46 protein-coding genes and 4 pseudogenes are annotated in these 54267 nt (G+C 72.1%); 23 read left to right on the forward strand and 27 right to left on the reverse strand.

What is annotated here, in order from left to right; translation table 11 throughout:
- Positions 1 to 138 precede the first annotated feature (138 nt).
- From ABZ621_RS34785 to ABZ621_RS34805, 5 genes and pseudogenes are all read left to right on the forward strand, one after another.
- On the forward strand, positions 139 to 504 hold the full coding sequence (locus ABZ621_RS34785; RefSeq protein WP_360610748.1) for a hypothetical protein: 366 nt from the start codon (positions 139 to 141) through the stop codon (positions 502 to 504).
- A 103-nt stretch (positions 505 to 607) separates the two neighbouring features.
- Positions 608 to 1803: pseudogene (locus ABZ621_RS34790) on the forward strand (ISAzo13 family transposase); the annotation flags it as partial.
- Positions 1804 to 2461: 658 nt separating this feature from the next.
- Positions 2462 to 2638, forward strand: coding sequence for a hypothetical protein (locus tag ABZ621_RS34795; RefSeq protein ID WP_360610750.1), 177 nt, complete (start codon positions 2462 to 2464; stop codon positions 2636 to 2638).
- A 136-nt stretch (positions 2639 to 2774) separates the two neighbouring features.
- The gene (locus tag ABZ621_RS34800) at positions 2775 to 3758 is read left to right on the forward strand and encodes a restriction endonuclease (RefSeq protein ID WP_360610752.1); all 984 of its coding nucleotides are present in this window, start codon (positions 2775 to 2777) and stop codon (positions 3756 to 3758) included.
- 72 nt (positions 3759 to 3830) lie between these two features.
- Positions 3831 to 4289: a GNAT family N-acetyltransferase gene (locus tag ABZ621_RS34805; RefSeq protein WP_360610754.1), complete on the forward strand. Its 459-nt coding sequence runs from the start codon at positions 3831 to 3833 to the stop codon at positions 4287 to 4289.
- 518 nt (positions 4290 to 4807) lie between these two features.
- Here ABZ621_RS34805 and ABZ621_RS34810 read toward each other — a convergent pair.
- Positions 4808 to 5007, reverse strand: a pseudogene (locus ABZ621_RS34810) (flavoprotein); the annotation flags it as partial.
- A 679-nt stretch (positions 5008 to 5686) separates the two neighbouring features.
- On the opposite strand from ABZ621_RS34810, the pseudogene ABZ621_RS34815 reads away from it, so the two are divergent.
- Positions 5687 to 5878, forward strand: a pseudogene (locus tag ABZ621_RS34815) (CorA family divalent cation transporter); the annotation flags it as partial.
- A gap of 412 nt (positions 5879 to 6290) precedes the next feature.
- On the opposite strand, the gene ABZ621_RS34820 reads toward ABZ621_RS34815, so the two are convergent.
- The 8 genes from ABZ621_RS34820 to ABZ621_RS34855 all read right to left on the reverse strand — a co-directional run bounded on the left by ABZ621_RS34820 (position 6291) and on the right by ABZ621_RS34855 (position 15872).
- Positions 6291 to 7220 (reverse strand): ROK family protein, encoded by a 930-nt coding sequence (locus ABZ621_RS34820; RefSeq protein WP_360610756.1) that lies wholly within the window; start codon positions 7218 to 7220, stop codon positions 6291 to 6293.
- Positions 7221 to 7348: 128 nt separating this feature from the next.
- Positions 7349 to 8200 carry a heparin lyase I family protein gene (locus ABZ621_RS34825; RefSeq protein ID WP_360610758.1) on the reverse strand — a complete coding sequence of 284 codons (852 nt, stop codon included), beginning with the start codon at positions 8198 to 8200 and terminating at the stop codon, positions 7349 to 7351.
- Positions 8201 to 8202: 2 nt separating this feature from the next.
- Positions 8203 to 10227 (reverse strand): PQQ-binding-like beta-propeller repeat protein, encoded by a 2025-nt coding sequence (locus ABZ621_RS34830; RefSeq protein WP_360610760.1) that lies wholly within the window; start codon positions 10225 to 10227, stop codon positions 8203 to 8205.
- 128 nt (positions 10228 to 10355) lie between these two features.
- Complete coding sequence (locus tag ABZ621_RS34835) at positions 10356 to 11369, reverse strand: hydroxyacid dehydrogenase (protein ID WP_360610762.1); 1014 nt, start codon at positions 11367 to 11369, stop codon at positions 10356 to 10358.
- Between the two features lie 24 nt (positions 11370 to 11393).
- Positions 11394 to 12248 (reverse strand): carbohydrate ABC transporter permease, encoded by an 855-nt coding sequence (locus ABZ621_RS34840; RefSeq protein WP_360610764.1) that lies wholly within the window; start codon positions 12246 to 12248, stop codon positions 11394 to 11396.
- Positions 12249 to 12340: 92 nt separating this feature from the next.
- Entirely contained in the window at positions 12341 to 13237 is an 897-nt protein-coding gene (locus ABZ621_RS34845; protein ID WP_360610766.1) for a sugar ABC transporter permease, read from the reverse strand.
- A 96-nt stretch (positions 13238 to 13333) separates the two neighbouring features.
- Complete coding sequence (locus ABZ621_RS34850) at positions 13334 to 14647, reverse strand: extracellular solute-binding protein (RefSeq protein WP_360610768.1); 1314 nt, start codon at positions 14645 to 14647, stop codon at positions 13334 to 13336.
- Between the two features lie 148 nt (positions 14648 to 14795).
- Positions 14796 to 15872, reverse strand: coding sequence for a substrate-binding domain-containing protein (locus ABZ621_RS34855; protein WP_360610770.1), 1077 nt, complete (start codon positions 15870 to 15872; stop codon positions 14796 to 14798).
- A 410-nt stretch (positions 15873 to 16282) separates the two neighbouring features.
- Between ABZ621_RS34855 and ABZ621_RS34860 the strand changes: the two genes are divergently transcribed.
- On the forward strand, positions 16283 to 16945 hold the full coding sequence (locus tag ABZ621_RS34860) for a ThuA domain-containing protein (protein ID WP_360610772.1): 663 nt from the start codon (positions 16283 to 16285) through the stop codon (positions 16943 to 16945).
- Between the two features lie 41 nt (positions 16946 to 16986).
- On the opposite strand, the gene ABZ621_RS34865 is transcribed toward ABZ621_RS34860, so the two are convergent.
- Positions 16987 to 19137, reverse strand: a complete 2151-nt coding sequence (locus ABZ621_RS34865; protein WP_360610774.1) for a SpoIIE family protein phosphatase — start codon at positions 19135 to 19137, stop codon at positions 16987 to 16989.
- 793 nt (positions 19138 to 19930) lie between these two features.
- On the opposite strand from ABZ621_RS34865, the pseudogene ABZ621_RS34870 reads away from it, so the two are divergent.
- The 3 genes and pseudogenes from ABZ621_RS34870 to ABZ621_RS34880 all read left to right on the forward strand — a co-directional run.
- A pseudogene (locus tag ABZ621_RS34870) lies at positions 19931 to 20122 on the forward strand (CorA family divalent cation transporter); the annotation flags it as partial.
- Between the two features lie 331 nt (positions 20123 to 20453).
- A complete protein-coding gene (locus ABZ621_RS34875; RefSeq protein WP_360610776.1) occupies positions 20454 to 20669 on the forward strand; it encodes a hypothetical protein in 216 nt (71 codons plus the stop codon).
- Entirely contained in the window at positions 20666 to 21358 is a 693-nt protein-coding gene (locus ABZ621_RS34880; protein ID WP_360610778.1) for a restriction endonuclease, read from the forward strand. The genes ABZ621_RS34875 and ABZ621_RS34880 overlap by 4 nt, the downstream gene beginning before the upstream one ends.
- Before the next feature lie 184 nt (positions 21359 to 21542).
- Here ABZ621_RS34880 and ABZ621_RS34885 read toward each other — a convergent pair whose 3' ends face one another.
- Positions 21543 to 21899, reverse strand: a complete 357-nt coding sequence (locus ABZ621_RS34885) for an STAS/SEC14 domain-containing protein (RefSeq protein ID WP_360610780.1) — start codon at positions 21897 to 21899, stop codon at positions 21543 to 21545.
- 859 nt (positions 21900 to 22758) lie between these two features.
- On the opposite strand from ABZ621_RS34885, the gene ABZ621_RS34890 reads away from it, so the two are divergent.
- A complete protein-coding gene (locus ABZ621_RS34890) occupies positions 22759 to 23595 on the forward strand; it encodes a DUF2182 domain-containing protein (RefSeq protein WP_360610782.1) in 837 nt (278 codons plus the stop codon).
- An 88-nt stretch (positions 23596 to 23683) separates the two neighbouring features.
- Positions 23684 to 24340, forward strand: a complete 657-nt coding sequence (locus ABZ621_RS34895) for a DUF1326 domain-containing protein (protein WP_360610784.1) — start codon at positions 23684 to 23686, stop codon at positions 24338 to 24340.
- A 47-nt stretch (positions 24341 to 24387) separates the two neighbouring features.
- Here ABZ621_RS34895 and ABZ621_RS34900 read toward each other — a convergent pair whose 3' ends face one another.
- Together ABZ621_RS34900 and ABZ621_RS34905 are read right to left on the reverse strand one after the other, a co-directional pair.
- On the reverse strand, positions 24388 to 25101 hold the full coding sequence (locus ABZ621_RS34900) for a cation transporter (RefSeq protein ID WP_360610785.1): 714 nt from the start codon (positions 25099 to 25101) through the stop codon (positions 24388 to 24390).
- On the reverse strand, positions 25101 to 25436 hold the full coding sequence (locus tag ABZ621_RS34905) for a metalloregulator ArsR/SmtB family transcription factor (protein ID WP_360610787.1): 336 nt from the start codon (positions 25434 to 25436) through the stop codon (positions 25101 to 25103). Before ABZ621_RS34905 ends, ABZ621_RS34900 begins: the two co-directional genes overlap by 1 nt.
- Positions 25437 to 25724: 288 nt before the next feature.
- Between ABZ621_RS34905 and ABZ621_RS34910 the strand changes: the two genes are divergently transcribed.
- From ABZ621_RS34910 to ABZ621_RS34920, 3 genes are all read left to right on the forward strand, one after another.
- Positions 25725 to 26540: a hypothetical protein gene (locus tag ABZ621_RS34910; RefSeq protein ID WP_360610789.1), complete on the forward strand. Its 816-nt coding sequence runs from the start codon at positions 25725 to 25727 to the stop codon at positions 26538 to 26540.
- A 120-nt stretch (positions 26541 to 26660) separates the two neighbouring features.
- On the forward strand, positions 26661 to 27500 hold the full coding sequence (locus ABZ621_RS34915; RefSeq protein ID WP_360610791.1) for a hypothetical protein: 840 nt from the start codon (positions 26661 to 26663) through the stop codon (positions 27498 to 27500).
- 167 nt (positions 27501 to 27667) lie between these two features.
- Positions 27668 to 28930 carry an MFS transporter gene (locus ABZ621_RS34920; protein ID WP_360610793.1) on the forward strand — a complete coding sequence of 421 codons (1263 nt, stop codon included), beginning with the start codon at positions 27668 to 27670 and terminating at the stop codon, positions 28928 to 28930.
- Between the two features lie 78 nt (positions 28931 to 29008).
- Here the strand turns inward: ABZ621_RS34920 and ABZ621_RS34925 are convergent, their stop codons facing one another.
- The 3 genes from ABZ621_RS34925 to ABZ621_RS34935 form a co-directional block, all read right to left on the reverse strand.
- A complete protein-coding gene (locus ABZ621_RS34925; RefSeq protein WP_360610795.1) occupies positions 29009 to 29578 on the reverse strand; it encodes a DM13 domain-containing protein in 570 nt (189 codons plus the stop codon).
- A 60-nt stretch (positions 29579 to 29638) separates the two neighbouring features.
- Positions 29639 to 30916 carry an NAD(P)/FAD-dependent oxidoreductase gene (locus ABZ621_RS34930; protein ID WP_360610796.1) on the reverse strand — a complete coding sequence of 426 codons (1278 nt, stop codon included), beginning with the start codon at positions 30914 to 30916 and terminating at the stop codon, positions 29639 to 29641.
- Between the two features lie 194 nt (positions 30917 to 31110).
- Positions 31111 to 33345 carry an RICIN domain-containing protein gene (locus ABZ621_RS34935; RefSeq protein WP_360610798.1) on the reverse strand — a complete coding sequence of 745 codons (2235 nt, stop codon included), beginning with the start codon at positions 33343 to 33345 and terminating at the stop codon, positions 31111 to 31113.
- A gap of 249 nt (positions 33346 to 33594) precedes the next feature.
- Here ABZ621_RS34935 and ABZ621_RS34940 point away from each other — a divergent pair, with 249 nt between their 5' ends.
- Positions 33595 to 34584, forward strand: coding sequence for a LacI family DNA-binding transcriptional regulator (locus ABZ621_RS34940; RefSeq protein WP_360610800.1), 990 nt, complete (start codon positions 33595 to 33597; stop codon positions 34582 to 34584).
- Between the two features lie 49 nt (positions 34585 to 34633).
- Here ABZ621_RS34940 and ABZ621_RS34945 read toward each other — a convergent pair whose 3' ends face one another.
- From ABZ621_RS34945 to ABZ621_RS34960, 4 genes are all read right to left on the reverse strand, one after another.
- Positions 34634 to 36844 carry a choice-of-anchor A family protein gene (locus tag ABZ621_RS34945; RefSeq protein WP_360610801.1) on the reverse strand — a complete coding sequence of 737 codons (2211 nt, stop codon included), beginning with the start codon at positions 36842 to 36844 and terminating at the stop codon, positions 34634 to 34636.
- A 73-nt stretch (positions 36845 to 36917) separates the two neighbouring features.
- Positions 36918 to 37799, reverse strand: a complete 882-nt coding sequence (locus tag ABZ621_RS34950) for a YhjD/YihY/BrkB family envelope integrity protein (RefSeq protein ID WP_360610803.1) — start codon at positions 37797 to 37799, stop codon at positions 36918 to 36920.
- A 91-nt stretch (positions 37800 to 37890) separates the two neighbouring features.
- Positions 37891 to 38682, reverse strand: coding sequence for a DUF4239 domain-containing protein (locus ABZ621_RS34955; protein ID WP_360610805.1), 792 nt, complete (start codon positions 38680 to 38682; stop codon positions 37891 to 37893).
- Positions 38683 to 38889: 207 nt separating this feature from the next.
- Positions 38890 to 39762, reverse strand: a complete 873-nt coding sequence (locus tag ABZ621_RS34960) for an alpha/beta fold hydrolase (RefSeq protein WP_360610807.1) — start codon at positions 39760 to 39762, stop codon at positions 38890 to 38892.
- A 371-nt stretch (positions 39763 to 40133) separates the two neighbouring features.
- Between ABZ621_RS34960 and ABZ621_RS34965 the strand changes: the two genes are divergently transcribed.
- The gene (locus ABZ621_RS34965) at positions 40134 to 40589 is read left to right on the forward strand and encodes a tellurite resistance TerB family protein (RefSeq protein WP_360610809.1); all 456 of its coding nucleotides are present in this window, start codon (positions 40134 to 40136) and stop codon (positions 40587 to 40589) included.
- Between the two features lie 23 nt (positions 40590 to 40612).
- On the opposite strand, the gene ABZ621_RS34970 is transcribed toward ABZ621_RS34965, so the two are convergent.
- Together ABZ621_RS34970 and ABZ621_RS34975 are read right to left on the reverse strand one after the other, a co-directional pair.
- On the reverse strand, positions 40613 to 41557 hold the full coding sequence (locus tag ABZ621_RS34970; RefSeq protein ID WP_360610811.1) for a M56 family metallopeptidase: 945 nt from the start codon (positions 41555 to 41557) through the stop codon (positions 40613 to 40615).
- A 4-nt stretch (positions 41558 to 41561) separates the two neighbouring features.
- Positions 41562 to 42041 carry a BlaI/MecI/CopY family transcriptional regulator gene (locus ABZ621_RS34975; RefSeq protein ID WP_360610813.1) on the reverse strand — a complete coding sequence of 160 codons (480 nt, stop codon included), beginning with the start codon at positions 42039 to 42041 and terminating at the stop codon, positions 41562 to 41564.
- A 150-nt stretch (positions 42042 to 42191) separates the two neighbouring features.
- On the opposite strand from ABZ621_RS34975, the gene ABZ621_RS34980 reads away from it, so the two are divergent.
- Entirely contained in the window at positions 42192 to 42437 is a 246-nt protein-coding gene (locus ABZ621_RS34980; protein ID WP_360610815.1) for a twin-arginine translocase TatA/TatE family subunit, read from the forward strand.
- Between the two features lie 9 nt (positions 42438 to 42446).
- Here the strand turns inward: ABZ621_RS34980 and ABZ621_RS34985 are convergent, their stop codons facing one another.
- Together ABZ621_RS34985 and ABZ621_RS34990 are read right to left on the reverse strand one after the other, a co-directional pair.
- Positions 42447 to 43052, reverse strand: a complete 606-nt coding sequence (locus ABZ621_RS34985) for a TetR/AcrR family transcriptional regulator (RefSeq protein WP_360610817.1) — start codon at positions 43050 to 43052, stop codon at positions 42447 to 42449.
- Between the two features lie 83 nt (positions 43053 to 43135).
- Positions 43136 to 44380 (reverse strand): alanine racemase, encoded by a 1245-nt coding sequence (locus ABZ621_RS34990; protein ID WP_360610819.1) that lies wholly within the window; start codon positions 44378 to 44380, stop codon positions 43136 to 43138.
- A 242-nt stretch (positions 44381 to 44622) separates the two neighbouring features.
- Between ABZ621_RS34990 and ABZ621_RS34995 the strand changes: the two genes are divergently transcribed.
- From ABZ621_RS34995 to ABZ621_RS35010, 4 genes are all read left to right on the forward strand, one after another.
- On the forward strand, positions 44623 to 45954 hold the full coding sequence (locus ABZ621_RS34995) for a D-arabinono-1,4-lactone oxidase (RefSeq protein ID WP_360610821.1): 1332 nt from the start codon (positions 44623 to 44625) through the stop codon (positions 45952 to 45954).
- 52 nt (positions 45955 to 46006) lie between these two features.
- A complete protein-coding gene (locus tag ABZ621_RS35000; RefSeq protein ID WP_360610823.1) occupies positions 46007 to 47098 on the forward strand; it encodes a magnesium and cobalt transport protein CorA in 1092 nt (363 codons plus the stop codon).
- A gap of 204 nt (positions 47099 to 47302) precedes the next feature.
- Positions 47303 to 49258, forward strand: coding sequence for an amino acid transporter (locus tag ABZ621_RS35005; protein ID WP_360610825.1), 1956 nt, complete (start codon positions 47303 to 47305; stop codon positions 49256 to 49258).
- An 87-nt stretch (positions 49259 to 49345) separates the two neighbouring features.
- On the forward strand, positions 49346 to 50563 hold the full coding sequence (locus ABZ621_RS35010) for a sensor histidine kinase (protein ID WP_360610827.1): 1218 nt from the start codon (positions 49346 to 49348) through the stop codon (positions 50561 to 50563).
- A 37-nt stretch (positions 50564 to 50600) separates the two neighbouring features.
- Here ABZ621_RS35010 and ABZ621_RS35015 read toward each other — a convergent pair whose 3' ends face one another.
- From ABZ621_RS35015 to ABZ621_RS35025, 3 genes are read right to left on the reverse strand one after another with little or no spacing between them, the layout of a single operon-like run.
- Entirely contained in the window at positions 50601 to 51206 is a 606-nt protein-coding gene (locus tag ABZ621_RS35015; protein ID WP_360610829.1) for a TetR family transcriptional regulator, read from the reverse strand.
- Positions 51207 to 51251: 45 nt separating this feature from the next.
- Positions 51252 to 52229: an NAD-dependent epimerase/dehydratase family protein gene (locus ABZ621_RS35020; protein ID WP_360610831.1), complete on the reverse strand. Its 978-nt coding sequence runs from the start codon at positions 52227 to 52229 to the stop codon at positions 51252 to 51254.
- 39 nt (positions 52230 to 52268) lie between these two features.
- The gene (locus ABZ621_RS35025; RefSeq protein WP_360610833.1) at positions 52269 to 53222 is read right to left on the reverse strand and encodes a ScbA/BarX family gamma-butyrolactone biosynthesis protein; all 954 of its coding nucleotides are present in this window, start codon (positions 53220 to 53222) and stop codon (positions 52269 to 52271) included.
- Positions 53223 to 53353: 131 nt separating this feature from the next.
- On the opposite strand from ABZ621_RS35025, the gene ABZ621_RS35030 reads away from it, so the two are divergent.
- Positions 53354 to 54031 carry a ScbR family autoregulator-binding transcription factor gene (locus tag ABZ621_RS35030; RefSeq protein ID WP_360610835.1) on the forward strand — a complete coding sequence of 226 codons (678 nt, stop codon included), beginning with the start codon at positions 53354 to 53356 and terminating at the stop codon, positions 54029 to 54031.
- Positions 54032 to 54267: the final 236 nt, after the last annotated feature.

A 54267-nucleotide genomic window follows, 5' to 3' on the forward strand; every position in this document is an offset into this window, starting at 1 on the left:
CCACGGCCGGGTAGTCACACCATCCCGAACGGCCGAATCGTCACACCGGTCACGGCCGATCAGGACTCTTCAGCAAGATCGTGTTACGAGCTCTTACGAGAGGGGTAACTTATGCATTCTCATAGGTAGGGTTCCGCAATGATCGAAACCCTCCTATGGGAAGAAGTAGCCGGTAATCCCGACAAGTACATCCAGCTCTTGAAGGAGAAGGAGGTCGAACTGCAGCGCGACACGTTCAAGGTCCGCCAGGAGCTTCGCCTCGTGCGTCAAGTAAAGAAGCAGATGCAGATCGCCGACGAGTGGCGGACATCGGGCATCCCTGAGCAGCGACTGTCCGAGACAGACACCGTCGACGCCGAGCCGGCAACGGCAACCGGTGGCTTCCAGGTCGCGCCCCGCGAGACGCGAATCTTGCGGCTGATGGCCCAGGATCCGTTGCGGCAGCCGACAAGATCAAGAGTGTTCGCGTGGCAGCGGATGAACTCGCCAAAGCCGGATCTTTGATCAAGCTGCCGAATGCCTTCTACCAGTACGCACCACCCCGGCAGCCTTAGGGTTCGCAGAGAATCAAGGTGTTGCTTCCGGCTTGGTGGCTCGTTGATGTGGTATGGGCATTGCTGGTGGGGTTCGTAGTCAACTCGCCTCGAAGTTCGAGGTGTTGTTCCCGCACCTGGATGAGCGGCAGCGGCGGCTGCTGATGGGCGCCGAGGCCCGGGTGCTGGGGCGCGGCGGGGTCCGGGCCGTCGCGCGAGCGGCAGGGGTGAGCGAGACCACGGTCCGTGGTGGTGTGGACGAGCTGGAGTCCGGCGCGGAGCCCATGCGGTGGATCCGGCGGCCCGGCGACGGACGGAAGAAGGCCGCCGAGGTCGACCCAGGGCTGGGGCCGGCGCTGTTCGCGCTGGTCGAGCCGGACGAACGCGGGGACCCGGTGTCACCCCTGCGCTGGACCATCAAGTCCACCCGGAACCTGGCCGCGGAGCTCACGCGCCAAGGGCACAGGTCAGCGACGATACGGTCGGAGACCTGCTGCGCGAGGAGGGGTTCAGCCTGCAGGCCAATACCAAGACGGTCGAAGGCGCCCAGAACCCAGACCGCGACAGCCAGTTCCGCTACGTCAACGAGCAGGCCAGGAGCCACATCGAGGCCGGGCAGCCGGTCGTCAGCGTGGGCACGAAGAAGAAGGAGCTGGTCGGCGACTACAAGAACAATGGACAGCAGTGGCCCCAGAAGGCGAGCCGGTACAGGTCAAGACGCACGACTTCCTGGACCGGCAGGGCCTGGGCAAGGCGATCCCGTACGGGATCTACGACGTTGCCGCGAACACTGGGTGGGTGAACGTCGGCACCGACCGCGGCGTTCGCGGTCGCCTCGATCCGCCAGTGGTGGCAGGCCCGCGGCCGGCTCGACTACCCGCACGCCGACCGGCTGCTGATCACCGCGGACGCTGGCGGCCCCAACGGCCACCGCATCCGCGCCTGGAAGACCGAACTGGCCGCATTCGCGGCAGAGACCGGCCTCCAGATCACCGTGTGCCACATGCCGCCGGACACATCGAAGTGGAACAAAGTGGAGCACCGGCTGTTCTCCCACATCAGCATGAACTGGCGCGGCAGGCCGCTGATCAGCCACGACGTGATCGTGAACAGCATCGCCGCGACCACCACGAGCACCGGGCTGCGCGTCGAGGCCGCATTCGACACCGGCACCTACGACATCGGGATCAAGGTCACAGACACCGAGATCGACGCCACGCCCATGCACCGCCACCGCTTCCACGGCGACTGGAACCACACCCTGCACCCCGGCCACTGCCCCCAGACAGGCGAGACGGCGGCCACCACATCACCAACCACGCAGCGCGTCACCCCCGACCAACTACGTGACCCGGAACTGACGGGCATGACGGTCGCCCAACTGAATGCCCTGGTCAGCGAGTTGGCACCGGCCCTGCACGAAGAGCACGAGCACGCCCGGAACCGTCAACGCGGCCGTGAGCGCCGCCGGGCCCCCGGAGCGGGAGCCAACCCGAAGCCCTTTCCCGCCGACCAGGTCCTGGCCACCGTGCTCTACCAGCGCAAACTCGGCACCCAAGACCTCATCGGCCGACTCTTCGCCGTCGACAGGAGCACGATCACCGGCGCGATCAACAAGGTACAGCCCCTCCTCGAACGCCACGGCCACCACGTCACCGCCTCGACGGCACACTTCCGCACCCCCACCGACGTGATCAACTACCTCACCCACGAGCAGACGATCACACCCCCACAGAGATCAAATCCGCATGTCGATTATCTGCAAGCCCTTACGAGTTGGTGCGTGATAGCGGGTGAGGCGTGTTCGGGGGTGGCCGGTTTGGAGTGATCGCGGTGTGGTTCTCCCGGGTCAGTTTCGGTGGCCGCTGCTACATCCATGTCAGGAGGGTTCGCGTCGGTGCGGCCCTCATTTCGGGAGGGGACAGTTCATGACGCCTGAGGGCTATCACCGGGTGCGGGGCCACATCCGCCGGAATCCGACCCGTCGGCCTGCGAAGAAGCTGAGCCCGTGGCTGATCGGCGGCATCGCCGCCGTGGTAGTGCTGTGGGCGCAGTTCTTCGGATTCGAGGGGGCGGCGCCGGCACAGCCCCCGCGCCCGGAGTGACGGCGACGCCGTCGGCGGGCCGCTGATGGGGCGGTTGCGGTTAGCGATCCGTCGGCCGCGGGGCGCGGTCGAGTACGGGGCGGCGGCTCTGGTCGCCGCAGCGGTGGCCTCCTTGGTGGTGCGGTTGCTCGTATGGGTGGGCGAGGTGCTGGTGCGGTGGTGGCCGATCGTGGCTGTGCTCGCTCTCCTGGGATTCGCGGCCAGCGTCTGGCGGGCTGTGGCGGCCAGCCACGAGCACGCGGCGCGAGCACGGCGTTTGTCGGTTCTGCGGTTCAGCCTGGCGGAGCTCGACGCGATGGACGACCGGCAGTTCGAGTTCGCGCTGCGGAACCTGCTGATCCGGGGCGGCTGGTCGGCCCGACAGGTAGGGCAGCAGGGCGATCAGGCCGCCGACGGCTCCCCGACACTCGCCGGCCCCGGTTCGCCGCGCCGTACGAACGGACCGCTCCCGAGGGGAGGACGAACGGTGTTCGATGAAGACGGCTCCCTCGACCCGTTTCTGAAGTTCCTGCTGTACGCCGTACTGGTCCTGGCCGCCGGGAACATGCTCTGGGATTGGTTGACCGGAACCGTCATCAGATGGATCACCGTGGGCCTGTGGGGCGCGGTCGCCGCACACCCTTGGTGGACCGTGCTCATCATGATCGGCTTCCTCGCTGTCCTGTTCCTCCTCGCTCGGCTCGCCGACACTGCCCTCGACCTTCTCGCCACACCTGCCGTCGCCGGTGTCGACACGACATCGGTCGAGCCGGAGCCGGCCCTTCTCACCTACCGGATGAAGCAGCTCGAGGCCATGAGCCCGGCCGGATTCGAGCACGCCTGCGCCGAACTCCTCGGCGCCGATGTCATCGCCACCGACGCCGATGGCCTCACCATCGTGGTCCAGTGCAAGCAGCTCAACAGGCCCGTGAACTCACCGGCCATGCAACAGTTCAACGGCACCGCCCGCCCGGAGCACGGTGCCGATCACGCCGTCATCATCGGCCTCAACGGTTTCACGCAGCCCGCCCTCGACTTCGCCTCCCGCCACCGTCTGATCACCGTCGGCCGCGAGGACCTGAAGAGATGGGCGCACGGCACCCACCTCTACGACGTCATCCGCGCCCGCACCACCCCGTAGGCCGGCGCCAGGACGCAAACGGTCGACCCACCACGCCGCCGTCAAACCGATTCGTACTGGGGGAGAAACGCCTTGGACCTCCGTCGTGCCGACCGCCGTGACGCGGCCGAGCTCACCCGGCTGCGCCGCATCATGCTCGACGCCACGCGGCCCACACCGGAAGGCGAATGGGTCACGGCGTGCGAGGCGGCTTTCGCCGATTCCCTCGGAGGCCCCTGCTTCGTCGCCTTCGTCGTCGATACGCCCGACGGTGCCGGTCTCGCCCCCTGCGCGGTCGACACCTACACCCCTCGCTTCCCCAGTCCCACCAGCGACTCTCCGTTCCACGGCGGGATCCACTCCGTCGCCACCAACCCCGCCTGGCGCCGGCGCGGCTATGGACATGCCGTCGCCACCGCAACCATGCAGTGGCTTGCCGACCAGGGCTGCTCCTCCCTCCGCCTCAACGCCTCCCCCGACGGACTCCCCCTCTACACCGAGCTCGCCTTCCGTCCCCTTCCCGCACCAGCCATGACCTGGAGCTGCCGATAGGAAGCGATCCAGCGTCTCCGAACCAGAGCAGCCGGTGTGGGGGCCGTACTCGCCACATTCGATCGATCCGAGCGCTCCGACGGGCGGGAAGGACCTCCGATGGAGACCGGGCATCTCCCTGTCGAGTTCCTCGACGCGCAACAGATCGACTTCGTCGAGCACCCTCCACCGGCCCTGTCACCACAGGAGCGAGGCGACGTCGACCGTCTCTGGGCGGAGACGAAGGCCCACAACCCCACCACCTTCGACGGCCCGCTCGTCGCGAGCCTGGGCATCGACCTGTCCGGGCCCGGCCCGTCGGTGGTGCGATGGGCCAGGATGACGTACCGACACCGGGCCCTGCGGAAACTGCGGCCGGCCGAAGAGGTCCCCGGGTCCGTCTTCGTCACCGTCTTGTTGCCGACGGAGGCCGGACTCGCGGTCGGACGTGGCTCCCCCACCATCGCGGCGCCCGGCCACTGGAGCCTCCCCGGCGGCTCAGCAGAACCCCCTGCGGCCTGCCACCCCCTGGACATGGCGCGCCAAGCAGAGCGGATCGGGTATGTGTCTGGTTCTCGATCACCCAGCTGTCGAGGAAGCCGAGGCCCTGCTGGGTGGCGACAACCACAACCTCCCAGCCCCGTTCCTGTGCGGCTGTAATGAGCTTGCCGACATCGCCGGCGATCCCGGCCGCGCACACGACGACATACACGAACGGATCGCGCTGCGACGCATTCACGCGGGCACGGTACTCCCAGTCGACCGCTGAGGTGGTGGAGCCAATCACGGCACCCGGGCCTGACCGCACAACCCCTTCCAGCTCCGCTGAGGGGACGCGGGCCAGCCTCCGCTCGACGTTCCATAGGGAACGCGGTGAGCCTTCGCTCCCCGGGAGCCCACCAACGAGCCCCTCCTTATGGACCATCAGTCCGCTGGGGCATTTTGGGGCGGCGGCGCGCTGGGGACAAGGGATGCCTTCCCTTCCAAGCCGGTTGGCCTACGCAGGGGATCGGGGGAGGTCAGCGTCCTCGTGACAGTTTCACGAGCGCGGACTCAAGGCCCTGGCACCGCCATGGCCCATCCGATGCTCCTCGCCTTCCTCTCCGACTACCCCCATCCCGCCCGGCGCGCCAAGGCGCGGACCGTCGCAGCAGCCGACCCGGGGCCCCGGCCGCAGCCCGGTGGACTCGCTACGCTGCGCGACGTGAGCGGGACTCGAAACCCACTCCTGACCAGCCGCGATCCGCCCCTCAAACCAGCTGTCCCTGGGGAGAATCTGGGGAGAATGGGCCGCCCTGGGGAGCGGCTGGGAGAATCGGCTACGTAAAAGAACGTCACCATGAAAGCCCCAGAAAGCTGCAAAGTCCCAGGTCATCCCACCCCCGATAGCGATCTCCGCAGGTCAGCGCCCCGAGGGCGAGGACTTCAAGCGGATCTCGCCCTGGGCCGCCATCCTCTTTGCACCCACACTCGTGGGAACGATCTACGGCATGAACTTCGACTCCATGCCGGAGTTGCACTGGAGCCTCGGATACCCCTTCGCCATCGGCCTGATGGCGATGGTATGCACTAGTTTGTACGTGATTTTCAAGCGGCGGGACTGGCTCTAGCGGTCGATCGACCGCCTACACGCGGCTCGCACGGTTTGCGCCCGCACCTCCTGCGCGAAACGCCCATATGAGGCGCTGGGGAGTCCCTGGGGAGAAGTGGTGCGGGTGATCTCCTCACCCTCCCTGCAAAGAAGCTCTGACCTGGCCTTTTAGGCATCCACGAACGCTGGGGAGAATCTGGGGAGAACCCAGGAGGGCGGCTGCACCTCACGCCCCTTCGCCAGCTCGCCCGCACACGGTCCAGTGGGGGTGCTCTCTGTGCGGCGCACCGATGCCGCGCCTATCACAATGAGTGACGCGGGCAGCGCTTCAGAGCCGGAGGGGCCGACAACGTTCCAGCCCTTGGCTGACAGAACCGCAGGTCAGCGGAGCGCGAGACGCAAAACAGATACAAGTGACCCAGTGGCGGCCGTCAGACAGCCGCCGCTGCGGCGAGCCGGTCCCGGGCGAGCAGCCCCGCGCCCAGACAGCCGGCGGCGTCCCCCAGGGCCGCCGGCACGATCGCGGGCAGCTTCTGGAACGTGACGCGTTCCGCCACCGCCGCGCGCAGGGGTGTGAGCAAGGTGTCGCCGGCTTCGGCGAGACCGCCGCCGATGACCAGTGTGCGGGGATCCAGGATGGTAAGTGCGGTGACCAGACCGTCGGCGAGGGCGTCGACCGCCGCCCGCCACACCCGGGACGCGGCCTCGCCGCCGGCCTCGACGGCCCGGGCGCAGTCGGCGGCATCGGCGGCGACGCCGCACGCTGTCGTCCAGGCGCGACCGATCGCGCCGGCGGAGGCCACGGCCTCCAGGCAGCCGCGGCCGCCGCAACCGCACACGGGGCCGCCGGGACGTACGACGATGTGGCCGATCTCGCCGGCGCAGCCGTGGGCACCGGCCTCGATGTCGTCGTCCATCCCGATCGCACCGGCGATGCCGGTGCCGAGCGACACGAACAGGAACCGACCGGTGCCCCGGCCCGCCCCGATGCGGCCCTCGGCGAGGCCCCCGGTGCGCACGTCGTGGCCGAGCTCGACGGGGATCCCGCCGAGCCTGCGGCTCAGCAGATCCCGCAGCGGGACGTCGCGCCAGCCGAGGTTGGCGGCGTACACGGCGATGCCGCCCTCGGAGTCCACGATGCCGGGCACGGCGACGCCCACGGCCTCCGCAGGCGTGCCGAAGTGCTTACGCCCGTGGGCCCGCAGCTCCTCCGCCAAGCCGAGGATCGACCCCACGACGGCTTCGGGTCCGCGCTCGCGCCCGGTGGCCCGCCGCGCCTCGTACAGCAGCGCCCCGTCCAACCCGACCAGAGCCGCTTTCATTCCGGTACCGCCCACGTCGAGGGCGATGACATGTCTCACGGGAACACTCTCACTGGTGACTTCCAGGCCGCTCGGACCGCTGGTTCGTATCTCTCGCCGCGTCGCACCACGGCTGTACGGGGCGAGGCTCCTCCTCGCCGTGGAGGGAGGAGTCTCGCCCCGCGGGCTCACCCCTGGGTGAGATCCAGGACGCGGATGTCGTCGTGGTAGACGATGCGCGTCGTTACGTCTCCCTTCGCGAGCGTCTGGTCGGGCCGGTAGAGGCCCCACTTGAGGTAACCGAAGTCCGCAGGGTTCACGGGGTGGAAGGTCTTCACGTTCGTGTGCGTCTGCCGCAGCATGTAATCCGATTCGCCGGGCATCTTGGTGGAGACCTTGTAGTAGCCGGTGCTGTCGTCCGTCCAGCTGACGTCCACGCGGAAGTGCATCCACTTGCCGAGGTGCGGACGGATGTCACCGACCACGGTGGACTGGAGGTTGAGCGTCGGCGACCGGAAGGCGATGCTGTTCCGCTTGGTCATGAGGTAGAAGGACGGCAGGTTTCCGCCGGCGTGCTTCCCCTGGAAGATGATGTCGCCGGCTTCCGACTCCCCGGACTCCCACGTCTCCCAGTCCTTCAGCAGGACGCTGAACTCGTACCGCTGCTCGTCGCCCACGACGAACCTGCCCTCGTGGACGTCGTTCGTGGCGCTCTCGCTGCGCGGGGCGCCGTCGGAGACGTACCCGGGGTCGCCCAGGGTCACCTTGTGGGCGACGGCATGGTCGTCCCCGGACTTGACGACGGACGACGCGTCGAGGGCTGTCGCGTGCGTCGTGGTCAGGTTCGGGATGCCGGAATCGAGCTGCCCGTTCGCGTAGTCGATGGTCAGGAGGGCCGAGGGACCGGTGTTACCGGCACACGTCGCCTCCGTGATCCCGCTCGCGCTGTTCTGCCCGGCCTGCGCGGCGGTCAGGCCCGCCACGGTGAGCGCTCCCGCCGCAGCCACCGCGATGGCGGTCCGCTTCGTCGACTTCTTCATGATCAGATCACCGGCCTGTCTTCGATGCGGACGAGGTTGCGGCCGCGCATGGTGTAGAGCCGGCCACGGTTGTCGGCGTTGACGTGCGGCCCGCTGTACCAGGCGCCGTTGATCTCGGCGACGACGGTGCTGACGGCGAAGGTCTTGGGGTCGAAGCGGAAGAGGGTGGTGTCGGAGACGCCGTAGACGACGCCTCGGCTGGTGACCATGGCCGCGAAGCCGGGGCATACGGCGCGGTGGTCGGCGGTGTGTATCACCCGGCGGATCGTGAGGTCGACGACGAAGAAGCCGCCCTTCCGCGTGAGTCCGTACAGATGGTGGCCGTGCACCGCGAGCGCGGCCGTTCCGGTGGTCAGGGTCGCGGGGAGGTCGAGGCGCCACAGCTCGCGCCCGGCGACCGGGTCGAAGGCGACGATCGTGCCGCGCGGCCCCTGCGTGGTGGGGTTGTCGCCGCCGAGGTACGCGACACCGTCCCGGGCGGCGACGGCACGCACCAGCTGGGCGCCGTCGATCGGATTGACGTACACGCCCTTCTTGTCCGTCCCGGGCGCGTAGGTCCACAGGGAGCCGCCGCCCTCGGTGTCGGACTGCACGCCGACGAGGAGCAGGTCGTTGATCGTGTCGTGGCAGACGTCGAGCGGACGGTTCTGCTCGCTCGGGAACGCCGCGAGCTGCCGGGGCTGCTCATCGGCCATGGGGTCGTACGTCCACATGCCCTGCGAGCTGTACTGGCCGGTGTAGAGAACCCCGTTCAGCACCTCGGCGTCCTTCGCCTCACCGGGCGCCCGGAGGTTGACCACCTTGCCGCTGCGCAGGTCGTGACGGGCTATGCCGTTGTTGCCGCCGACGTACGCGTACCGGTGGTCGGTGGCGATGCCCATCGCCGTCTGCGCGATGACGGGCGCGCCCGCCTCACCGAGATCGGTGACGACGGCCCCGCCCGTGGCCAGGTCGATCTCGCCGACGAAGCCGTATCCCGAGACGACGGTCAGCTTGCCGCCGAGGACGTCGAGGCCCCAGATCTCGCCGAGGTCGCCGTCGAACGCGACGGGGGTGATGACCTTGGTCGCCCTCGAGTAGGAGTGCAGACCCGCGTCGGTGGCGAAGTAGACCGTGTCGGCGTTCGCCGTCAGGTTCTTGACGACCTTGCCGGTGGTCGGCGTCAGGCTGTACGAGGAGAGGTCGGCGAGGTCCATCACGGCGAGCTTGGCCGGCTCGGTCGATCCCGAGGTGCTGACCACGAGGCGGTCGCCGACGACGAAGAGGTCGCGCAGGCTGGGGTCCTTCTCCATCTCCGGCGGCGTGACGTCGCGATACGTTCCCGCGGCCCGGTCGTACGCGTACAGCGAGGCCTTGCTCGCTCCGTCCCCGCCGGCCAGGACGCTGCCGGCGCCGAAGAAGACGGTCGTGTCCGTGGCGGCGACGGCCCTGGCCAGGGTGGCCCCCGGGTCGGGGACGCCGAGCTTGGTCATCTTGGTGGTGGCCGGGTCGTACATCCACAGCGCGGGGGCCTTCCCGGGGATCCCGCCCACCGCGTACACGGTGCCGTCCGGGGCGACGGCGAGGTCGCGGATGTCGCGGTCCTCGGTCCGGCCGACGCCCACGGCGGGCTTGTCCGGAGTGGTCAGGTCCCAGCGGAAGAGGTTCGGCTTGCCCACGTCGCCCTTCTGCAGGATGCCCGCGTACACGTACCTGCCGGTGGAGTCGACGGCGAGCGCCTGGATCGAGTGGCCCACGCCGAGGACGGTCTGGGCCACCACCTTGCGGGTGGGCAGGTGGAAGGCGAGGACCCGGGTGGGTTCGAGGTTGCGGGAGCCGATGTAGACGGTGTCACCGACCTGGAGCGCGCTCATCAGCGCGAACTGCTCGATGCCGGGGCCGAGGTCGGTGATGGTGGTGCAGGGTCCGGCGGTCGTGGCCTCGGCCTGCGCCGGTGCGGTGAGCAACGGGCCCGCGGCTGCCGCAAGCCCGAGCGCACCACCTGCCATGAGCAGCTGGCGTCTGCCCACGGACGAAGAGTGCTGCATGGGGGGACTCCTTTGTTCGTTGTGCGGGGACACAGAGCGGGGAGGAGCGGAAGAGCGCCGTGGTGGGGAGATCACGGCTGGGGCCGGCCGGTTCCCGGATCGGCGTCGTCCGGGACCGGCCGGAGTCGTCAGGCCGACGTCGCGAGAGCGGCCTCGTGCACTGCGTGCGCGAACGGTTCGCCGGCGGAGTAGCGCTTGACCTCGTCGACCGCGCTGGCGGTGATCCGGCGGAGTTCGCCGCCGAGCGAGCCCGCGATGTGGGGGGTGAGAAGGACGTTCGGCAGGGAGTAGAGCGGCGAGGTGGTGGGGAGCACCTCGGGTTCGGTGACGTCGATGACCGCATGGATGCGGCCGCTCGTGGCTTCGGCGGTGAGGGCCTCGGTGTCGACGAGGGAACCCCGTGCCGTGTTGATCAGCGTGGCGCCGTCGCGCATCAGTGCGAGCCGGCGCGCGTCCATCAGGTGATGGGTCTCGGGCAGTGCGGGCGCGTGCAGGGAGACGACGTCCGAGGCCTCGACCAGTTCGTCCAGTTCCACCTGCCGGACGCCCATGGCCGCCGCCCGTAGGGTGCTGACGTGGGGGTCGGCGAGGAGGACGTCGACGTCGTACGGCCGCAGCAGTTCGATCACCTTGCGCCCGACGAGCGACGCTCCGACCACCCCCACGGTCCGGCGGTAGTTGCCGAAGCCGGGAAAGTGCCGGGACCAGTCGAGGGGAGAGCGGTGCTCGCGGTAGAGACCACCGATCTCCAGGACCCGCTTGTTGGCGAAGAGGATCGCGGCGACGGTGTACTCGGCGACGGGGACGGCGTTGGCCGCGGCGGCCGAGGAGACCACGAGGCCGCGATCCCAACATGCCTGGGTCACATGGTGCTTGATGCTGCCCGCCGCGTGCACGATGGCCTTCAGGGCCGGTGCCCGCGCCAGGGTCTCCTCGTCGAGGAGGGGACAGCCCCAGGACGTGATCAGGATCTCCACGTCCGCCAGGGCCGGTTCGTCGGTGAGGTCCTCGGCGACGTGGTCCGGGTCGATGTCGACGTACGCCGTCAGACGCTGGATCTCGGCGGGCGGGAACATCGCGTCCCAGTGGCGACGGCCCATGGCGAAGAGGGCGCGGGGGCGGGTGGTCGGGATCGGTCGCATGGGTGAATTCCTCATGGTCGCGGCCTACTTGACGGCGCCGGCGGTCATGCCGGACTTCCAGAACCGCTGCAGCATCAGGAAGATGGCGATGAGCGGGGCCACGGCCACGAGCGAGCCGACGACGGCCAGCAGGTAGTCCTCGGGATGGCCTTGCGTGAGCGCGGACGAGTACCAGACGTACAGACCGAGGTTGACCGGGTAGAGGTCCTGGTCGGAGAGCATCACCAGGGGCAGGAAGAAGCTGTTCCAGATCTGGGTGAACTGGAAGAGGAAGATGGTCACGAAGCCGGGTGCGATCATCGGGAAGGCGATGCGGCAGAAGGTCCGGAACTCGCCGGCCCCGTCCATCCGCGCCGCTTCCAGGACCTCGTCCGGCACGTAGGAGGCGTTGAAGACCCGCGCCAGGTACACGCCGAAGGGGAAGACCAGACCGGGGATGAAGACGCCCCAGAAGGTGTTCACCAGACCGACCTTGGCGGCGAGCAGGTACAGCGGGATCGCCATCGCCGTGCCGGGCACCATCACGCCCAGCAGCACGAGCGAGAACAGGCGCTCCTTGGCGGGAAAGGCGAGCTTGTCGAAGGCGTAGCCGGCGGCGACGCTGAACACCGACGCCAGGAGCGCCCCCACACCCGCGTACAGGACCGTGTTGAGCAGCCAGCGCAGGTAGACGCCGTCATCGGCCGTGAACAGGTGGCCGAGGTTCTCGGTGAGGTGGATCTCGTCGCCGAGAGCGAAGCCGTTGGTGCCGAACAGGTCCTCGCGGCTCTTGGTGGAGGACAGCAACAGCCAGGTCAGCGGCAGCAGGGTGTAGAGGGTGGCGAGGCCCAGCATCGCCGTGACCCCGGCCTTGGACAGCAGGACGGACGGTGACTTCATGGCGCCTTTGCGTCTGCGCGGCGCCGGCCGGCGGCCGGGCGATGGCGTTGTCACGGGTGCGTGGGCCGGAGCGTCGAGTGTGGAGGATTTGGTCACGACTTGCTCCCGCGGCGTGAGATACGGGTGACGACGAACGACAGCACGGCGGCGAACAGGGCGATCAGCAGCGAAGCCGCGGCCGCCAGGCCGAAGTCGTTGTTCTGGAAGGCGGCCGTCTGGACGTACATGTTCGGCGTGAAGCTGCTGCCGATCGCGCTGGACGCGTTGTAGATGACCTTCGGCTCGGTGAAGAGCTGGATCGAGCCGATGACGGTGAACAGGACCGCGAGGGCCACCGCCGGGTAGATCATCGGGACCTTGATGGACAGCGCCGTCCGTACGGCGCCGGCGCCGTCGACCTTCGCCGCGTCCAGCGTCTCGCGGGGCACCGCCTGGAGGGCGGCGTAGAAGATGACCATGTTGTAGCCCATCCACTCCCAGACGGCGATGTTGGCCGCGGAGAACACGGCGTTGTCGACCGACAGGAAATTGATGTCGATGCCGCCTGATGCCAGGAAGTCGATCACCGGGCTCAGGCCGGGGGTGTAGAGGTACACCCAGATCAGCGCGGCAATCAGTCCCGGCACCGCGTGCGGCAGGAACAGCGCCAGCTGGAAGAAATTCCTGGCCTTGGCCAGACCCGAGTCGAGCAGCAGGGCCAGGACCAGCGCTCCGCCGATCATCACGGGGATGTAGACCGCGCAGTACACGGCGATGACGAGAAACCCGTCACGGAAGGCTTCGTCGGACAGGGCGCGGACGTAGTTGCCCAGCCCGGTGAAGACGTTCTCGGTACCGCCGAACCCAAGGCCGGAGGTGCGGGTGGTGAACAGGCTCAGCCATGCCGCGTAGAACAGCGGGGCGAGGGTGACGGCCGCGAACAGGCCGAAGAACGGTGTGAGGAGCAGTGCGGCGGTCCGGCGCTGACCTCGGGCGGATGGGCTTGCCATACCGGCCTTCCTTGGGTGGGGCGGGGTGGGGCGGGTGCGGGAGGGAGCCGGGGCCGGCCGCCGAGCGGGGGGGCCGGCCTTCCGGGCTGCGGGCTCCTACGGGGCGGTGACCTTCAGGCCGCGCTGCTCCATCTGCTTGATCGTGGCCTGCTCGGCGGTGACGAGGACTCCGGGCAGGTCCACCGTGCCGTCGGCGACCTTCGGGAGCTGGTCCACGATGGCCGTGTTGGTGGCGCCCATGACCGGGCCCCAGGTCCAGCCGGGCGGGATGGCGTCGTAGGACCGCGACATGAGCGAGTAGATGTCCTGCCCGCCGTAGTAGTCCGTCTTGAAGGCCGCCTTCGTGACCGGGACCAGCTTCGGGTCGGCGGGGAACATGCTGCTGGTGCCGGACGACACCCACGCCTTCATGCCCTCCGGGTCGGTGGTGATCCACTTGATGAACTCGGCGGCGGCCCCACTGTTGTCGGCACCCTTCGGGATCACGAAGGACGAACCTCCGTACATGCCGGAGGCCGGCTTTCCGTCCCAGGTGGGCACGGGCGCCACGGCCCACTTGCCCTTCTGGTCCGGCACGGTCGCCTGGTGCGCCCCGGCGCACCAGCTGGCACAGATGTAGGCGACGGTCTGGTTCTTCTGGACGCTCGTCCAGAACGGGTCCAGCTGGCTCAGCGAGCGGACGAGGTCCTTGCGGGCGAGGTCTCCCCAGTAGGCGGCGACCTTCTTCGACGGGGTGTCGTCGATCGTGACCTTCCAGGTGTCCTTCTCGGTCGAGAACCACTGACCGCCGGCCTGCCAGGAGAGCGCCTCCAGCACTCCCGGATTGTCGGTGTACAGGACCCCGCCGCGGGCGGCGGGGTCGGCCCTCTTCACCTGCTCGGTCATGTTCCGGTACGCGTCCCATGTGGCGGGTACGTCGATCTTGTGCTGGGTGAAGAAGTCCTTGCGGTACATCATCATGAGGGGCGCCGCGTCACGCGGAACGCCCCAGGTCTTGTCACCGAGGTTGACAAGCTGCTGGGTCGCCTCGGGGAACTTCTCCTTCACGACCGGGCCGAGCGAGCCGCTCAGGTCCTCGACCTTCCCCTGGGCCGCGAACTCCGGCAGGTGCGGGTACTCGACCACCGCGACGTCCGGCACGGTCCCGGCCTTCACGGCGTTGGTGAGCTTGGAGTAGTACTCCTGGCCCGACGGGACCGTCTCGAAGGTGACCTTGATGTCCGGGTGACTGGCGTTGAAGGCGGCGGCCACCTTGTCGGACCCCTTGAGGAAGGACCAGAAGGTGACCTCGCCGGTCTTCTTCGCCTCGGTCGAGGAAGCGCCCTGGTCCGCGTTCCCGCCGCAGGCGGTGGCCAGCAGGGCGAGAGCCGTGACGGAGCCGGCCAGGACGGCCGTGGTTCTGCGAAGCATGATGTGCACCGATCGTTCGCTGGGGCGTTGACCGGAATCATTCGCCAGCAAATCCGCTTCGTCAATCCCCTCAACTTCATTCGATGGATAACGAAACGAAACGATGCGATGTGATGCCTCTCCCTGTCGGCTCCCTGGACTCACTCACTCACGCGGAAGGGACGCCGCTGGAATCCCGTACGCGTAGCTCCGGGCGGAGCAGCAGCTCGGCCAGAGGAGCGGTCGGATCGGCGAGCCTCCGCCTCATCAGGTCGACCGCCCACTCCCCCACAGCCCGCTTGGGCGGCGCCACAGCGGTGAGGGGCACATCGCTCAGCTCGGCGACCTCGTCGTCGTACGTCACTATGGCCAGGTCCTCCGGAACACGCAGGCCACGCGCCTGAAGGAGGCCGACCAGGGCGACGGCGTCGAGGTCGTTGTGGACCAGGGCGGCCCGCACGTCACCTGCCTCGACCGCCCGCGCCAGCTCCTCGAACCACTCCGCCGACGCCAGCCCGTCCGCCGGGTCGATGCCGTATTCCGGGCCCGCCGTCACTCCGAGGGCCTGGCAGGCAGCCGCATAACCTTCGCGGATCAAAGGGGTGTTGGGACTCTCCACCCGGGCGACCAGAGCGATCCGCCCGTGCCCGAGACCGGCAAGGTGCCGGACCGCCAGGCCCGCGCCACGAGCGTGGTCCGACGCGACCTGCTCCAGCCGGCCGGCCTGCGAGCCGGCCCGGCGGTCCACGAGAACGACCGGTATTTCGAGGCCCGCCAGCCACTCCTCGGCCAGGTCGGCGGGCTCCAGTCCGGCCCGCGGCATCAGCAGCAGACCGTCGACGCCCGCCGCGATCAGCCGCCGCACCTGCTCCTGATTATCCGTCAGCGTCTCACCGGAGACCGCGAGCACGATGCGGATCCCGTGCGCCGCCGCGGCGTCCTGCACCCCTCGGATGACCTCGGGATAGTAGTAGCCCCCCGGCGGAACGATCAGCCCGAACGCATCCCCCTGCCCCGCAGTCGGCCGGCGGACGGCAGGGGCGGACACGTCGGCCGCCTGCGCCGCGGTCGGCGACATGGCACCTCCGTGCACACGGACGATCAGCCCTCGGCCCGCCAGCTCCCGGACGTCCTGGCGCACGGTGACGGCGGAGACCCCCATCTCCTCCGCCACATCCTTGACCTTGATCACTCCCCGGCGCTCGACCAGGCGCAGGAGCGCCTCACGCCGCTCTTCAGCCAGCACTCACGTGCCCCCTCTCCTCGCGAGCGAAGCCATTTGCTTTCACTCGACAAGTGAAAGGTATCAGCGAAGCCACGGCGCAGGCCGGTCCTGGTATCGACCACAGCCGAATCAGCCCGACGGCGAGGCAGTGCGGTCCTTCACCCGGCGGCTTCCAGGTCCCGCGATGGTCGGCCCGCCGTCGTCCGCGCAACGCGCGACGCGTCTTCGGCATGCGATGACCTCGACGGCGAGCCCGCCGCGAGAGGTCTCCTTGCACTCGGTCCTCGTGTCGAGGCCGGTCTGCTTCATGCCGTTGAGTGATGGGGCAGCGAGCGGCGCCGGCGCGGGACCAGGTGGGCAGCGGCTGCTTGCAGCGGGGGAGATCCGGTGTGTACGGTCGAACAGAAAGCGCTTTCTAATAGAGGAGTCCCGTGCCGACCTCGGACGTCCTGGTCTACACACGCACCGCCGGCTACCGCCACGACTCCATCCCCGCGGGCGCTGACGCGTTCGTCGAGCTGAGCCGCGAGCACGGGCTCGAAGCGGAGGCGACGGACCGTCCGGAGCTGTTCACGGCGGAACGGCTGGAGCGGTGCGCGGCCGTCGTCTTCTTGTCCACCACCGGGTCGGTCCTCACCGACCAGGGCCGGTCGGCCCTGGAGGCATACGTACGGCGCGGCGGCGCGCTCCTCGCCGTCCACGCGGCCGCCAACGCCGAGCCGGACTGGCCGTTCTACGGCGGCCTGCTCGGCACCCGCTTCGCGGGCCACCCTCCACTGCAACCCGGCCTGGTCCACGTGGAGGACCCCACGCACCCGGCGACCGCGCACCTGCCCGCCGAGTGGGCCTGGACCGATGAGTGGTACGACTTCACCTCGCCCCCGCGCGACGCGGATGTCCACGTCCTGCTGCGCGCCGACGAATCCACGTACACCGGCGGCACACACGGCGCGGACCACCCCCTCTCCTGGTGCCACGAGAAGGTCGGCGGCCGGTTCTTCTTCACTGCCCTCGGTCACACCCCGGAGTCGTACGCGGCCCCCGCCTTCCGCGCCCATCTCTCCGGCGCCCTCCACTGGGCCACGCGCCGCTAGCGTGCCGACTCGGCCGTGGGCGGCCTGGTCAGGGCGGCGTCTCAGCGGGCGGGCAGATCCTGCTCCGTCCAGATGATCTTGCCCTCCCTGGTGTGCCGGGTTCCCCAGCGCTGAGCCAACTGCGCGACCAGCATCAGGCCTCGGCCACCCTCGTCGAAGAGCCGGGCCCGGCGCAGTAGGGGCGCCGTGCTGCTGGCGTCGGACACCTCGCAGACGAGACTTCGGTCGTGGATGAGCCGGAGCCGGACCGGCGGCCGACCGTAGCGGATGGCGTTGGTGACCAGTTCGCTGACGATCAACTCGGTGACGAACGCGGAGTCGTCCAGTCCCCAGGCCGCCAGCTGTTCCGAGGCATCACGCCGAGCTCCGGCCACGGCCGCGGGGTCGGACGGGATGTCCCAGGCGGCGACCTGACCGGTGTCGAGGCCGCGGGTGCGGGCCAGCAGGAGCGCGACATCGTCCTGGGGAAGGTCGGGCAGGAGCGCCCCGAGCACGGTGTCACAGACCCGTTCCAGGGACGCGGCGGGTTGGGTCAGGGCATGGTTCAGTACGTCGAGCTCGTCGCCGGTGGTGCGGCTTCTGCTCTCGGTCAGGCCGTCGGTGTACAGGGCGAGCAGACTGCCTTCCGGCAGTTCCAGCTCAAGCGTCTCGAAGGGAAGCCCCCCGAGGCCCAACGGCGGCCCGATCGGCAGATCGGGAGTGGCGGCCCCGGCGGGTGCCGTGGCGGGGAGGACGACACGCGGTGGCACGTGACCGGCGCTGGCCAGCGCGCAGACGCGGGCGACCGGGTCGTAGACGGCGTAGAGGCACGTGGCGCTGATCTCGTCCTCGGTCGGCGACTCCTCCTGCTGGAGGCGGACGACGACGTCATCGAGGTGGGTGAGCAGCTCACCGGGGGGCAGGTCGACGTCCGCGAGGGTCCGGACGGCCATCCGAAGCCGTCCCATGGTCGCGGAGGCGTGGATGCCGTGGCCGATCACGTCACCGACCACCAGGGCAACGCGGGCCCCGGACAGGGGAATGACGTCGTACCAGTCTCCCCCCACCCCGGCGTGAGAGCCGGCCGGCTGGTAGCGGGAGGCGACCTCCACGGCGGACTGCTGCGGTGGGCGCCGCTGCAGCAGGCTGCGTTGCAGGGTGAGCGCGGTGGAACGCTCGTGGGTGTAGCGGCGCGCGTTGTCGATGTACACGGCTGTCCGCTTGGTGATCTCCTGGGCGAGCAGCAGGTCGTCGTCGCTGAACGAGGCCGCCGTGCGGTGCCGGAAGAACTGGGCGAGGCCGAGGGTCTTTCCCCGGGCCTGCAGCGGCAGCACCAGCACGGAGTGGATTCCGTACTCGGCGATGACCGCTCGGTGAGCGGGGCTCTGCGTCAGCCACACCGGGAGCGCCGAGGCGTCGATGCGGCAGCGCCACGGCTGCCCCGTGGCCAGGACCCGCGCCGGCTCCGATCCTTCCGGACAGACGTACGACTGACCGGTCTTGACGACGGCGTCCGGGCAGCCTTCCCAGACGGACCGCTGCGCGACGCGGTGGAGGGTAAGGGGCCCGGGGACCGGTTCGGCGTCCCGCTCCAGGAGTACGGAGTCGAGCAGGTCGACGGCGACGAGGTCGGCGAAGTAGTCGGTGCCGACGGCGGCCAGCTCATCCGCGGTGCCGGCGATGTCCAGGGTCGTCCCCACCCGCACGTTGGCCTCGTTCACCAGCGACAACCGCCTCTGTACCCAGCGGTCGCGCTCCTCCTGGTATGCCGCGACCGCCTGCTCCGAGGTGCGGTCGATGAACTCGAGGATCATCCCGCTCAGCTTGACCGTCGCGGCGTTGATCAGCACCGGGTCCTTCGTGAGCCTGTTCATCTCCGCGAGCATCGCGCGCAGGAGGCCGGCCTGCCCGTACCGGTACGTCCGCAGCAGGGAGCTGATGCGCCCTCCTGCCCGGGCGAACCGCCGCGCGTACTCCACGAAGGAGACCGGGGCCTCGACCCGCGTCAGGTCGAGACCGTTCTCGAGGGCGTCCCCCCACACCGCGATGTTGTCGGCGATGCTCACCCCTCCCAGCCTGACGATGTCCTCGTACTCCGTGAGCTCGGGAACCTTCACGCTCAGGTGCTGCGCCAGCTGGTCGGCCAGCTCGGCTGCCCGGCCCACGACACCCCGGGCGGCCTTGGAGAGGATCACATCGACGTCGGACTCCACTACAGCAATGTAAGCCCGGCCCTCCCGAGGCGCCCTGGCAGAGACCGGGGGCTCGTACGGGCAGGAGACAGAGAGCGGGAGGAGCTCGTCCGGCCAGGCTCGTCAGCCGTCCCGTGATCCGCGATCGCGTCCTGGAGATCCACTCCGGTCCGCTGACCGTCAGGCTCGTGACCACGTCGGGCGGGGCCTCGACAGCCTCGGCGACTCCGAACCCCAGGGAGCGTGTAACGGCGGCTGCCAGGCCAGCGTCCATGGCCGTTCCGGAGATGGTCATGGTGATGGGGCCGTACGGCCCACCAGGACGTCTCGCTCCCGATTCATGATCTTCGCGTACTCCCTCGGTCTACGTCCACGTCCCTGCAACCCGTCGGGGAAGTACGCTGCGCAGAACGACCGTGGTAGCCGTCGAGCATCACGGAAGTCGCGGCCGAGACGCGAAAGGACGCCACCGACCAACCATTCGAGGCAGCCGACTCCAGCACTCGATCGCGGGGGCCACCTTCTCGCAGGCATTGCGCGCCCAACAACGCCGAACCGCATGTAACGGCAGGCCCGTACATTCGCTACGCTGCGCAACGTGAGCGGGACGCGGAAACCCACTCCTGACCAGCCACGATCCGCCCCTCAAACCAACTGTCGCTGGGGAGAATCTGGGGAGAATGGGCCGCCCTGGGGAGCGGCTGGGGAGAATCGGCTACGTAAAAGAACGTCACCATGAAAGCCCCAGAAAGCTGCAAAGTCCCAGGCCATCCCACCCCCGATAGCGATCTCCGCAGGTCAGCGCCCCGAGGGCGAGGACTTCAAGAAGATCTCCTCCTGAGCCGCCATCCTCTTCTCCCCCACCCTCGTCGGAACCATCTACGGGATGAACTTCGACAACATGCCGGAGCTGCACTGGGCTGGCGGGTATCCGTTCGCGGTGCTGCTGATGGCGGTGGTGTGCACCAGCCTGTATGTGATCTTCAAGAAGCGGGACTGGCTGTAGTCGCTCCACTCGCCCCCACCTTGCTCCGCGAACGCGGGGAAGGCAGGGAATTCGGGCAACTCGGGGGGCGGCGCCCGGCGCAGTCACCGTCGACCGCGCTCCACGGGAACAGGCCATGTGGCGCGCCCCGCATTTTCGCGGCATGGCGTCCAGCCGTGAGACTTCGGCGCAGGCCGGAGATCCGTACGAGTGGGCGGACACGCACGCAAGCGTGGCCGACTCGCCCCCTTGCCGGCGCTCGATCATGACGATGCATCAGATTCCGTCGGTGATCGACGCTACAACCGATCCGGAGGTCCGCACGGTGCGGACCGATGGGGAGGGACGCACCATGCCGAAGGTTCCGGAAGGGTACGTGCGCGTACGGACCCACCTCCGACGCAAGCCCGGACCCAAGTCCGCCAAGGGACTGAGCGTGTGGGCCGTGGCCGGACTGTGCGCGGTGGTGTGGCTCTGGGGCCAGGTCTTCGGGTTCGGCGACGACTCCACCGCGCAGCAGCCCGCTCCGAAGCCCGCCGTCTCCACCGCACCGGCGGGCGGAGAGTGACGCCCCGCCCACGGCCTCGGCGGAGGATCCGATGGCGGCCGCGCGGCACCACGGACATCCTGGGAGCGGCGGCCGTCGTCCTCGCGCTCACGGTCGCCCTGGCGCAGGCCACGGCACACCTGGCCACCAAGGCCGCCGAGTCCTGGCCTCTGCCGGTTCTGGCCGGCCTCGCCGGTGCCGCCGTCCTGGCCGGCGTCCGCGTACGGGACCGTCTCCGGCGTCGCGCGGACGGTGCGCGGACGGCACGCCTGCGCATCACCTTGCCGGAGCTGGACGCCATGGGCGACCAGGAGTTCGAGTACGCGCTGCGCGACCTCCTCGTCCGCGACGGCTGGACGGCCAGGAAGGTGGGCGGCGGCGGGGACCAGGCCGCGGACGTGATCGGTGTCCGGCCGTCGCTCGGGCGGATCGTGGTGCAGGCGAAGCACACCCGCGTCGGCGGCAAGGTCGGCTCGTCGGTGATGTACCAGGTGAAGGGCACGGCGGGTCCTGCCCACGGGGCGGACCACGCGGTCGTCGTCACCAACGGCGCGTTCACGCGCGACGCCATGTCGTGGGGCGACCGCCACGGCGTGCGCTGGGTGGACCGCGACCGGCTGCACCGCTGGGCCCACGAGGGCGAAGCGCTGCACGAACTGCTCGGCCTGCCGGCCGGACGCTCCCGCCTGCCCTGGCGTCGAGCGGCCTGAACCACGACGGTCGTCGCCCCTCCGACGAGAACGGGCGACACAGCGCGTGCTGTGTCGCCCGTTCTCAGGCGAGGGCGACGTTGCCGGGGCGTACGCGTTCCGCCGCCGTCCGGTCCTCGCGCCGGATCCGCGCCTCTCCGCTCGGAACCGGCGGGCAAGGCCCGGATCCGTCTTCGCCCTCGGGTCAGCCGGCGACCCAGGTGAGGGCCTCGTCCCGTCCGGCGAGGGGGAAGGTCTTCGTCTCGCCGGGGGTCATCCAGCCGAAGAGCGAGGTGACATGGGCCATCCAGTCGAGGTCGGTCACCAGGGCGATGCGTTTCCAGGCGCGCAGGTGCTCGACGCCGACCTTGAGGTCCTCCCACAGCGCGCCTCCGGTCATGCCGTCGAAGTCGGTCACGACGAGCAGGAAGCGGACCTCGCCCGCCCCGGCCGCCTCCGTCAGCGCGGGCAGGACCGTGTCCCGGTAGTCCTCGGCGGAGATCTTCCCGGACGCCTCGAATCCGACGACGCCGTTCGGCAGGTTTTCCAGCCGGCTGATCACAAGGGGCTCCCGAGGGTGGAGGGCGGCTTCCGGTCCTGCCCCAGCCTTTCCGGCGGGTTCCCGGGCCACCACACGTGGCCCTCCGTTCGAGTGATGACGCCTGCCATCCGTACGAGGCCGTACGAGGCCGTACGAGACCGGGCGGTGCCCCGGCGAGCACGAGCGGGCCGCCCTCCTCGTCGACCCGGCGGGCGTCCCGGTCGAGGAGCTTGATCTCCGCCGAGGACGGCACGTCGGGCACGGTGCGGACGACGAGGACCAGGACGGCGTCCCGGGCGCCCGCGGGATCGGGCGGCTTCGCCTCGACGCGGGGCAGCTCGGCGAGGAACGAGACGCCCGCGTGGTCCAGGACGGCGACCTCCCCGGCGGCAGCCGCTCCGGCGGGTCCTCGGTGCGCCGGACGCCGTCGCCGGCCTCGCGCAGGGCGACCGGGCCCCGGCCGAACCGGAGCCGCCCGGCTGGATGAAGGCCATCGGCCGTTTCACCCCGGCCGAGGCCGCGGGGCCCGGCCGCCGCCAGCCCCGAGAACCTCGTCCTGGCCGTCGGCGGAGCGGTCTCCCCCGCCCCCAGCGCCGCGTCCACCGGCGGCGAGACCGTCGCGGCCGTCCTCATGCGCGCCGGCCCCGACCGCCCTGACGGCGACGCCGGCGGCGAAGGCCGCTGCCGCCGGCGCCCGCCCGGCGGTGTGGCAAGGGCTGGCCTTCGAGCGGGTCGAAGGTCCGACGTCGGCCGCGTGACGGCCCGCCGCGTCGCGCGGTCGGCGGGCCGCTCCGCGCTCCGGGGAGGGCGCTCGGCTCCACCCGGTCGCATCGCGGGGGGACGTGTGCTGTGCTGGAGAGAGCCGCAGGAAGGCACGCCGATGCGTCGCAGCCGGATCTCCGCCTTCGTACCCGCCCGGCCGACCGCCCCGACCGGAGCCGCCGGGGGTCTGCAGCCCACGCGGAGTCTCGCGGCCGCCTGGATCCTCGTCGTCCTGATCGCGGTGCCCGCCTGGGCGCTGACGATCGGACAAGCCCGGGACATGGGCGTCGAGCCCGGCACCATGGGGATGGCACTACCCCTGTTCCTGCTGCTCTGGGTGACGATGATGGCGGCCATGATGCTGCCATCCATGGCTCCGGTGGCCATCAGCTGGGTACGCGGGATCGGCCGCCAGTCCTCCGGCTGGGTCCGGACGGCCCGCACCGTCGAGTTCGTCGGCGGATACCTGCTCGTCTGGACCGCCTTCGGACTGCTCGCCTACGCGGCCCTCGCCTTCACCGGCGGCCTGGTGGACGACCATCCCACCGCCGGACGCTGGATCGGCGCGGTCGCCTTCCTGCTCGCCGGTCTGTACCAGCTCGGTCCCCTCAAGAACGTCTGCCTGCGGCACTGCCGCGACCCGCTGAGTCATCTGGTGCGATACGCCGGCTTCCGGCGACCGGCCCGCGACCTGCGCGTGGGCGTCCATCACGGCGCGTACTGCGTCGGCTGCTGCGCCGGGCTGATGGTCGTCCTCGTTCCGCTCGGCGTGATGAACGTGGCGGCGATGGCCGGACTGGCCTTGGTGATCTTCCTGGAGAAGCTGTGGTCCCGGGGCATCCTCCTCAGCGGTGTCGTGGGCGTCGCCTTCCTCGTCCTCGCGGTGCTCGCACCGTTCCAGGACTGGATGCTGCCGGGGCTCCAGGGCTCGATGCCGTCCATGGACGGCATGTGACGCCAGAGGGGTGCAAGCTGGAAGGGAGACCGTCCTCCGGGTCTCGCCACCGTGGATGAGCTCCCTGGGCTCGGCTGGAGGAAGCGAAATGACACAGCAGGCCACCAGCGGCCCGCGCTGGCATCTGACCGGCGACTGGTTCGACGTGTGCAAGTGCGCGATTCCCTGCCCGTGCACGTTCGCGCAGCCCCCGACCTACGGCGACTGCGAAGGCGTCATGGCCTGGCACATCCGGGAAGGCAACTTCGGCGACGTACGGCTCGACGACCTCAACGTCCTGATGCTCGCCTCCTTCGAAGGCAACCCGTGGGCCGGCACCCACACCGACCCGTACGCGGCGGTCTTCCTCGACGAGCGGGCCGACGACGAGCAGCGCGCCGCGCTCGGAACCGTCTTCGGCGGTGGGGCGGGCGGATGGCCGGCGGAGTTCGGGGCGATGTTCCACCCCGAGATGCGGGGCATGGACGTCGTCCCGATCCACGTGGAGGTCGACGAGGACCTTGCCACGTGGCGCGCCGAGATCCCCGGCCGTGTCGTGGCGGCCGCCGAGGCACTCACCGGCCCGACGACCCCGGACGGCACACGCGTCCAGGTCCACAACGCCCCCGGGTCCGAGGTGGGGCCGGGCCAGATCGCCACGTGGGGGCGGGCCACCGCCGACCGCGCCGACGCGTTCGGCTTCTCCTGGGAACGCACCGGGAAGTCGAGCAAGTACTTCCCCTTCGACTGGAGCGGCCCCGACTGAAGGGCGGTGCACCCGCCTGTACGTGATCTTCAAGAGGAGGGACCGGGTCACGGTCGGTCGCAGCAGTCGTGCGCGGGGGATGCGCAGCCGCCCGACGAGGTCGTCGGTGCGGTGGGAGCTGCGCAGCAGCCCTTGCCCTGCCAGGCGTCGCGGCCTTCCTTGACCGCGAGGGCGGCGATGACGAGGGCGGCGACCGGGTCGGCCCAGGACCAGCCGAAGAGGGCGTGGGCGAGCAGGCCGGCGAGGAGGACGGCCGAGAGGTAGGTGCAGAGCAGGGTCTGGCGGGAGTCGGCGACCGCGGACGCGGAGCCGAGTTCGCGGCCGGCGCGGCGCTGGGCGGCGGACAGGAACGGCATGACGGCCAGGGAGAGGGCGGCCAGGACGATGCCGACGGTGGAGTGCCCGGCCTCGCCGGGGCCGGTCAGGGCCCGGACGGATTCGACGGTGACGTACGCGGCGAGGGCGAAGAAGGAGACGGCGATGATCCGCAGGGTCGTCTTCTCGCGGGCCTCGCGGAGGGCGTGGTCGCGGGCGGAGAACTGCCAGGCGACCGCGGCGGCCGAGGAGACCTCGATGACCGAGTCGAGGCCGAAGCCGATCAGCGCGGTGGAGGAGGCGAGCGCGCCGGCGGTGAGGGCGACGACCGCCTCGATGACGTTGTAGGCGATCGTCGCGGCGACGAGGAGCCGTACGCGGCGGGCGAGGGCGTCCCGGCGGGCCGGGGACGGGCCCAGGGACACCACGGATATGCCGGCGCCCATCAGCAGCAGCCCTCCGCCTCGGCGTCCGGGCAGGTGCGGTCGGCCTCGACGGCCACGACGGCCGCCCGGAGGTCGTCCAGGGCGCGGCCGAGGCGGGGGTCGGCCAGCTCGTAGCGGGTGCGGCGGCCGTCGGGGACGGCGACGACGAGGCCGCAGTCGCGCAGGCAGGCCAGGTGGTTCGACAGCCTCGTGCGCGAGATGGCGAAGAGGTCGGCGAGGTCGGCCGGGTAGGCGGGCGCCTCCCGCAGGGCGATCAGGATCCGGCAGCGGATGGGATCGGCCAGCGCCCGGCCGAAGCGGGTGAGGGCGTCGAGATCGGAGGCGAGGTTCAGCACGCCCCGAACAGTACAGGGATTCCTGAATTCAGGAAATCATGTACTCAGGGGTGGGGTGGCGCGCGGTGGCGCATCACTCGTCTCCCGCAACGCCGGAACGCTCCCGCCGGAGCAACCGGGTGATCCCGGCGTGCCGGGGTCGGGAGGCCTCCCGGGTGGCCGTCCCGCCTGGTGCGATGGGTGCGGACCAGAGCGTCGGCCTGCCGGAGGCCCGTGGCACGGAGCCCGTGGTGGGCCGGGGGGGGCGGCGGGGCGGCCGACCAGCCGATCTCCCGGGGTGGCCAGTACATGACCATGATCCTCACCGTCGTCATCATCGCCACGGCGCTCGCCGTCGGCCTCTTCGCCAACCAGGTCCGGCGGCGGCGCCGCGCGGCCGGCGGGGACGGCGGCGAGGAGGCGTCCGTCAGCGACCTGGTCAGCCCCCTGGAGACCCTCGCCGTCCTCCTCGTCGCCTTCGTCATCGTCCTGGCGGCCGAGTCGTTCGGCGCCGCCGCCACCGCCGTCGAGGCCGAGGCGGGGCGGGTCGACCAGCTCTACGAGGTCGCCGACTACGCCCCCGAGCCGCAGCGCGAACACCTCCAGGCCTCCGCCGTCTGCTACGCGCGCGCCATCCAGGCCGCGGAATGGCCGCTCATGACCGAGGGCGGGGAGAAGTCCCCCGTCGCCTCCGTGTGGTCCAGCGGCTTCCGCACGCACTTCAAGGAACTCGCCCACCGGGACGACCCGACCTTCGACCTCCTCGTCGAGGCCGACGACGAGCGCTCCAAGGCCCGGCAGACCCGCATCTCCGAGGCGAGCCCGGCCATCCCCCCGTCCGTGTACTGGTTCATGGTCGTCGCCCTGGCCGCCACCGTCGGCGCCTTCGCCTTCGGCCTCCCCCGCGACCGCGGACCCTCCCATCTCGCCCTCCTGTGCGTGCTCGCCGTGCTCTTCACCGGCTCGCTGCTCCTGATCGAGGACATCGACACGCCCTTCTCGGGCCAGATCAAGATCACCAGCGAGACGATGGCGCAGACCGCCGAGGACATCTCCGAGGACTACGCCACCGACCACCCGGGCCGCACCCTGCCCTGCGACGCGGACGGGAACCGGACCTCGTGACGAGTCGCCCCATCACTCGCCCCAACACCCTTCCGGAATACCCCTGGGGGGTATATGGTTGTGATCATCGTCCAGAGCGGACGGCGCGCGTCACACCGCATCGACCTGGGGAGACACACCATGAACAACCACGGCGGACACGGAACGGCCACGGGACACGGAACGCACGCCGGCCACGGCGGAGGGCAGCCCGGCGGGCTGGCGGTCTCGGTGGACGGGTACACCCTCGACGTCGACGCGACGATCCTCGCCGCCGGTGCGCGGCAGCACATCGGGTTCCGGGTGATCGGGCCCGACGGGCGGCCGGTGACCGAGTTCGTAGCCGAGCACGAGAAGGAGCTGCACTTCATCGCCGTCCGGCGGGACACGGCCGGGTTCCAGCACGTGCACCCGGTGCGGGACGAGAAGGGCGCCTGGAGCACCGAGCTGGACCTGGAGCCCGGGGACTGGCGGTTCTTCGCCGACATCCACCCGGCCGGCCACGACGGCACCCTGACGCTGGGGATCGACGTCGCGGTCGCCGGACCGTACGCCCCTCGCCCGCTCCCCGAGGCCGCCCGTACCGCGCGGATCGGCGCGTACGCCGTCACCCTCGACGGCGCGCTCGTGCCCGGCGAGGCGAGCGAGCTGACCCTCACCGTCAGCCGGGACGACCGGCCCGTCACCGACCTGGAGCCCTACCTGGCCGCCTACGGGCACCTCGTCGCCCTGCGCGTCGGCGACCTGGGCTATCTCCACGTCCACCCGGAGGGCCACCCCGGCGACGGGGCCACCGCGCCCGGGCCGGAGATCAGCTTCATGGCGGTCGCGCCCTCGGCCGGCACCTACCGCCTCTACCTGGACTTCCAGCACGACGGCGTCGTCCGCACCGCCGAGTTCACGGTCCACACGACGGACACCGCTCCCGCGCGGGGCGACCGCCACCACGGGCACGACCACGCACACCACGCACACCACTGAACCGTCGTCCCGCCCCCGGAAGGAGCGTCATGAGCCGCCGTCCCGTCCGATGCCGCCGCACCCCGAAGAGCGATCCCCATGCCTGAGAACTCCCCCGCCTGTATCCGCGGGGCGCGGCCCCCGCCCCGGGGCCGCACCCCGCCGCATGGACACGGAAGGAACCCGCCATGCGCCTGTTCGCCCTCCGCGACTACCGCCGCCTGTTCGGCGCCCAGGTCATCGCCCTGTTCGGCACCGGGCTGACCACGGTCGCCCTCGGACTCCTCGCCTACGACCTCGCCGGTCCGGACGCCGGCGCGGTGCTCAGCACCGCCCTGACCGTCAAGATGGTCATGTACGTGATCATCGCTCCGCTGGCCGCCGCGTACGTCGACCGGCTTCCCCGCAGGACCTTCCTCTTCCTCCTCGACGTCGTCCGCGGCGCGGTGGTCCTGGCCCTGCCGCTCGTCAGCGAGGTCTGGCACGTCTACGTGCTGATCGGCCTGCTCCAGGCCGCCTCCGCGGCGTTCACCCCGACGTTCCAGGCCGTCATCCCCGACATCGTCACCGACGAGTCCGCCTACACGCGCGCCCTGTCCGCCTCCCAGGTGGCGTCCACCATGGAGAGCCTGCTGAGCCCCGTGCTCGCGGCGGTCGCCCTGACGTTCCTGAGCTTCGACCGCCTGTTCCTGGGCACCTCCGCCGGATTCCTGCTCTCCGCCGCGCTCGTCCTGTCGACGCGCGTCCCCGACGCCCGCCCCAGCGGCCACACCAGGGCGTGGGACAAGGCGGCGGCCGGGATCAGGACCTTCCTCGGGACGCCACGCCTGCGCGGCGTCATGGCGCTCAACCTCGTGGTCGCGGCGGCCGGTTCGATCGTCGTCGTCAACACCGTCAACCACGTGCGCGACGTGCTCGGCGGCACGCAGTCGGACGTCGCCTGGATGCTCGCCGCCTCCGGCACCGGCACCCTCCTGGCCGCCCTGGTCCTGCCCCGCGTCCTCGACCGGGTCGCCGCCCGCACCGTCATGACGGCCGGCGCCGGGGTGCTCGTGGGCGGCACGACCGCCGCCGCCGCGCTCACCGCGACCGGTCTCCTCACCTGGACCGCCACGGCCGCCGTCTGGAGCGCGATCGGCGTCGGCATGGCCCTGGTGATCACGCCGACCGGCAAGGTCCTGCGCGCCTCCGTGGCGCGGAACGCGATCCCCGAGGCGTTCGCGGCCCAGTTCTCCCTGTCGCACCTGGCCTGGCTGATCACCTATCCCCTCGCGGGGTGGCTCGGCACCACCGCCGGCTTCGCCGTCACCTGGTCCGTCCTCGCGGTCCTCGCCGGGGCGGGGGCGGCCGGCGCCCTCCTCCTCTGGCCGCGTCACGAAGGGCGTGGCGGCACCCCGGCCGGTCTCACGGCGCCCGACCGGGACCGGTCCACCCTCGTCAAGGCCGCCTGACACGCACACCTGGCACGCACACGGCCGGGGCCGGACTCGTGGAGTCCGGCCCCGGCGGCATGACGTTCGGCCGGTGCGTCAGGCGCGGGCGAGGGTCGCGGCACCGAAGGAGACGTCGAAGCGGTCGCACCAGATGCTGACGCTCGGGTACGCCGACCAGTCGACGTCGGCGGGCAGGGGGTAGTTCTGGTCGCCCTTGTTGCCCTTCAGCTTGGCGAGGTCGACGTGCTTGCCGTCGTCGAAGACGAACCAGCCCGCCTTCCCCTCCTTCACGGGTGCGTCGCTCAGCAGGACGCGCAGGTCGGGGCCGTTGCTGGTGTCCAGGCCTTCGAGGCGGAGGGTGTGGGTGCCGTCCGCGAGACGGACGATCTTCACCGTGCCGGTGGTGTCGTGCTCGTGGCTGATGAAGCCGCCCCGCGCGACGGTCACCGGACCCGCCGGGGACGGCGCCCCCGCCGCCGGCTCACCCGAAGCCGAAGCCGAAGCCGCCGCAGAAGCCGTCGCCGTCACCGTCGGCAGCGCCTCGTGCACCGTCTCGTCCACCCACAGAGCCCAGGGCTTGAACCACACCAGTCCGGCCACCGCCACCACCAGGCCCGCGACCGCCACCGCGGCCCACCGCCGCCTCCTCCTCGTGACGCGCTCCATGACGTCTCCCCTTCCCCCTCGTTCCGGTCGACCGTCGTTCCGGTTCACGGTCGCTCCGGTTCACCGCCGTTCCGGTTCACGGTACGCGGCGCGCCCCGCCGCCGGCGCGAACCGGTGCCGGAGGTTGACCGCCGCCGCCCTGGCCACCGACACCGGGTTGAGGAAGCCGAGCGGGCCGATCAGCCGGGCGGAGAAGAGGTACATGTGCCGGGCGGCGCCCTCGTCCCGGGCGGCCGCCGAGAACATCAGGCGCTCCATCGGGTTGAAGGGGCGGGACCGGGCGAAGTCGACGGCGATCCTCTGGTGGGGCCGGAGCCGGCGGCGGTGGGTGCGGGCGTAGGCCGCGAGCGAGCGGTCGAGGTCGCCGCCGCCGGCCGCGGCGGGGCCGACGGCCTCGGCGAGCCAGTGCGCGGTCTGGAACGCCCAGCCGCAGCCGGTGCCCCACAGGGGGTCGCCGGTCAGGGCGGCGTCGCCGACGAGGGCGATGCCGGGGGCGGTGGGCTCGCGGGTGAGCAGCGGGTGGTCGACCATGCCGATGATCTTCGAGACGCGTTCGGCGGAGTCGAGGGGCGGCGCCTCGGGCAGGGCCCGGATGAAGGCCTCGAAGGCTCCCTCCAGGTCCTCGCGGAAGGCGGGGAGACGCTGCTTGTCGGGGACGACGGCGAGGACCGTGACGCCGTCGTCGTTGGGGAACGAGTACGCCATGTCGGGTTCGAGGAACCAGGTCTGGCCGATGCCGCCGGGCAGGGGGAGGTTCCGGTAGTGGGCGAGGTAGCCGAAGCGCCCGTTCTCGTGGCGCCGGGTGGGGATCCCGGCGAGCCGGGCGACGGCCGAGTCCTTGCCGTCGGCGCCGACCACGAGGCGGGCCCGCAGCTCCCGCTCGCCGCCGTCCGGGGTGGTGGCCCGCACGCCGGCGGTCCGGCCGCCCTCCTGGAGCAGCCCCGTCACCTTGTGGCCGGCGAGCAGGTCGACGCCGGGGGTCGCGGCCGCGCGGGACCTGAGGAGCGGGTCGAGGGTGGAGCGGCGGACGTTGTACGCGTACGGGAGCTCGGGTCCGCCGGGCGCCGGCTTCGGCACGATCCACCCCCAACGGGTGTACCAGCGTGCTTCGTTGCGTACCGCTCCGGCCTTCTCCAGCTCCGGTACGAGGCCCAGCTCGTCGAGGACCGGGTAGGCGCAGGCGGTGATGGCGTGGGTGCAGAGCACCTTGTACGCCTCCGGGTCCGAGCGGCGCTCCAGGAGCGCGACCCGGGCCCCGCGGCGCGCGAACAGGATCGCGGCGGTGCAGCCGGCGAGGCTGGCCCCCACGACGACGACGTCGTAGTCACCTCCCTCCACGCGCCGTTCCGATGCCGTGTGCCGTTCCGATGCCGTGCGCCGTTCCGATGCCGTGGTCTCGGGTTCGTCCATGCGCTGATCGCCCCCCCCTGAATCAGTGAAGGTCCCACTCCTGTCAGGGGCATGACCTCACTGTCAAGAGGGGCGGCCGGCGGGTACGCGAGCCCGGTCGCCCGGCACCGGAACGGGCCGGGTCAGCCGAGCGTCCAGCGCTGGCGGGCGCTCCCGGTGTCCGGCTGCTGGGTGACCTGGGCTCCGTTGCCCGAGGAGGCGGTGGTCAGGAGGAGGCCGCTGTGGACGGAGGCGAGGGTGGTGGTGCCGTCGGGGAGCGTCGTGAGGGTCCAGCGCTGGTTGGCGCCGCCGTGGCAGGTCCACTGGATGACCCGGGCGCCGGTGGCGGTGGAACCGCCCTCGATGTCCGCGCACTTGCCGGAGGAGAGGTTGCGCAGCTCGTGGCCGCCGTCGGCGTGCGGGGTGAGCGTCCACTTCTGGTTGGCACCGCCGTTGGGCGTCCAGGTGACGAGCCCGGTGCCGTTCGCGGTGCTGCTGTCGGGGTTGTCGAGGGCCTTGCCGCCGGTGGTGAGGGTGACCGTCCGGGGTGCGGCGCCGACGGGGGTGAGGGTGAGGGCCTGCTCGGCCGCCGTCCGGCCGCCGCCGACCGGGCTGCCGCTGGTGTCGGTCCAGCTGCGGGCCGGGGTGGTCTCGGCGGTGCGGCCGGCGGTGGCGGAGAGCCCGAGGACGAGCCCGCTGTGCCGGTTGACCAGCTTGTACGTGCCGGTGGGGGTGTTGTCGGCGGCGGAGGCGCCGGGGAGGACGAACCAGTCCTGGCCGACGCCGGAGGCGGCCGCCGTGACCGTGGGTTTCGTGCCCCACGCGCGCGTGGCCGCGCCGTTCGAGGCGACCCCGAGGAGACCGCCGGTGGCGCCGTTGGCGATGCGGTAGGAGCCGTCGCCCTTGGCGGTGAAGGTCCAGTGTTCCAGCGCCGAGCCGGTGGCGGCCGCCGTGGACGTGGTGGCGGTGCCGCCGGACACCTGGGCGAGGATCCGGCCGCCGCCGGCGGCGATCCGGTAGGCGCGGCCGGTGTCGACGGGCGCGGCGGGCTCGTTCGTGCCGATGCTCAGGTTGACGTACTCGCCGCTGGCGCCGCCGGAGCAGCCGAAGGAGCAGTAGGCGCGGAAGTCCTTGCCGACGATGCCGGAGGAGGTGCGGTTGCCCGCGTCGAGGAACCAGCGGTACCAGGACGCGGTCCGGTAGCTGCCGGTGTCGCCGAGCCGGAACCACTTCTGGGTCGTCAGGTCGGCGGTGGCGTACAGCTCCTGCGGGGCGTTGCCGCTCTGGTCGACGGCCTGCGGCTCGCCGATGTAGAGGCCGAGGTGCGCGTTGTAGGTGATGTCCATGACGAAGAGCGGGGAGGTCGCGGGCGTCAGGCCCGCGGCGACCTGCTGGGCGACGGTGCCGGCGTTGGCGGGGTCGTACTCGTCGGCGGTCGGCACGTAGCCGGTGGTGCTGCCCGCGCCGACCGGGACCATGGTGGACTCCCGGCCGCCGACGCCGGGCTGGGTCCAGGCGCCGTCGTACCACTTGCGCCAGGAGCCGGGCGCCATCTTCCCGGAGATCGGGGCGCGGGCGACGTGCCCGTAGAACGCGGCCCAGCCGCCGCCCTTGTTGACGATCCGGGAGCCGTAGAAGGCGTAGAAGTAGCCGGAGGCGGTGTCGACGAAGAGCCGGGGGTCGCCGGTGCCGTAGTGGTAGGTCTGCTGCGGGAAGGCGGCGGTGTCGCCGCGCCGCGTGCTGTACGGCGAGGTGATGACGTGGTCCTTGACGGTCCACGTGCGGCCCTGGTCCTCGGAGACGGCGTAGTCGATGCCGTCGTAGTGGATGCCGTCGGCGAAGGGCTGCGGGGTGAACTCGTTGTGGACGAGGCCGTACCAGTCGCCGGTGTCCGGGTCGACCCACATCCCGGTCAGGTCGCAGTAGTTGCGGTGGGCGTAGCCGCTGCCGGCGGGGGCCGGGGTGGACTCGACGCCGGTGACGCTGTTGTTGCAGCGCCAGGTGGTGTCGTTGTTGCGGTCGGCGGAGTTCGCCGGGTTCACCGCGTCGCTGATCGCGGACGAGCGGGTGGCGGAGTCGAAGTCGGTGCCGGTGTAGAAGGTCCACTTGCGGGGGTCGGTCGCCCCGTAGAGGGCGTGCGCCTGCTGGTAGTAGAAGGTGCCGTCCTTGTCGACGTAGGCACTGGCGGGGGTGTCGTCGGGCCGGTTCCAGGTGCCCTTGGCGCCGACGGTGACGGTGTAGGTGGCGGTCGCGGAGTGCGGCGCGGGGGTGGGGGCGGGCTCGGAGGCCGAGGCCGAGGCCGAGGCAGGGACGGGGGCGGGGGCGGCGAGGGCCGCGCCGCCGGACACGGCGAGGGCCGCCGCGACGAGCGTGCTCACGAATCTGGTGCGCGGAAGGTGCACGAGTACTCCCTGGGTGGAGGAGTCGGGCCGCTGACGGCTCGGACCCTAGGGCTCATTTGACCGGTAAAACAAGAGCCCTGCGCCGGGCGACTCGCTTTCTCCACAAGGGAGTTGGACGAACGGCGGAGGCGCGGGACGCGGCGCCGACGCCTTGACCGCAGGTGGGGGCCCGGTTACGTTGCGAGCCGGGCGGGAGCGACGGGCGGGGCGGGGGCGACGGGCGTCATGGTCACCATGCAGGACGTGGCGGAGCGGGCGGGCGTCACCAAGCAGACCGTCTCCAACGTCGTCACCGGGCGGGTCGCGGTGCGCCCGGCCACGGAGGCCCGCGTCCGCGCCGCGATCGCCGAGCTCGGTTACGTACCGAATCTGGTGGCCCGCTCGCTCGCCACCGGCAGCAGCCGCACCGTCGGGCTCTTCGTGCCGACCGTCTCGGTGCCGTTCTACGCGGACGTGGTCGAGGAGGTCGAGGACGCGCTGGAGGAGCGGGGCCACCGGCTGCTCCTGTGCACCACCCGCCTCGACGGGGAGCGGGCCCGGCGCCATCTGGCGGCGCTCGCCAGCCGCTCCGTCGACGCCCTCCTGATCGCCGGCGACCAGGACCTCACCGGCCATCTGCCGCTCCTCGCGGACGCCCGTTTCCCGGTGGTGCTCTGCGCCTGGGAGGCCGCGCTGCCGGCCGGCTTCCCGGTCGTCACGGTCGACTACGAGCACGGCGGCCACCTCGCGGGCCGGCATCTGCGGGCGCTCGGGCACGAGCGGGCGCTGGTGCTCGCCAGCCCCGCGCACACCGTCCGCGCCGCCGGATTCCGGCGGGCCTTCCGCGAGGACGGCGTCGAGCTGCCCGACGACGCGGTCCGGACGGCGGCGGAGCCCACCTTCCGGGGCGGGTTCGCCGCCGCGCTCGACGCCCTGCGGGACCGCCCCGGCACGACGGCCGTCTTCGCCACCCACGACGTCCTCGCGGTCGCCGCCGTGGAGGCCGCCCGCTCGCTCGGCCGCGCGGTCCCCGACGACCTGTCCGTGGTCGCCCACGACGACACCCCCGCCGGGCTGCTCTCCGGCACGGCCCTGACCAGCGTCACCCTCCCCAAGCGGGCCATGGCCCGGCAGGCCGTCGACCTCGCCCTGACCCCGGCCGCCCCCGGCACCGCCGTCTCCCGTCTCCTCCTCCCCACGCTCACCCCGGGCGAGAGCACCGCCCCGGTGTCCTGACGCGCCCGGGGGCGGGCGGTGGCCGGTCACCGCCCGCCCGGGACCGGTGTCAGGCCGCGGTGGTACGCCGCCCGTCGGGGCACTCGTCGCCGTACCCCTCGTCGCCGTAGCCCTTCGGCTCGCAGGGGTCCGGGCCCGGACCCGGCTCGTCGCCCCGGTCGTTGTCCAGGGTGACGAAGACGGCCTCCTGCTCGGCGCTCACCACGTACGGCCCGCTGACCGGTTCGGCCGGCAGCGCGTACCCGTCGGGGGCGGCGGTCTCCCGCAGGTAGTACGTCCCGTGGTCGAGGTCCGTGAAGCCGCACATCCCGGCGAAACCGGTGGTGCAGGGCGCGCCGACCCGGGTGTCACGAGTGGCGCCGGCGGTCTGCAGCCCGGGGACGCCGTTCGTCTCCTCCCACAGCTCGAAGGCGGCGCCGCGCAGCGGCATCCCGCTCTCCGCGTCGGTCTTGACGAGGCTCACGGAGCCGCTCCCCGGCGGGATCGGCGTACGGGAGTTGGCGGCTCGCACGGTGACGCCCGCGGACGCGTTCGCCTCCGTCAGCACCAGCGGGCCGAAGACCGGATCCGCCGGCAGGTCGTACCCGTCCGGCGCCTCCGTCTCCTGCCAGTAGTACGTCCCCGTCTCCACCGTCCGCTCGCAGACACCGTCCGCACCCGTCACGCACGGCGCGCCGACCGCCGTGTCCGGGTCCGCGCCACCGGTCTGGAGACCGGCGACACCGTTCGTCTCCTCCCACAGCCGGAAGCCGGCGCCCGGCAGCGGGTCACCGCTCTCGGCGTCCGTCTTGGCCACCCGCACCTCACCGGTGACCGGCGGGACGGCCGTGGCCGTGTTGTCCGCCTCGACGCCCACGCCCGCGGACGCGTTCGCCTCCGTCAGCACCAGCGGGCCGAAGACCGGATCCGCCGGCAGGTCGTACCCGTCCGGCGCCTCCGTCTCCTGCCAGTAGTACGTCCCCGTCTCCACCGTCCGCTCGCAGACACCGTCCGCACCCGTCACGCACGGCGTGCCGACGGTGGTGTCCGCGTTGATGCCCACGGTCTGGAGGCCGGCGACGCCGTTGGTCTCCTCCCACAGCCGGAAGCCGGCGCCCGGCAGGGGGTCGCCGGACTCGGCGTCCGTCTTGGTCACGCGGACCTCGCCGGTGACGGCGTTCGGGGTGTCGCAGTCGGGGAGGTCTCCGGTGAACGGGTAGGCGTGGAACTCCTGGCCGCCGCTCTCGCCGAGGCTGGTGTGGGTGAGGGAGCCGGTGGTGAAGAAGCGGCCGTTGACGCCGGGCAGGCTGACGGTCGTGGTGGACGCCTGGTTGCCGATGAGGAAGCTGCCCTGGAACTGGCCGGTGCCGGAGAGGGTGACCTCGGTGGCGTCGGGGAAGTTCCACAGCAGCCGCTCGCGGTAGGCGTTGAGCGGGTCGTCGTTGTCGGCGATGCCGCCGCTGTAGGTGTGGAGGGTCCGGGCGGGGCCGCCGGTGACGTTGACGAGGATCGTCGCGCCGGCGGGGATGCCGGCGAAGACGATGCCCTGCTGGCCGCCGTTCGCGGCGACCATGTCGAAGCCGACGTCGAAGACCTGCAGCGCGGAGCTGCCGTCGCCGGTGAAGAGGGTCTGGCCGCCCTGGTTGACGGCCGTGCCGGTGGGCGTGCGCGGGGCGCCGTCCACGCGCGCGTAGCACTGGCTCGCGGCGGTCAGCTCGTCCCGCAGGGCGGTGTAGGGGGCGGTGGCGTCGTCGTCCTGTTCGAGGGGGGCCTGGACCAGGCCGGTCACGGTGCCCGCGTGGCGTACGACCCCGGCCTCGGCCAGCACCCGCTGCTCCGCGGCGACCGTGATGTCGCCGCCGGTGGTGAGCCAGTCCTCGCCCTCCGAGGGCGCCACCTTCGAGCCGACGCCGACCTCGCCGATGTTGTAGATGCCGGGCGCGGCCTTGTTCATGTCGAAGTCGTCGAGGACGACGACGCGGCCCTCGGCCTCGGCGGCCCGGCCCCTGACCAGGTAGTCGGCGCCGACGTAGATGTTGACCGCGTCGTCACGGCCCTTGACCGCGCCGTTGTCGATCGGGGGGAAGGGGCTCGGGCAGCCCGGCGGATCGCCGCCGACGCAGGGGCCGAGGCCCCCGGGGAGGGTCGCGGCGGCCGCCGGGGCGGCGGCCGGGCCGAGGACCAGGGCGGGGACCGACGCGAGCGCCAGGGCGCAGGCGAGGCCGGTCGTCCCGGCGCGCCGCCGGCGGCGGGCCGGGCGGCGGGGCGTGAGCAGTGTCATGCGGGGAGTCTCGGAGGGCGGCGGACGGCCCACCACCGGTGCGGTCCGCCGTTGGGCCGGCCGGGGCGGCCGCTCACCCGTCAGGATCCCCGGGACCCCCGTGGGGGGCGGCGCCCGCCGGGGCGATCCGGTCGGTGCCGAGCCGGCGGGCGAGGGCCGGTTCCCGGGCGAGTACGGCTCCGATGGTGAAGGCGAAGGTCAGCGCGGCGCAGACGACGATCAGCCAGGACAGCAGGGTGAGGACCAGGCCGAGGGAGCCGTACTCGGCGAGGGCACGGTTGAGCGCGCCCGGCATGTAGAGGCGGGCGGTGACGCCGAGCGCGGTGGAGGCGGCGGCGCCCAGCAGGGCCCCGGGCAGCAGCGGCAGCCAGGGCACGCGGTTGGCGAGCAGGAGGTGCTGGGTCCACAGCCAGACGCCGGTGGCGAGGAGGAAGAACAGCGGGAGGCCGAGCCAGGCGCCGGCGCCGAAGCCGTCCCGGATCGGCGCCTGCAGGAACACGACGACGACCAGGGCGAGCAGCCAGACCGCCCACCGCCAGGCGGCGATCCGGGTCCCGGCCTTGGGCAGGCCCCAGGCGCGCTCGCAGACGCGGGCCATGGCCCGGCTGAAGCTGGTGGCGGAGACCAGGGCGACGAGGGCGCCGACGGCGCCGGTGGTCTCCCGCACCGCGTCGTCGGCGGTCCGGTCGAAGACCTGCTGGAGCTCCTGGTCGGCGCCGCCGGTGAGGCCGAACATGGAGCGCAGCGACTCCCTGAGCTGGTCGCGGACCGGGGCGGGGGCGAAGGCGGCGAGGGCGAAGAGGAGCGGGATCGCGGCGAGGAAGGCCTGGGCGGCGAGGCGGGTGCCGGCGTCGAGGAGGTTGCCGCCGACGAGCCGTTCGGTCACCTCGGTCAGGACCGGGAAGCGCCGCTCGGCGCCGGCGCGCAGACTCCGCAGCCGGTTCACCCACGACATCGCGCCGCCTCCCGCCCCGCCTCGCCGGTCTTCCCGCCATGAGACGCCGCCGCCGCTTCCCCGGCCATCCGGCGGCGGCCGAACGGGCGGCTCACCGCTCCCAGTAGCGGGCCAGCGCGCCCTCCTTGTACGGGGCGGGGCTGACGCTCAGATCGCCGGCGAAGGGCCGGTCCAGGACGAGGACGAGCAGCAGGCTGAAGCCGATCAGCGCGGCGACGGCGGCGACGAACAGCAGCTGGATCCGCAGCCGCCGCATCCCGTACAGGAAGGTCAGCGGGACGAGGACGAGCGCGCCGCCGAAGGCGAGGACCTGGAGCAGCGGCGGCAGTTCCTGCTCGGCCATGGTGATCCGGGCGCGGCGCTGGGCGGCGACGTCGTTGAGGTGGGAGACGGCCTCCTCGTAGAACACCTCCTCGCGCGGGGTCTTCGGGTCGTACGCCTGGAGCACCTCGAAGGCCTGGACGAGGCTGCGCTCGGTGGCGCCGTACCGCGGCACGCCCTCGCGCATCAGCGGCCACTGCTGCTCGACGACGGTGTGGACGTAGTCGCTGAGCGCGGCGTCGAGCCCGGCCCGGACGGGCGGCGGGAAGGCGGCGGCGTCCCGGGCGATGAGGGCGACGTCGGTGGCCTCGGCGGCGACGATCGTCTGGGTGCTCTCCAGCTGGGTCCAGAGGGTGACGATCACGAAGGCGAGGATGATCCCGTAGATCGCGCCGAACATCCCGAGGGTCACGCCGACCATGTCGTTGTGTTCCCCCTCGGCGAGCGACGGGTGACGGCGGCGGAGGAGCACGCTGCCCGCGACGGCGAGGACGACGGTCCCGCCGACGAGGACGACGGCGAGGGTGAAGGAGCTGAAGTGGTTGAGCAGCCAGAGCGACATGGGCGCGGAGTCTAGGGAGCGGGCGCGCGGCCTCTGGACCACTACCGAGGCGTACGCCCCCGGCGCGGGGGGAGAGTGCACACCATCGGGTGACGCGGCCGGACGGCCCGGTGACCACCGTGGGAGTACGGCGGCCACCGGGCCGGACGGGACCGAGTCGGGTCGGGTCGGACCGGACCGAGTCAGGTCGGGTCGGGCCGGGTCAGGTCAGGTCAGTCGGGTGAGGAGGTCGGCGAAGAGTCCGGGCCGGTTCCAGTACCCGACGTGCGAGGTGGGCAGGGTGTGCACGTCGAAGGGGTGGTCGGGGGTGAGCGCGTCCGCCTTGCGGATCATGTGGTCCTGGACGGCCGGGGTGAGGCCGCGGTCGGCGGAGAGGCGGACGTAGGTGTGGGGGACCCTGCGCCAGGCCTCGGGCCGGATCAGCGCGCCCGCTTCCAGGACGGCGTGGTTCTCGTCCGCGTCGAGCGTGTCGAGGAAGTGACGGAAGAGGGGGTCGGGGGCGTCGGCCATGATGGCGGCCTTCAGCGCGGCGAAGGTCTCCGGGTCGGCGTGGGCGCGGCGCCAGTCGAGGCGGACGACTCCGGGGTCGCCGTCCGGGGCCTCGTGGGGGACGGCGATGCGGGCCGCCGCCGCGTCGAGCAGGTTGTCGTCGACGACGTCCCACGGCTCGGTGAGCATGGCGGGGTCCGCGAGGCAGAGCGCCGAGAGGTAGACGACCCGGTCGACGAGCTCGGGGGCGGCGTTGACGACGGCGGTGAGGGTGAGCCCGCCGAGGCTGTTGCCGGCGAGGACGACGGGGCCGTGGGCGGCGAGCCTCCGCAGGACGCCGACGACGTGGCGGACGTTGTCGGCGAGGGTGACGCCGCTCATCGGGGAGGGCTCGCGGGTGAGGCCGGCACGGTCCGCGCCGGGCCGGTGGTAGGCGGCGGGGCCGGTGGCCGTGTCGCCGTGACCGGGCAGGTCGACGGCGTACGAGCGGTGGCCGCGCAGGGCCAGCTCGTTGCGGAGCGGGGTCCAGGCACGGGCGTTGCTGGAACCGCCGTGCACGAACACGAAGGTGGGGCGCTGGTCTGAGCGCATGGGAGGGATCCTCGTCATCCTGAGGCGAAACGGTGGACGCGTGGACCTCGGGACCGGCGGACGCGAAGGCGCGACAGCGCGACGGCACGAAGACGTGACCGCACGAAGGCACGAAGGCGCGACAGCCCGCGGCGGCGCGCGGGAACCCGTGGGAGCACGCCTGGGAAAGGCGCGGCTACGGGCGCGCGGACGGGCCGGGGTGGGCCGGGACCGTGGTCAGCGTGCGGAACGGAGCCGGTTCGCGCGGAAGTTCGGGATGACGGAGCACATGGAGCCGACCGTAACAGCCCTCCCCCGTCCCGGCCACGCCTTTTCGGGCTGGTAACTTCTACAGCACTGTAGAAGTTCGACCGAGGGAGTGTGAGCCGACGATGGCGCTGTGGGACCGGATCAGGGAGTCCGCCTCGACCATGCAGACCCAGCTGACCGCGCGGAAGAACGAACTGACCAGCGGGGCCTTCCGGGACGCGAGCATGGCGATGTGCGCGCTGGTCGCCGCGGCCGACGGGAGCGTGGACCCGGCCGAGCGGCGGCGGGTGGCCCAGCTGATCGCCGCCAACGAGGTGCTGCGGAACTTCGACGCGGCCGACCTCCAGCGGCGCTTCGACGCCCAGCTCGACCGGCTCGCCGCCGACTTCGACTTCGGGAAGGTCGCCGTCCTCCAGGAGGTCGCCAAGGCGGGGAAGAAGCCGGCCGAGGCGCGGGCCGTCGTCCAGATCGGCATCGTCATCGGCGGGGCCGACGGCCACTTCGACCCCACCGAGCGGGCCGTCGTCCGCGAGGCCTGCTTCGCCCTCGGCCTGCCCCCGCACGAGTTCGACCTCTGAGCCGCACCCTCCGCGAGGGGCCGTCAGAGCGGGGTCGCCGCCTTGAGGACCGCGTAGAGCGCCAGCGCCGAGTTGGCCGAGGAGAGGGCCGAGACCGCGACGCCGACGACCGCGCCCCACAGGGCGAGGCCGACCGCGGTGCCGGCCGGCGGCCAGGCGCGCGGGGCGGGCGGCGGCGCGAGGAGCGCGGCGACCCGGCGCGGCACGGGCCCGGCGACGGCGAAGCCCGGCAGGGCCATCGGCCGCGCGCCGCCGGGGGCCAGCGCCGCCCGCCCGATGGCCCGCGCCACCACGCGCCGGCTGCCGACCCGTACGGCCGCCTCCTCGTCCGCCCACCGCTCGGCCGAGTACGTGACGGCCGTGCGCAGCGGGCGCAGGAACGGATTGGCCGCCGCGGCGAGCCGCGCCACGAGCAGCAGCCGGTCGTGGCGCCCCGTCAGATGCGCCCGCTCGTGGGCGAAGAGGGCCCGCCGCTCGGCCGGGCCGAGCCGGTCGAGCATGCCCCGGCTGACCACGATCCGGCCCCGGGAGCGGCGCGCCGCCGCCGCCGGCAGGGCGTACGCGTACGGCTCCGGGTCCGGCAGGACCGCGACCGGCGTGTCCGGCAGCCCCGCGAGCGCGCGGGCGGCCCGCCGGCGGACGCTCCGGTGGCGCAGCAGCACCCGGCCGCAGACCGCGACCAGCGCGAGGAGCGCCGGGATCGCCGCCCGGCCCGCGATCTCGTCGTGGGGCAGGGCGGCCCGCACCTCCGGGTCGGACCAGGCGTCGGGCAGCGGGTTGCCGGGCAGCTGGGCGGTGCCCACGACCATGAGGAGCGCGAGGCAGAGCGTGCTGCAGACGGCGAGCACGGCGGCGACGGCGGTGAGCAGCCGGGTCGCGGCGCGCGGGTGCAGGTGGTGCTCGGCGAGGCGCGCGACGGGCCAGGCGGTCAGCGGCAGCACGAGCGGCAGGAAGACGAAGACGCCCATGGGATCACCCCTCCCCCGTCGCCCTTTCTCTTCCCTCTTCCCCTTCCCCTTCCTCTTCCCCTTCCCCTTCCTCTTCCCCTTCCCCTCCTTCTTCCGCACGGGCCAGCAGGGCCCTCAGGAGCTGTTCGTCGGAGGCGGGGAGGGTGGTGACGAAGCGGGTGAGGACGGCCTGCCGGTCGCCCTCGCCGTCGAGCAGCCGGCGCATGCGGAGCGCGGCGAGCCCGGCCTCGTCGGCGACGGCGGTCCACTCGAAGGAGCGGCCGGCTCGCTCGCGGGCGACGGCGCCCTTGGCGTGGAGGCGGGTGAGGATGGTGATGACGGTGGTGTACGCGAGTCCCCCGCCGAGCCGTTCCCGCACCCGGCCCGCGGTGACCGGTCCCCCGGCGGCCCGCACCGCCGCGAGGACCTGTGCCTCCAGCTCGCCCTGGCCGCGCCGGGGCGCGGCGGCGCCGGGCTCCGCGCCTTCGGCGTCCCGCTTCTTCATCCCTCGTCCGCCTTCCCGTTCCCGGCCGCTCGTCCGGGCCACCCGGGTGCCGTTCATCGTTCGGGGGGCGACCCTACCCGGTTCTTCTACGCCCCTGTAGATTGACGCGGGTCAGGACCCCCGTCCCGTCCCCGCCAGGAGTGTCACCCCATGTTCGGTCTGAGCGAGATCGCGATCCTGCTGGTCGTCGTCGCCCTGGTGGTCGGCGCGCGGAAGCTGCCGGAGCTGGCCCGCAACGCCGGCAAGGCGGCCCGGATCCTCAAGGCCGAGGCACGGGAGATGAAGGCCGACGGCACCCGCCGGGAGCCGACGGTGACGTACACGGTCAAGGCGAACCCGGCCCCGGCCGCCGGTGCCCCGGCCGCCGGCGCTCCCGCCGCAGGCGAGAAGCACTGACCCCACGCGTCACGCGGCGGGGAGCGGCTCGGAGACCGACGCCAGGTAGCGGGCGTACTCGTCGAGCGCGGCCAGCGCCTGCTCGTCGTCGCGGTCGATCAGCCAGGTGAGGGTGAGGCCGTCGAGGACGCCGAGGCCGTGCCGGGCGAGGACCGCCAGGTCGACGGTCCAGGCGAGACCGGCCGCCCGGGCCATCGACTCCAGGTGGGCGCGGTTCACGTCCAGGTAGTGCCGGTACTGACGGCGGGCCAGGTCGGCGAGGCCGGGGCGGCGCAGCGCGTACTGGGTGACCTCGTACGTGACCAGGTGCTCGTCCGGGCGGGCCAGGACCTGCTCCCAGTAGGCGTGGAGGACGGCGCGGACCTTCTCGAAGGGCGTCGCGCCCTCGGGGTGGGCGAGGTCGGCCGGCGGGAGGTTCCGCTCCATGATCCGCTCGATGACGGTCTGGAACAGCTCCTCCTTGGAGCGGAAGCAGTAGTGGAAGGCGCCGAGCGGCACCCCGGCCTCGGTGACGACGGCCCGGGTGGTGGCCTTGCCGACGCCGTCGCGGATCATGACCCGGATCGCCGCCTCCGCCAGCTGCTCGCGGCGCTCGGCGGCGGAGAGTCGGGGCATGGCGCGGGCTCCTCGGGGAGGGTGGGGACGTCGGGCCGGGTCAACGTACCGCAGGGGGCGCGTCGGGGCCCCGGGCCGAGGCCCTACAGGAAGGCCATGCCCTCGCCGCGATAGGTGGGGACGGCGTCGACGATCCGGTCGTGCTCCACGAGGTGGAGGGTGTCGACGCGCTCGCACAGCTCGCCCGCCTTGGCGTGCCGGAACCAGACGCGGTCGCCGACCCGGAGGGTGTCGGCCGCCGGTCCGGTCAGCGGGGTCTGCACCTCGCCCGCGCCCTCGGCGCCGAGCATCCGCAGCCCGGCCGGGTGGACGGGGACGGGGAGCCGGTCGGGGCCGGGCGCGCCGGAGGCCGCCCACCCGCCGCCGAGGACGGTGACGTGGCCGGGGGCGGGGCGGCGGACCACGGCGAGCGCGAAGAAGGCGGCGGGCAGCGGGCTGAAGCCCCGGTAGTGGTCGAAGAGCGCGGGGGCGTAGAGCCCGGAGCCGGCGCCGAGTTCGGTGACGGCGGGCTCGGCGGAGGTGGACTCCAGGCTGCCGGTGCCGCCGCCGTTCACGAACTCCAGCGGCGCCACCTCCCGCACGGCGCGGACGGCGGCGGCGCGGCGGGCGCGCAGTTCGCGGGCGGAGAGCTGCTGGACGACGCGGACGGCGGCGCGCATCGGCCGGGCCTGGGTCGGCTGGGCGTCGCCGACGCCCGCGATCTGGCCCTCGTACGCCATGACGCCGACGAGCCGCAGTCGCGTCCTGGCGACGACGGCGCGGGCCAGCGCCGCCGCCTGCGCGGGGGCGTGCAGCGGGGAGCGGCGCATGCCGAGGTGGACGCGGCCGCCGAGCAGGCGGAGGGAGGCGTCGAGGTCGAGGCAGACCCGCACGGGCGGCCCGGAGGGGCCGATCGCCGTGGTGAGGAGGTCGAGCTGTTCGGGCGAGTCGACCATGACGGTGACGCGGGCGGCGGCGTCCTCGTCGGCGGCGAGGCGGCGCAGCGCGTCGGTGTCGGCGGTGGGGTAGCCGACGAGGACGTCGGCGGCGGGGTCGCGGGCGGCGAGCCAGAGGGCCTCGGGGAGGGTGAAGGCGAGGACGCCGGAGAAGCCGGGGTGGGTGAGGACCTCGTCGATGAGGGCGCGGCAGCGGAGCGACTTGCTGGCGAGGCGGATCGGTTTGCCGCCGGCGCGGCGGGCCATCTGGGCGGCGTTGGCGCGCAGGGCGCCCAGGTCGACGACGGCGAAGGGCGGCTGGAGGCCGGCGGTCGCCTTCTCCAGGTCGGCGAAGCCGGCGGGGCGCGGGAGGGGCACGGCGGCGGCTGCGGCGTCGGGGCGGGCGCTTGCCATGGTGGGCGGCCTTTCGTGGACCTGTTCGGGGACCTGCGGACCCGTTCGTGAACCCGTCCGTGAACCCGCTCGGGGACCGTGCGGGGCTTCTCCGGAACCGGTGGCGACGCCGTCACGGTCTCTTGGTCGTCCGTCCAAGTCAAGACTCCGCGACCCTTGACTTGGACGCTTGTCCAAGTCCACCCTTCCGGACAATGAGAACCGGCGGTAACCCGCCACTCCGGCCGAAGGGACCGCCCGGCATGAGCAGCAGCGAGAACGGCGCCGTCTGGCGCAACTGGGCCGGGAACGAGGAGGCCCGCCCCCGCCGGGTGCTGCGCCCGGCGAGCACCGAGGACGTCGCGGCGGCCGTGAAGGACGCGGTACGGGACGGGCTGCGGGTCAAGGCGATCGGCTCGGGCCACTCCTTCAGCGGCGTCGCCGTCGCCCCCGGGGTGCAGCTGCGCCTCGACCGGCTCGACGCGGCCGTCTCCGTGGACGCGGAGACCGGACTCGTCACCGTCGGCGCCGGCATGCCGCTGTGGAAGCTGAACCCGCTGCTCGCCTCGCACGGCCTCGCCCTGGAGAACATGGGCGACATCGACCGGCAGACGGTCTCGGGCGCGATCTCCACCGGCACCCACGGCTCGGGCGTCCGCTTCGGCGGCATCGCCACCCAGGTCCGGGCGCTCGAACTCGTCCTCGCCGACGGGTCGGTGACGGTCTGTTCGGAGACGGAGCGGCCGGAGCTCTTCGCGGCGGCCCGGGTCGGCCTCGGGGCGCTCGGCGTCATCACCCAGGTCACCCTCCAGACCGTCCCGCTGTACGCCCTGCACGCCCGGGACGCCTCGATGCCGGTGGCGGAGACCCTCGGCCGGCTCGACGAACTCGTCGCGGACAACGACCACTTCGAGTTCTTCTGGTTCCCGCACAGCGAGACCACGCTCACCCGCCGCTTCCGCCGGCTGCCCGGCGACACGCCCCTCTCCCCCATCGGCGACTTCTCCCGGCGCCTCGACGAGGCCGTGAGCGGCCCCGCCTTCGAGGCGCTGAACCGGCTCGGCACCCGGCTGCCCCGCCTGGTGCCGCCGATCACCCGCTTCGCCGCGCGCGCGATGTCCTCCCGGACCTGGACGGACCACGCGTACCGGATCTTCGCCTCGGTGCGCGACGTCCGCTTCCACGAGGGCGAGTTCGCGATCCCCCGCGCCCACGCGGCCGAGGCGCTGCGCGAGCTGCGGACGTGGATCGACGCCCACGGCGAGCCGGTGTCGTTCCCGCTGGAGGTCCGCTTCACCGCCGCCGACGACATCTGGCTCTCCACCGCGCAGGGCCGGGAGAGCTGCTACATCGCCTTCCACCAGTACCACCGGATGCCGTACCGCCGGTACTTCGACGCCTGCCAGAAGATCCTGGGCTCCTACGGCGGCCGCCCGCACTGGGGCAAGATGCACGACCTGGGCGCGGAGGAGCTGCGTCCCCGCTACGAGCGCTTCGACGACTTCGTGGCCCTGCGGAACTCCCTCGACCCCTCCGGCGTCCTCTCCAATCCGTACCTCGACCGCGTCCTCGGCGCACCTCCGGCGGCGGGCTGACCTCGGCGCCGGGCGGTGGCACACTGGCCCGGTCTGCCGAAGGAGTACCACCGTGTCCGTGATCCAGCGCCTGCGCACCGCCGTCCGCCGGACCTACCGCCGCACCGTGGACCTGAGCCACCCGGCGCGCTCGCCGCTCGGCAGCGCGGTCGTCAACTGCGTGGTGTACGCCGACGGGGTGCGGCGCCCCGTCCGGGGCGGCGGCGCCGAGCAGGCGCTGCGGCATGTGCGGCGCACCGGCGACGGTTTCGTGTGGATCGGCCTGCACGAGCCGGCGGAGAAGGAGCTGACGGTCCTCGCCGAGCTGTTCGGCCTGCACCCGCTGGCCGTCGAGGACGCCGTCCACGCCCATCAGCGCCCCAAGATCGAGGAGTACGACGGCGTGCTCTTCGCCGTCCTGAAGACGGTCCGGTACGTCGAGCACGAGGAGCTGACGGCGACCAGCGAGGTGGTGGAGACCGGCGAGCTGATGGCCTTCGTCGGGCCCGACTTCGTCATCACCGTCCGGCACGGCGGGCACGGTTCCCTCGGTCCCCTGCGCGAGGCCCTGGAGGAGCTGCCCGAGCAGCTGACCAAGGGCCCGTCGGCGGTGCTGCACGCCGTCGTCGACCACGTCGTCGACGACTACCTCGCCGTCGCGGACGCGGTGCAGACCGACCTCGACGCGATCGAGAACGCGGTCTTCTCCGCGCAGGCCGACCGCGGCGACGCGGGCCGGATCTACCAGCTCAAGCGGGAGCTGCTCGAACTGCGCCGGGCCGTCGCCCCGCTCGCCCGCCCGCTGACGGCGCTCGCGACCCGGCCGATGCCGCTGGTGGACCCGGAGATCCGGGCGTACTTCCGGGACGTCACCGACCACCTCTCCCGCGTGACCGAGCAGATCGCCTCGTACGACACCCTGCTCGACTCGGTGCTGCAGGCGCACCTGGCGCAGGTGACGGTGGCGCAGAACGAGGACATGCGGAAGATCACCGCGTGGGCGGCGATCGTGGCCGTGCCGACGATGGTCTGCGGGGTCTACGGCATGAACTTCGACCACATGCCGGAGCTGCGCTGGACGTACGGCTACCCGCTGGTCCTCGGGGTGATCGCGACGGCGTGCTACGTCATCCACCGCGGCTTCCGGCGCAACGGCTGGCTGTAGGGGCGAGGCCCCGGCGGAGCGTGACGCGGGGTCGCGCTCCGGAGGCGCGGCGTGCGGGTGTGAGATGGCCGACGCCCGACCGTCGGATCTTGACGGTTCCCTGACGCGCTGGCGCGGATCCGGGCCGGTCCCGCTGCTTAGGCTGACCCGGCCCGCCGGTCGGCGGGCCCCACCCCACCCTCACCAGTCAGTCCGGGAGCCCCCATGTCCACCGCGAACGACACGCGCACGAGCCGGCTGCGCGCGTGGATGCTGGAGGGCCTGTCCGACATGGGCAAGGGCAAACCCTCCCGTCCGAAGGAGACCGCTCCGGACGCCGGGCACCGGGGGCAGCCCTGGTACCGGGTGATGTGCCTGACCGGTGTCGACTACTTCTCCACCCTCGGCTACCAGCCCGGCATCGCCGCCCTCGCGGCCGGCCTGCTCTCCCCCGTCGCGACGATCGTGCTGGTGATCGTGACGCTGGCGGGCGCGCTGCCGGTCTACCGGCGGGTGGCCGAGGAGTCCCCGCACGGCGAGGGCTCGATCGCGATGCTGTCGCGGCTCCTGTCGTTCTGGAAGGGCAAGCTCTTCGTCCTGACGCTGCTGGGCTTCGCGGCGACCGACTTCCTCATCACCATCACGCTGTCGGCGGCCGACGCCTCCACCCACCTGGTGGAGAACCCCCACCTGGAATCGGCCCTGCACGACAAGCAGGTGATCATCACGATGGTGCTGATCGCGCTGCTCGGCGCGGTCTTCCTCAAGGGCTTCCTGGAGGCGATCGGCGTCGCCGTCGCCCTCGTCGGCGTCTATCTCGCCCTCAACGCCGTCGTCGTCGTGACCGGCCTGTGGCAGGTGATCACCGAGGGCCACGTGGTCACCGACTGGACCGCCGCCCTCACCCAGGAACACGGCAACGTCTTCGTCATGATCGGCGTCGCGCTGATCGTCTTCCCCAAGCTCGCCCTGGGCCTGTCCGGCTTCGAGACCGGCGTCGCCGTCATGCCGCACGTCAAGGGCGACGAGGGCGACACCGAGGCGAAGCCCGCCGGGCGGATCCGCGACACGAAGAAGCTCCTCACCACCGCGGCGCTGATCATGAGCGTCTTCCTGATCTGCACCAGCTTCATCACCACCGTGCTGATCCCGCACGAGGAGTTCGAGTCCGGCGGCAAGGCCAACGGCCGCGCCCTGGCCTACCTGGCCCACGAGTACCTCGGCAACACCTTCGGCACCGTCTACGACGTCTCCACCATCCTCATCCTCTGGTTCGCCGGCGCCTCCGCCATGGCGGGCCTGCTCAACCTGATGCCCCGCTACCTCCCCAAGTACGGCATGGCACCGCACTGGGCGCGGGCCGTCCGCCCGATGGTCATCGTCTTCACCCTGGTCGCGTTCCTGGTGACGTGGATCTTCGACGCCGACGTCGACGCCCAGGGCGGCGCGTACGCCACCGGCGTCCTCGTCCTCATCTGCTCGGCCGCCATCGCCGTGACCATCGCCGCCCGCAAGGCGGGGCAGAAGGGCTGGACGATCGGCTTCGGGATCATCTCCGTCGTCTTCCTCTACACCACGGTCGTCAACGTCATCGAGCGCCCGGACGGCGTGAAGATCGGCGCCTGCTTCATCGCCGGCATCATCCTCATCTCCCTCCTCTCCCGCCTCGGCCGCGCCTTCGAGCTCCGCGTCACCCACGTCGAGCTCGACGCCATGGCGGAACGCTTCATCCGCGACATCTCCCACCGCACCCCCCGCTTCATCGCCAACGAGCCGGACGCGCGGGACGTCGCCGAGTACCGCGACAAGATCGACCAGATCCGGGCGGACAACGACCTGCCGACGACGGAGGACTTCGTCTTCGTCGAGGTCACCGTCACCGACCCCTCCGAGTTCGAGGCCGGGCTCACCGTCCGCGGCGAGGTCCTCCACGACCGCTACCGCGTCCTCACCGTCGAGTCCTCCTCCGTCCCCAACGCGCTGGCCGCGCTCCTCCTGCACTCCCGGGACCTCACCGGCACCCGCCCCCACATCTACTTCGAGTGGACCGAGGGCAACCCCTTCGCCAACTTCTTCCGCTTCTTCCTCCTCGGCCGGGGCGAGGTCGCGCCGACCACCCGCGAGGTGCTGCGCGAGGCGGAGCCCGACCGCGACCGCCGGCCCCGCGTCCACGTCGGCTGACCGGCCCGGACACGCGCCCCGGGCGGCGGATATGAGAGGTTTGCTCCGTTCATCCGATCGACGGGCGGCGGAGAGGTGCGGCACGGCATGGCGCGGTGGGACGGGACGGGGACGGCGGCGGGCCCCGAAGGGGACGCGCGGCCGGCGGACGACGGGGCCCGCTGGTTCCGGGTCCTGCTGCACGTGGGCTTCTTCCTGCTGCTCGGCTCCTCGCTGACCCGCTTCCTGATGCGGCACACCGGCGAGGGGATCGCCCCCTGGGTGGTCACCCTCGCCGCCCTGCTCGCGGTGCTGTACGTGGCCGAGCCCGCGCTCGCCGACGACCGGGCCCGGCGGCACGTGTGGCTCGGCGCCTGCGCGGCCACGTGGATCGCGCTGGTCTTCCTGGCCCCGAGCTTCGCCTGGTGCTCGATCCCGCTCTTCTACCTCGGACTGCGCGATCTGCGGCCGCCGGTCGCCGCCTGCTTCATCGGGGTGCTCACGGTCGTCTCGGTCACCGCGCAGCTGCGGCTCGCGGGCCGCTTCGAGTTCGACATCCTGCTCGCGCCGCCGGCGATCGCCGCGATCTGCGTCGCCGTCTTCGTCCGCATGGACCAGCAGACCCGACGGCAGCGCGAGCTCATCGCGGACCTCGTCCGCACCCGCAGGGAGCTGGCCGCCACCGAGCGCCGCGAGGGCACCCTCGCCGAGCGGCAGCGGCTCTCCATGGAGATCCACGACACCCTCGCCCAGGGCCTGTCCAGCCAGCAGATGCTGCTCCAGGCCGCCGACCGCACCTGGCGCTCGGACCCCGAGACGGCCCACCGGCACGTCCGCGCGGCCACCGCGATCGCCGAACACAACCTCACCGAGGCCCGCCGCTTCGTCCACGATCTGGCCCCCGCCGACCTCGCCGGGGGCGGCGGCCTGGACGAGGCCCTGCGCACCCTGGCCCGCCGGGACTCCACCGGCGGCCTCGCCGTCCGCTGCCACATCGAGGGCGTCCCGGCCCGCCCGCTGCCGGACCGGGTCCAGTCGGCGCTCCTCCGGATCGCGCAGGGCGCGCTCGCCAACGTACGGGAGCACGCGAACGCCCGTACCGCCGCGCTCACCCTCACGTACCTCGACGACCAGGTCGTCCTGGACATCGCCGACGACGGCCGGGGCTTCGACCCGGCGGCGGTCGGCGCGGGCGGCGGCGTCCGGGGGCACGGCCTGCCGGCGATCCGCACCCGGGCCCACCAGCTGGGCGGCACCCTGACGGTCGAGTCGGCGCCGGGCGAGGGCACGGTCCTGTCGGCCGCGGTCCCCCTGACCGCGTCCTGACCGCGTCCTGAGCGCTGCCGGGCCGATCCGCTCCCGGTCAGGCGGCGGGAGCGCCGCCCGGGTAGGCGACCCGCGCGGTGACGCGGGCGATCCGCCGCGCGGACTCCTCGGGCGGTGCGACGGGCTGGACGATGTGGCTGACGGTGAGCCGCACGATGGTCTCGACCGCGAGCCCCCGCGACTCCTCGTCCACATCGGGCCAGGCCTCGATCGCGTACGCGTCGAGCAGGGTCATCGCGGTGCCGAAGACGGGCTCGGTGCGCGTGGTCAGGTACGCGAGCAGATCGGCGTCGGCCCCGCCCCGGGCGGCCAGCAGCACGCTCTTGATCAGCGGATTGTCGACGGCCTGCTGGAGGGTGTACCGCACCCCGGCCCGCGCGGCCCGCTCCAGCTGTCCCCGGTGCGCGTCCAGCTCCCGCTGGATCCCCACCAGGAACCGCTCCAGCTCGCGCTGGACGAGCGCACCGCCGATGGCCTCCTTGGACCCGAACTCGTTGTAGAGCGTCTGCCGGCTGATCCCCGCGGCCCGCGCGATGGCGGTCATCCGCAGCACGCCCCACCCGTCGGCCGCCACGAGCCCATAGGCGGCATCGAGCACCTGCTCCCGGAGCAGGGACCGAACACTCTCACGGAAACTGGTCATCGTGCCCCCACCATAGACGCGCGGCGGGGCCGCCGAGGTGACGGACTATGACGCTTCCGCGCGCTCGGCGAGAAGTCGCCGGTACCAGCTCAGGTGGCGGGGGAAGACGGCGGTGAAACCGGGGCCCGGGCCGCGGCCGAAGTCGGTCCAGGGGCGCTCGTCGGCGAACCAGTGGTCCAGGCCGAACATCTCCAGGTGGTGCGCGGCGAGCGGGTTCCCGGCCAGCAGCGTCCGGGCCTCGGCGAAGTCCACGGCGGGACCCCGGGCGGCCCGCACCGACTCCGGGAGCAGGGGGTCGACGGCGGCGAGCAGCTCGTCGTCGGAGACCGGGTCCGGGTGGGCGAGGTAGTACGCGCCGGGCCCGGTGGCCGGGGAGAGCGCGGCGCCGAGCAGGGCGCCCGCCAGGCTCTCCACCTCGATGAGCGAGTGGAGCGAGCCGCTGCCGGCGAGCGGCCCGGGCAGCGCGGCGAGCAGCGTCAGGATTCCGGGGACGACCTGCCGGTCCCCGGTCCCGTAGACGAGGTGCGGGCGCAGGACGGTGCCGCCGGCGTCCAGGACGTACCGCTCGCCCGCGGCGCGGGTCCGGCTGGTCGCCGACACGGGGGCGAGCGGGAGGGTGTCGGGGGCGGCGGCCCGGAAGGGGCCCCGGCCGTGCACGGACGCCGTGCTGAGGGAGACGATCCGGCCTGCTCCGGCCCGGCGGGCGGCGTCGACGAGGTCGCGGGTGCCGTGGTCGTTGACGGCCCGCAGGAGCTCCTCCTCGCCGCCGATCGCGGAGGCGCAGTGGATGACGGCGTCGACCCCTTCACAGGCCCGGCGCAGGCTGCCGGCGTCCCGGACGTCGCCCTGGACGGTCTCGACGACGGCGCCGCCGGCCGGGGCCTGCGGGTGCGCGGCGGGGGCCGCGTCCGGGTTCCTGACGAGCAGGCGCACCCGGTCGAGATCGGGGTGCGCGGCGGCCGCGGCGGCGACCCGGCCGCCGATGAAGCCGGTGGCGCCGGTGACGAGGAGGCGGGTTCCCATGACGATCTTCCGGTGAGAGGGGCGGACGCGGCCGGGCGGTCAGCCGGCGAGGCGGCGGTCGACGTCGGCGAGCGCGACGGCGCCGGTCGGCGAGGAGAAGGTGCAGGTGAAGACGGACTGGCCGTCCTGGCGCCCGGAGACCCGCACGGCGTACGACTCGGGGTCGAGGGCGGGGACGGCCTCGGCCGTGATCCAGCACGGGGTGTCGAGCTCGGCGTAGCGGTGGAAGGAGACGTTCATCACCGAGGGGAAGAACTTCTCGGACCCGGCGGTGGCGTGCGCCGCCTGGCGGGCCGCCTCCAGGAGCAGCATGCCGGGGACGTGGTCGTTGGGGCGGCGGAAGAGCGTGGGGTGGCCGGTGTCGACGCGCAGCTGCCACTGGCCGGGCAGGGGGCCCGCTCCGAGGACCACGTCCTCGGGCCGCTCCCGGCCGACCGTCTGGGGGTCGATGCCGGATATGAGCGGCACCGGCCGGCCGAGGAGGGCCAGCTGGGGGCCGCGGATCCGGCGGTACGCGGCGGCGGAGGTGCAGCTCGCCACGCCCCGCCCGGTCGCCACGAGGCTTCCGTCCCGGGTGAGGACCGTGGTGGTGCGCAGCGCCCGCAGCCCCCGGCCCCGGCCGCGCACGTCGGAGAGGATCACGTCGACGGTGAGGTCGGTGCCGCCGCCGTCCACCAGGAGGGCGTCGGGCTCGGCGTCGTAGGAGAGGTCCCAGAGGACGAACTGCGACTCGACGGGGACGTCGTACTCGGCGTGGGCGATGAGCATCGTCGCCTGGCGTATGGTCTCGGCGACCAGAATCGGATCGTGCCGGTCGCCATCGACCGGGGAGAAGAAGGGATGCCCGGTGGACCAGGCGGCGGAGACGGAGAAGCGATTCTCCGCGAGCTGCGTCCAGCCGGTGGGGATGATGTCCAGGGGATCGTGCCGGTGGACGAACTCTCCGGGGACGCTCGTCCCCGTCGTCTCCCCGTGTGGATTGTGCCGGTCCATGACTGTTCCCCCTGTGACCCTTCCCCCCGGGCGTCATGCCCGGCCCGGCGTAGGGTACGTACGTTCCGGTTTCTTTTTCAATGCTTCACGTCACACGGCGAAAGCACACAGTGAGACAGCGGGAGGGCCCTGTGGCGCAACAAGCGCGTGCCATCCGAACACGACGGACGATCCTCGAAGCAGCCGCCACCGTCTTCGCGGAGCGCGGATACGAGCGGGCCACCGTCGGGGAGATCCTCGCGCGCGCGGGAGTGACCAAGGGTGCGCTGTATTTTCACTTTGCGTCCAAGGAAGAGGTCGCGATGGGCGTCCTCGACGCCCAGCTGCTCGACGAGCCGCTCACTCCGCAGGAGGTCAAGCTCCAGGAGCTCATAGACCAGGGCTTCCTGCTCGCCCACCGCCTCCAGCACGATCCGCTGGTGCAGGCGAGTGTGGCGCTCGCCCTGGACAGTGGAGCCGTGAGTGTCAACCGCGCCATCCCGTTCCAGGCCTGGGTCGACCAGGTCTCGGACATCCTCACCGTGGCGCGGGCGCGCGGCGAGCTGCTCCGCCACGTCAATGTGACGGACACGGCCGAACTGTTCTCCGGCGCGTTCACCGGAATCCAGACGATGTCCGCGGTGCTGTGCGATCGCAATGATCTTCCGCATCGGACGACGGTGCTGATGAAGCATCTGATCCCGTCGATATGTACGCCGTCGATCCTGCTGGAGCTGGACATGAGCGCGGAGCGGGGGCGGGCCCTCGCCGCCGAGTACGAGGCGGGGCGGCACCGCCGGGACGACGTCCCGGCCGACGTCCACGCGTAACCGGAGCGCCCACAAAAACATACCGACCAGTCTGATATGCGCCCCGACGGCACCCCGCCGTCGGGGCGCTCTGGCATCATGGCACTGAGTGTGTTTTGCTGAGGGTACTCAGTGCCACAAGCATTCCAGGGAGCTCGAAACCATGGGCAAGGACTTCGACCTGTACCGGACGTCCGAGGAGCACGAGATGCTCCGGGAGTCGGTGCGTGCGCTGGCGGAGGCGAAGATCGCTCCGT

It is taken from the genome of Streptomyces sp. NPDC007863, from assembly GCF_040633895.1.
GTDB lineage: Bacteria > Actinomycetota > Actinomycetes > Streptomycetales > Streptomycetaceae > Streptomyces.

Coding starts and splice junctions, on each gene's coding strand:
- ABZ621_RS34785 (WP_360610748.1), top strand. CDS start 139: ATGATCGAAACCCTCCTATGGGAAGAAGTAGCCGGTAATCCCGACAAG.
- ABZ621_RS34795 (WP_360610750.1), top strand. CDS start 2,462: ATGACGCCTGAGGGCTATCACCGGGTGCGGGGCCACATCCGCCGGAAT.
- ABZ621_RS34825 (WP_360610758.1), bottom strand. CDS start 8,200: ATGAAGAAGTCGACGAAGCGGACCGCCATCGCGGTGGCTGCGGCGGGA.
- ABZ621_RS34830 (WP_360610760.1), bottom strand. CDS start 10,227: ATGCAGCACTCTTCGTCCGTGGGCAGACGCCAGCTGCTCATGGCAGGT.
- ABZ621_RS34835 (WP_360610762.1), bottom strand. CDS start 11,369: ATGCGACCGATCCCGACCACCCGCCCCCGCGCCCTCTTCGCCATGGGC.
- ABZ621_RS34840 (WP_360610764.1), bottom strand. CDS start 12,248: ATGAAGTCACCGTCCGTCCTGCTGTCCAAGGCCGGGGTCACGGCGATG.
- ABZ621_RS34845 (WP_360610766.1), bottom strand. CDS start 13,237: ATGGCAAGCCCATCCGCCCGAGGTCAGCGCCGGACCGCCGCACTGCTC.
- ABZ621_RS34850 (WP_360610768.1), bottom strand. CDS start 14,647: ATGCTTCGCAGAACCACGGCCGTCCTGGCCGGCTCCGTCACGGCTCTC.
- ABZ621_RS34875 (WP_360610776.1), top strand. CDS start 20,454: ATGCCGAAGGTTCCGGAAGGGTACGTGCGCGTACGGACCCACCTCCGA.
- ABZ621_RS34890 (WP_360610782.1), top strand. CDS start 22,759: ATGCGTCGCAGCCGGATCTCCGCCTTCGTACCCGCCCGGCCGACCGCC.
- ABZ621_RS34895 (WP_360610784.1), top strand. CDS start 23,684: ATGACACAGCAGGCCACCAGCGGCCCGCGCTGGCATCTGACCGGCGAC.
- ABZ621_RS34900 (WP_360610785.1), bottom strand. CDS start 25,101: ATGGGCGCCGGCATATCCGTGGTGTCCCTGGGCCCGTCCCCGGCCCGC.
- ABZ621_RS34910 (WP_360610789.1), top strand. CDS start 25,725: ATGACCATGATCCTCACCGTCGTCATCATCGCCACGGCGCTCGCCGTC.
- ABZ621_RS34915 (WP_360610791.1), top strand. CDS start 26,661: ATGAACAACCACGGCGGACACGGAACGGCCACGGGACACGGAACGCAC.
- ABZ621_RS34920 (WP_360610793.1), top strand. CDS start 27,668: ATGCGCCTGTTCGCCCTCCGCGACTACCGCCGCCTGTTCGGCGCCCAG.
- ABZ621_RS34925 (WP_360610795.1), bottom strand. CDS start 29,578: ATGGAGCGCGTCACGAGGAGGAGGCGGCGGTGGGCCGCGGTGGCGGTC.
- ABZ621_RS34940 (WP_360610800.1), top strand. CDS start 33,595: ATGGTCACCATGCAGGACGTGGCGGAGCGGGCGGGCGTCACCAAGCAG.
- ABZ621_RS34945 (WP_360610801.1), bottom strand. CDS start 36,844: ATGACACTGCTCACGCCCCGCCGCCCGGCCCGCCGCCGGCGGCGCGCC.
- ABZ621_RS34950 (WP_360610803.1), bottom strand. CDS start 37,799: ATGTCGTGGGTGAACCGGCTGCGGAGTCTGCGCGCCGGCGCCGAGCGG.
- ABZ621_RS34955 (WP_360610805.1), bottom strand. CDS start 38,682: ATGTCGCTCTGGCTGCTCAACCACTTCAGCTCCTTCACCCTCGCCGTC.
- ABZ621_RS34960 (WP_360610807.1), bottom strand. CDS start 39,762: ATGCGCTCAGACCAGCGCCCCACCTTCGTGTTCGTGCACGGCGGTTCC.
- ABZ621_RS34965 (WP_360610809.1), top strand. CDS start 40,134: ATGGCGCTGTGGGACCGGATCAGGGAGTCCGCCTCGACCATGCAGACC.
- ABZ621_RS34970 (WP_360610811.1), bottom strand. CDS start 41,557: ATGGGCGTCTTCGTCTTCCTGCCGCTCGTGCTGCCGCTGACCGCCTGG.
- ABZ621_RS34975 (WP_360610813.1), bottom strand. CDS start 42,041: ATGAAGAAGCGGGACGCCGAAGGCGCGGAGCCCGGCGCCGCCGCGCCC.
- ABZ621_RS34980 (WP_360610815.1), top strand. CDS start 42,192: ATGTTCGGTCTGAGCGAGATCGCGATCCTGCTGGTCGTCGTCGCCCTG.
- ABZ621_RS34985 (WP_360610817.1), bottom strand. CDS start 43,052: ATGCCCCGACTCTCCGCCGCCGAGCGCCGCGAGCAGCTGGCGGAGGCG.
- ABZ621_RS34990 (WP_360610819.1), bottom strand. CDS start 44,380: ATGGCAAGCGCCCGCCCCGACGCCGCAGCCGCCGCCGTGCCCCTCCCG.
- ABZ621_RS34995 (WP_360610821.1), top strand. CDS start 44,623: ATGAGCAGCAGCGAGAACGGCGCCGTCTGGCGCAACTGGGCCGGGAAC.
- ABZ621_RS35005 (WP_360610825.1), top strand. CDS start 47,303: ATGTCCACCGCGAACGACACGCGCACGAGCCGGCTGCGCGCGTGGATG.
- ABZ621_RS35010 (WP_360610827.1), top strand. CDS start 49,346: ATGGCGCGGTGGGACGGGACGGGGACGGCGGCGGGCCCCGAAGGGGAC.
- ABZ621_RS35015 (WP_360610829.1), bottom strand. CDS start 51,206: ATGACCAGTTTCCGTGAGAGTGTTCGGTCCCTGCTCCGGGAGCAGGTG.
- ABZ621_RS35020 (WP_360610831.1), bottom strand. CDS start 52,229: ATGGGAACCCGCCTCCTCGTCACCGGCGCCACCGGCTTCATCGGCGGC.
- ABZ621_RS35025 (WP_360610833.1), bottom strand. CDS start 53,222: ATGGACCGGCACAATCCACACGGGGAGACGACGGGGACGAGCGTCCCC.